General features: G+C 40.0%; 54 protein-coding genes and 1 pseudogene. 44 read left to right on the top strand and 11 right to left on the bottom strand.

Going from position 1 to position 48801, the window contains the following annotated elements; genetic code table 11:
- On the bottom strand, nt 1–449 hold a 449-nt coding region (locus ADM90_RS24560), incomplete at its 3' end, for a transposase (protein WP_327037012.1).
- 114 nt (nt 450–563) lie between these two features.
- Between ADM90_RS24560 and ADM90_RS15605 the strand changes: the two are divergent.
- Nucleotides 564–872 (top strand): annotated as a pseudogene (locus ADM90_RS15605) (putative PEP-binding protein); the annotation flags it as partial.
- Nucleotides 873–1191: 319 nt separating this feature from the next.
- Here ADM90_RS15605 and ADM90_RS15600 read toward each other — a convergent pair.
- The gene (locus tag ADM90_RS15600; RefSeq protein WP_053995873.1) at nt 1192–1959 is read right to left on the bottom strand and encodes a sporulation protein; all 768 of its coding nucleotides are present in this window, start codon (nt 1957–1959) and stop codon (nt 1192–1194) included.
- A 112-nt stretch (nt 1960–2071) separates the two neighbouring features.
- On the opposite strand from ADM90_RS15600, the gene ADM90_RS15595 reads away from it, so the two are divergent.
- Nucleotides 2072–2941 carry a LysR family transcriptional regulator gene (locus tag ADM90_RS15595; protein WP_053995872.1) on the top strand — a complete coding sequence of 290 codons (870 nt, stop codon included), beginning with the start codon at nt 2072–2074 and terminating at the stop codon, nt 2939–2941.
- Nucleotides 2934–3668: an urease accessory protein UreH domain-containing protein gene (locus tag ADM90_RS15590; RefSeq protein ID WP_053995871.1), complete on the top strand. Its 735-nt coding sequence runs from the start codon at nt 2934–2936 to the stop codon at nt 3666–3668. Before ADM90_RS15595 ends, ADM90_RS15590 begins: the two co-directional genes overlap by 8 nt.
- 34 nt (nt 3669–3702) lie before the next feature.
- Here ADM90_RS15590 and ADM90_RS15585 read toward each other — a convergent pair whose 3' ends face one another.
- From ADM90_RS15585 to ADM90_RS15575, 3 genes are all read right to left on the bottom strand, one after another.
- Nucleotides 3703–4458: a class I SAM-dependent methyltransferase gene (locus ADM90_RS15585; RefSeq protein WP_053995870.1), complete on the bottom strand. Its 756-nt coding sequence runs from the start codon at nt 4456–4458 to the stop codon at nt 3703–3705.
- Between the two features lie 77 nt (nt 4459–4535).
- The gene (gene nhaC, locus ADM90_RS15580) at nt 4536–5927 is read right to left on the bottom strand and encodes a Na+/H+ antiporter NhaC (protein ID WP_053995869.1); all 1392 of its coding nucleotides are present in this window, start codon (nt 5925–5927) and stop codon (nt 4536–4538) included.
- A gap of 101 nt (nt 5928–6028) precedes the next feature.
- Nucleotides 6029–6793, bottom strand: a complete 765-nt coding sequence (locus tag ADM90_RS15575) for a sulfite exporter TauE/SafE family protein (RefSeq protein WP_053995868.1) — start codon at nt 6791–6793, stop codon at nt 6029–6031.
- 397 nt (nt 6794–7190) lie between these two features.
- On the opposite strand from ADM90_RS15575, the gene ADM90_RS15570 reads away from it, so the two are divergent.
- The 4 genes from ADM90_RS15570 (at nt 7191) to ADM90_RS15555 (ending at nt 11136) form a co-directional block, all read left to right on the top strand.
- Nucleotides 7191–7811, top strand: coding sequence for a DUF47 domain-containing protein (locus ADM90_RS15570; RefSeq protein ID WP_053995867.1), 621 nt, complete (start codon nt 7191–7193; stop codon nt 7809–7811).
- Between the two features lie 15 nt (nt 7812–7826).
- Nucleotides 7827–8843, top strand: coding sequence for an inorganic phosphate transporter (locus ADM90_RS15565; RefSeq protein ID WP_053995866.1), 1017 nt, complete (start codon nt 7827–7829; stop codon nt 8841–8843).
- 106 nt (nt 8844–8949) lie between these two features.
- Complete coding sequence (locus tag ADM90_RS24555) at nt 8950–9120, top strand: hypothetical protein (RefSeq protein ID WP_161804083.1); 171 nt, start codon at nt 8950–8952, stop codon at nt 9118–9120.
- A gap of 240 nt (nt 9121–9360) precedes the next feature.
- A complete protein-coding gene (locus ADM90_RS15555; protein WP_053995864.1) occupies nt 9361–11136 on the top strand; it encodes a cation:proton antiporter in 1776 nt (591 codons plus the stop codon).
- 47 nt (nt 11137–11183) lie between these two features.
- Here ADM90_RS15555 and ADM90_RS15550 read toward each other — a convergent pair whose 3' ends face one another.
- From ADM90_RS15550 to ADM90_RS15540, 3 genes are read right to left on the bottom strand one after another with little or no spacing between them, the layout of a single operon-like run.
- Nucleotides 11184–11513, bottom strand: coding sequence for a YrdB family protein (locus ADM90_RS15550; RefSeq protein WP_053995863.1), 330 nt, complete (start codon nt 11511–11513; stop codon nt 11184–11186).
- A gap of 12 nt (nt 11514–11525) precedes the next feature.
- Nucleotides 11526–11888: a DUF4260 domain-containing protein gene (locus tag ADM90_RS15545; protein ID WP_235473604.1), complete on the bottom strand. Its 363-nt coding sequence runs from the start codon at nt 11886–11888 to the stop codon at nt 11526–11528.
- A complete protein-coding gene (locus tag ADM90_RS15540) occupies nt 11881–12306 on the bottom strand; it encodes a MerR family transcriptional regulator (protein WP_053995862.1) in 426 nt (141 codons plus the stop codon). Before ADM90_RS15540 ends, ADM90_RS15545 begins: the two co-directional genes overlap by 8 nt.
- A 114-nt stretch (nt 12307–12420) precedes the next feature.
- Between ADM90_RS15540 and ADM90_RS15535 the strand changes: the two genes are divergently transcribed.
- From ADM90_RS15535 to ADM90_RS15480, 12 genes are all read left to right on the top strand, one after another.
- Entirely contained in the window at nt 12421–12927 is a 507-nt protein-coding gene (locus ADM90_RS15535) for a sigma-70 family RNA polymerase sigma factor (protein ID WP_053995861.1), read from the top strand.
- Nucleotides 12920–14113 carry a hypothetical protein gene (locus tag ADM90_RS15530; RefSeq protein WP_053995860.1) on the top strand — a complete coding sequence of 398 codons (1194 nt, stop codon included), beginning with the start codon at nt 12920–12922 and terminating at the stop codon, nt 14111–14113. The genes ADM90_RS15535 and ADM90_RS15530 overlap by 8 nt, the downstream gene beginning before the upstream one ends.
- A gap of 240 nt (nt 14114–14353) precedes the next feature.
- Nucleotides 14354–15802, top strand: a complete 1449-nt coding sequence (locus ADM90_RS15525; protein ID WP_053995859.1) for a tetratricopeptide repeat-containing diguanylate cyclase — start codon at nt 14354–14356, stop codon at nt 15800–15802.
- Nucleotides 15803–16005: 203 nt separating this feature from the next.
- Nucleotides 16006–16476 (top strand): DUF2975 domain-containing protein, encoded by a 471-nt coding sequence (locus ADM90_RS15520; protein WP_053995858.1) that lies wholly within the window; start codon nt 16006–16008, stop codon nt 16474–16476.
- 10 nt (nt 16477–16486) lie between these two features.
- Nucleotides 16487–16708, top strand: a complete 222-nt coding sequence (locus ADM90_RS15515; protein ID WP_053995857.1) for a helix-turn-helix domain-containing protein — start codon at nt 16487–16489, stop codon at nt 16706–16708.
- A gap of 122 nt (nt 16709–16830) precedes the next feature.
- Nucleotides 16831–17481, top strand: a complete 651-nt coding sequence (locus ADM90_RS15510; RefSeq protein ID WP_053995856.1) for a TetR/AcrR family transcriptional regulator — start codon at nt 16831–16833, stop codon at nt 17479–17481.
- Between the two features lie 57 nt (nt 17482–17538).
- Nucleotides 17539–19857, top strand: a complete 2319-nt coding sequence (locus ADM90_RS15505) for an ABC transporter permease (RefSeq protein ID WP_053995855.1) — start codon at nt 17539–17541, stop codon at nt 19855–19857.
- Between the two features lie 5 nt (nt 19858–19862).
- Nucleotides 19863–20618 (top strand): ABC transporter ATP-binding protein, encoded by a 756-nt coding sequence (locus tag ADM90_RS15500; RefSeq protein ID WP_053995854.1) that lies wholly within the window; start codon nt 19863–19865, stop codon nt 20616–20618.
- Between the two features lie 103 nt (nt 20619–20721).
- Entirely contained in the window at nt 20722–21240 is a 519-nt protein-coding gene (locus ADM90_RS15495) for a sigma-70 family RNA polymerase sigma factor (RefSeq protein WP_004229035.1), read from the top strand.
- The gene (locus tag ADM90_RS15490) at nt 21227–21889 is read left to right on the top strand and encodes a TIGR04104 family putative zinc finger protein (protein ID WP_053995853.1); all 663 of its coding nucleotides are present in this window, start codon (nt 21227–21229) and stop codon (nt 21887–21889) included. The genes ADM90_RS15495 and ADM90_RS15490 overlap by 14 nt, the downstream gene beginning before the upstream one ends.
- 141 nt (nt 21890–22030) lie before the next feature.
- Complete coding sequence (locus ADM90_RS15485) at nt 22031–22582, top strand: biotin transporter BioY (protein ID WP_004229030.1); 552 nt, start codon at nt 22031–22033, stop codon at nt 22580–22582.
- Between the two features lie 18 nt (nt 22583–22600).
- Nucleotides 22601–24166, top strand: a complete 1566-nt coding sequence (locus tag ADM90_RS15480) for an amidohydrolase (protein WP_053995852.1) — start codon at nt 22601–22603, stop codon at nt 24164–24166.
- Between the two features lie 34 nt (nt 24167–24200).
- Here the strand turns inward: ADM90_RS15480 and ADM90_RS15475 are convergent, their stop codons facing one another.
- Nucleotides 24201–24410 carry a hypothetical protein gene (locus tag ADM90_RS15475; RefSeq protein ID WP_053995851.1) on the bottom strand — a complete coding sequence of 70 codons (210 nt, stop codon included), beginning with the start codon at nt 24408–24410 and terminating at the stop codon, nt 24201–24203.
- A gap of 212 nt (nt 24411–24622) precedes the next feature.
- Here ADM90_RS15475 and ADM90_RS15470 point away from each other — a divergent pair, with 212 nt between their 5' ends.
- The 7 genes from ADM90_RS15470 to ADM90_RS15440 all read left to right on the top strand — a co-directional run bounded on the left by ADM90_RS15470 (nt 24623) and on the right by ADM90_RS15440 (nt 32530).
- Nucleotides 24623–26392, top strand: a complete 1770-nt coding sequence (locus tag ADM90_RS15470; protein WP_053995850.1) for a glycerophosphoryl diester phosphodiesterase membrane domain-containing protein — start codon at nt 24623–24625, stop codon at nt 26390–26392.
- Between the two features lie 214 nt (nt 26393–26606).
- Nucleotides 26607–27533, top strand: a complete 927-nt coding sequence (locus ADM90_RS15465; protein ID WP_053995849.1) for a stalk domain-containing protein — start codon at nt 26607–26609, stop codon at nt 27531–27533.
- Nucleotides 27534–27768: 235 nt separating this feature from the next.
- Entirely contained in the window at nt 27769–28044 is a 276-nt protein-coding gene (locus ADM90_RS15460) for a hypothetical protein (RefSeq protein ID WP_053995848.1), read from the top strand.
- Nucleotides 28044–29561, top strand: a complete 1518-nt coding sequence (locus ADM90_RS15455; RefSeq protein WP_053995847.1) for a sodium:solute symporter family protein — start codon at nt 28044–28046, stop codon at nt 29559–29561. Before ADM90_RS15460 ends, ADM90_RS15455 begins: the two co-directional genes overlap by 1 nt.
- 15 nt (nt 29562–29576) lie before the next feature.
- Nucleotides 29577–30905: an ArgE/DapE family deacylase gene (locus ADM90_RS15450; protein ID WP_053995846.1), complete on the top strand. Its 1329-nt coding sequence runs from the start codon at nt 29577–29579 to the stop codon at nt 30903–30905.
- Nucleotides 30906–30921: 16 nt separating this feature from the next.
- Nucleotides 30922–31749 carry a mycofactocin-coupled SDR family oxidoreductase gene (locus ADM90_RS15445; RefSeq protein WP_053995845.1) on the top strand — a complete coding sequence of 276 codons (828 nt, stop codon included), beginning with the start codon at nt 30922–30924 and terminating at the stop codon, nt 31747–31749.
- Nucleotides 31750–31762: 13 nt separating this feature from the next.
- Nucleotides 31763–32530: an SDR family NAD(P)-dependent oxidoreductase gene (locus tag ADM90_RS15440; RefSeq protein ID WP_053995844.1), complete on the top strand. Its 768-nt coding sequence runs from the start codon at nt 31763–31765 to the stop codon at nt 32528–32530.
- 43 nt (nt 32531–32573) lie between these two features.
- Here ADM90_RS15440 and ADM90_RS15435 read toward each other — a convergent pair whose 3' ends face one another.
- Nucleotides 32574–34160: a PucR family transcriptional regulator gene (locus ADM90_RS15435; RefSeq protein ID WP_053995843.1), complete on the bottom strand. Its 1587-nt coding sequence runs from the start codon at nt 34158–34160 to the stop codon at nt 32574–32576.
- 389 nt (nt 34161–34549) lie between these two features.
- Here ADM90_RS15435 and ADM90_RS15430 point away from each other — a divergent pair, with 389 nt between their 5' ends.
- The 18 genes from ADM90_RS15430 (at nt 34550) to ADM90_RS15345 (ending at nt 47960) form a co-directional block, all read left to right on the top strand.
- Complete coding sequence (locus tag ADM90_RS15430; protein WP_053995842.1) at nt 34550–35341, top strand: DeoR/GlpR family DNA-binding transcription regulator; 792 nt, start codon at nt 34550–34552, stop codon at nt 35339–35341.
- A complete protein-coding gene (locus tag ADM90_RS15425) occupies nt 35334–36620 on the top strand; it encodes a class-III pyridoxal-phosphate-dependent aminotransferase (protein WP_235473601.1) in 1287 nt (428 codons plus the stop codon). Before ADM90_RS15430 ends, ADM90_RS15425 begins: the two co-directional genes overlap by 8 nt.
- Before the next feature lie 45 nt (nt 36621–36665).
- On the top strand, nt 36666–37679 hold the full coding sequence (locus ADM90_RS15420) for a phosphotransferase enzyme family protein (RefSeq protein ID WP_053995841.1): 1014 nt from the start codon (nt 36666–36668) through the stop codon (nt 37677–37679).
- A gap of 31 nt (nt 37680–37710) precedes the next feature.
- Nucleotides 37711–39114 (top strand): ethanolamine permease, encoded by a 1404-nt coding sequence (eat, locus tag ADM90_RS15415; RefSeq protein ID WP_053995840.1) that lies wholly within the window; start codon nt 37711–37713, stop codon nt 39112–39114.
- 21 nt (nt 39115–39135) lie between these two features.
- Complete coding sequence (locus ADM90_RS15410) at nt 39136–39891, top strand: HAD family hydrolase (protein ID WP_053995839.1); 756 nt, start codon at nt 39136–39138, stop codon at nt 39889–39891.
- Entirely contained in the window at nt 39884–40174 is a 291-nt protein-coding gene (locus ADM90_RS15405; RefSeq protein WP_053995838.1) for a hypothetical protein, read from the top strand. The genes ADM90_RS15410 and ADM90_RS15405 overlap by 8 nt, the downstream gene beginning before the upstream one ends.
- 15 nt (nt 40175–40189) lie before the next feature.
- Complete coding sequence (locus ADM90_RS15400; protein ID WP_053995837.1) at nt 40190–41677, top strand: aldehyde dehydrogenase family protein; 1488 nt, start codon at nt 40190–40192, stop codon at nt 41675–41677.
- 14 nt (nt 41678–41691) lie between these two features.
- Nucleotides 41692–41973, top strand: a complete 282-nt coding sequence (locus tag ADM90_RS15395; RefSeq protein WP_053995836.1) for a BMC domain-containing protein — start codon at nt 41692–41694, stop codon at nt 41971–41973.
- An 18-nt stretch (nt 41974–41991) separates the two neighbouring features.
- A complete protein-coding gene (gene pduL / locus ADM90_RS15390; protein WP_053995835.1) occupies nt 41992–42594 on the top strand; it encodes a phosphate propanoyltransferase in 603 nt (200 codons plus the stop codon).
- Nucleotides 42595–42599: 5 nt separating this feature from the next.
- A complete protein-coding gene (locus ADM90_RS15385; protein ID WP_053995834.1) occupies nt 42600–43223 on the top strand; it encodes a hypothetical protein in 624 nt (207 codons plus the stop codon).
- 40 nt (nt 43224–43263) lie between these two features.
- On the top strand, nt 43264–43548 hold the full coding sequence (locus ADM90_RS15380) for a BMC domain-containing protein (protein ID WP_053995833.1): 285 nt from the start codon (nt 43264–43266) through the stop codon (nt 43546–43548).
- Between the two features lie 139 nt (nt 43549–43687).
- The gene (gene fabG, locus ADM90_RS15375; RefSeq protein WP_053996697.1) at nt 43688–44458 is read left to right on the top strand and encodes a 3-oxoacyl-ACP reductase FabG; all 771 of its coding nucleotides are present in this window, start codon (nt 43688–43690) and stop codon (nt 44456–44458) included.
- A 24-nt stretch (nt 44459–44482) separates the two neighbouring features.
- Complete coding sequence (locus tag ADM90_RS15370) at nt 44483–44764, top strand: BMC domain-containing protein (RefSeq protein ID WP_053995832.1); 282 nt, start codon at nt 44483–44485, stop codon at nt 44762–44764.
- A gap of 15 nt (nt 44765–44779) precedes the next feature.
- Nucleotides 44780–45622: a phosphate propanoyltransferase gene (pduL, locus tag ADM90_RS15365; RefSeq protein WP_053995831.1), complete on the top strand. Its 843-nt coding sequence runs from the start codon at nt 44780–44782 to the stop codon at nt 45620–45622.
- 6 nt (nt 45623–45628) lie between these two features.
- Nucleotides 45629–45895 carry a EutN/CcmL family microcompartment protein gene (locus ADM90_RS15360; RefSeq protein WP_053995830.1) on the top strand — a complete coding sequence of 89 codons (267 nt, stop codon included), beginning with the start codon at nt 45629–45631 and terminating at the stop codon, nt 45893–45895.
- A 12-nt stretch (nt 45896–45907) separates the two neighbouring features.
- Entirely contained in the window at nt 45908–46270 is a 363-nt protein-coding gene (locus tag ADM90_RS15355) for a BMC domain-containing protein (RefSeq protein WP_053995829.1), read from the top strand.
- Between the two features lie 23 nt (nt 46271–46293).
- On the top strand, nt 46294–47232 hold the full coding sequence (gene mdh / locus ADM90_RS15350) for a malate dehydrogenase (protein ID WP_053995828.1): 939 nt from the start codon (nt 46294–46296) through the stop codon (nt 47230–47232).
- A 230-nt stretch (nt 47233–47462) separates the two neighbouring features.
- Nucleotides 47463–47960 (top strand): DinB family protein, encoded by a 498-nt coding sequence (locus ADM90_RS15345; RefSeq protein WP_053995827.1) that lies wholly within the window; start codon nt 47463–47465, stop codon nt 47958–47960.
- A 457-nt stretch (nt 47961–48417) separates the two neighbouring features.
- On the opposite strand, the gene ADM90_RS15340 is transcribed toward ADM90_RS15345, so the two are convergent.
- Nucleotides 48418–48801: transposase (locus ADM90_RS15340; RefSeq protein ID WP_152928015.1), on the bottom strand; the 384-nt coding region annotated here is incomplete at its 5' end.

Genomic DNA, 48801 nt, shown 5'->3' with positions numbered 1-48801 from the left:
GCATCTCTCGCTTCAAAATGTGTTGCATCAAAACTAAGGTGTTCCTCTTCAAGAAAACCTTCTGTAAAGGCAGCTTGAATAAGTTCATCGTGCATGCGATCTAAGACATCTGATTGACTAATCACGTCGACCATACGTGAATACGAGGCTTCAGATGGCACCGTGTCCGAAACTAAAAAGCCACAATCTAAGCGAAAGACGAAATCATGCGTTAATCGATTGACCAAATCTTTAACGGTAGGGATACGCTCGACAATGCGGATCATCAATGATTGAATCATCGCACCGTAGTTTAATTCTCGTGGAGCACCACGCATCGTCTTCTTTCGAAATAGTTGAAAGATTGGCTGCACATCGAAAGTGGCTAAAATAGCATCAAAACGACGAGAACTTTCCATTTTCAATAATTCACGGATGTCAAATAGGCTCATTTGTTTTACAATAGTCATGAGGCATCATTCCTTTTCGGTGGGTTGTTTAGTCGCTACCATTATACCGAATTTGGGGAGGTGCCTCATTTTTATTTAATTTTAGCCCTTGATATTAAAGGGATTAGAATTATGAAATTAACTCATTTATATCAACCATATAACCCAGCCATATTACGTTTAATTCAAATGGTCATTAAAGCTGCCCATCAAGAAAAGAAATGGGTAGGAATGTGTGGAGAAATGGCTGGCGATGAACATGCTGTTCCACTATTGCTAGGCTTAGGCTTAGATGAGTTCTCCATGAGTGCCACATCTATTTTAAAAACCCGCGCCTTGCTAAAGCAATTATCTGTTCCAGAGATGCAGACTTTAGCAACTGAGGCTTTACAGTTAGCGACAGCTGAGGAAGTGTTAGAAAAAGTAAAGCAAGCTATGAAATAAGCTAGACCAAAGCCCATCTACCAACAAACAGTTATGGTAGATGGGTTTTTAGCTTAAAGTGTGGATAGCAGGTAATTCTAATAAATTCTCCACGATGGTATTCACTTCAACAGGATTCCATTGTCCATCTCATTCCCAAATGCCCATGTTGAGCACCTTTGATGATCCTCTACAAAAACGCATTCATGAGGAAGTACATTCAGCTTTTCGATTGTACTCCTAAAATAGATGAAGGTTAGGCTTTTTAATCACACTCTATTATTTAGGAATAATTGTAAAAAAAGTAGTTGAACATAAGCTTCAACTACTTTTTAGTAAGTTATATATGTTTCGAAATGATTTGCTGAAGCTTAGCCTGCAGTGTTGGTAGGTCGTGCGTCGTTATCGTTGTTCGAACATAGCTTTCATCCATATCTAATGCCTCAGCAAAGAAGCTACCAATTCCTCTTGCTTTACGATCAATTTGCATTAAAATTTCTGCGGAATGATTGGATTGTGATAAGAAAACAATCTCCAGCTCATCTAAATGCTTTCTATATTGACCTGTAGGCACAAATTCAAATTCCTGCACAAATGGGTAGTAGCCACGGAAGCGTGAAGGGGCTTGTTCACATTCAGCTTCACGTAAACGAAAACCTAATCCACCAATAGCATCTAATATGTGTCCTGCAAGTGCAGTGGGTTCGACACGAATATAATCCTTATCACCTGGGTCCACAGCATTTTTAATATCAAGACCCGTTTGAATCCAGACCTGTGTTTTACCAGCACTAATCGGCGTTTCAAATGGCAGTGTTAATGAAATGGGAAATATCTTTTCTTCACCAACCACCAGTGTGAAAGGCTCTGTTACTTTCACTTTTTGTAGTGCGGCAACCTCTGTATGTTTGTGATCATTCGATTCGCGAATATACGTTGTATTAACTGATAGATAAATGGTATCTACTTGTTGCTCGACTTGACCACCCCGCACAATGATTTCCCCTCGCATAACCTCTCCAGCACGATAAGTATCCTTGTCTAACCTTGTATCCACGGTTGCTGAACCTATTCCAATACTTGCTAAAGCTTTCTGAAAAAAAGACATCTTTCATTCCTCCTACTGATATTGTTAGCTATACATACGCTTATTTAGAAAAAAGGTTTCAAGTGCAGCAAATTTTTCGCTATACTAGGGGAAAAATGAAAGAGGTAGATGAATGGAGACAGAATGGTTGCGTACATTTATGGTTGCTGCTCAAACTGAAAATTTTCGCGAGACGGCTGAAAAACGATTTATCACACAATCAACGGTAACAAAGCATATCCAGCATTTAGAAAGGGCGTTGCAAACAGCATTGTTTGACAGGCAAGGGAAGCAGGTTGTATTAAATCGCTCAGGTGCTTATTTTTATCAGCAGACACAAAAGATGCTTGCTACCTTAGATGAAGGATTACAAAATATGGAGTCTTTTTTGCAGGGCTATACATCGAAGCTAACCATCGGCGTTGCGCCACAAATTGCCAATTCCACCCTACCTACTATTATCAAAGAGTTTCAGCACAGGAAACCAACAATTCAAGTGGTGATTGAACTGCTAAAATCTAATGAAATCGGAGAAGCCGTGTACACGGGAGCAGTAGATATTGGTTTATCAAAATTAACGTCTACGCGTGAGTTGCATACGGTTATTTTAGCGCAGGAGCCGTTGCAATTAATTGCCCCTATTGCTAAAAAAGAGCTGGATGCCATGGCATTACTCCAGCAAGAAACACTGTTAACACATGAATATGCTCCTTATTGGCAGGAGGTTCAGCAGGTGCTACAGCAATTCACAAGCTATCAAACGATGCATATTAATCAAACAGAGGTGATTAAAAACTTTGTTAAGCATGGGCTAGGGATTGCCTTTTTGCCAAAAAGTGTAATTGAGGCAGATTATCAGCAGCATCTTTTGCATCGTTACGCAGTGGCGGAATTTGCTCATATTAAGTCTAATACATATGCGTTAACGAAATATACATCTGTGGATTTTGATGCATTTTTAAAGGTTTGCAATGCTGTTTATGAGGTGAATGGAGATGTATAGTATATTATCAACAATCAGTCAATGGATAAGTGAGCCTCTTACTCATTTTTTGCAGCATTATCAGCACTCGGCGTTGGTAATGGCGGTGCTACTCGGTTTGCTTGGGGCATTAGCTCCGTGTCAGCTAACAGGAAATATAAGTGCGATCACCTTTTATGGCAATCGAACATTGCAAATGAAGGGCAATTGGCAGGAAATTTTATGTTTTATACTTGGCAAAGTCGTTGTTTTTAGTGGGCTTGGTCTTTTGGCTTGGCTTTTTGGACAGTCATTTGAAACAAAGATGACACTCTATTTTCCAATGTTTCGCAAAGCCCTTGGACCTCTAATGGTTGTAACGGGGCTTGTGTTACTTGGTTTATTTCAATTAAATTTTTTACAACGTCTATCAGCGCTTTTTCCTTCTGTCGTAAAAGAGGGCAAGGTAGGCTCCTTTTTAATGGGGGCTAGCTTTTCCATTGCCTTTTGTCCAACGATGTTTGTGCTATTTTTTGCTTGGCTAATGCCGCTTGTGGCAAGCGCTTCCTATGGACTGCTATTACCGAGTATTTTTGGGATTGCTACCTCAATGCCATTACTAGTAATGCTGCTACTCATCTATTTATTGGATGCAAAGCGTTTAGTACTGCGTGCAAGTATGAAAGTGGGGAGAGTGATACAAATAGTTGCAGGGCTACTATTAATTTTTATTGGTATAACAGACACCATTACTTACTGGCGTATATAAAAAGGCTACTAGATTGCTCTAGTAACCTTTCTCTCTATTTATAGGCAATAAAACGCAGACGATAGTAATCAGCAATCCACTGTCCTTGCTGAAAGAGGGTTGGCTTCAATAATTCCTCACATTTGGTATAAACCTGCTCTTTCTCTGCCTCTGATAGATGTTGTAGTATATTATGGCTAAACATCACTAACCAGTTGTGTAGACCATCATCTCCTTGAAGCGGTGTAGGGCGTTGATAGAGTGTGATCCTCTCCACTTTAAATCCCGCATTTTCTAATTTCAATTGATAGTCCTCGAGACTTGGAAAATACCATGGGAAATATTGCTCATGATAAGGGAAATTCAAGGCTTCCATACTTGTTTGTAAAGCCCAAACAATCGAGGCAATATTACCTTGTCCACCCATATCAGCAATAAAACGCCCATTCTCCTTTAGTGACTTGTAAATATTACCAATCACCCTCTCAGGTTCTTTCATCCAATGAAGGGCAGCATTAGAGAAGACTGCATCAAAGGCTTGTGTAAAGGGCATAGCTGTTGCATCCATTGTTTGAAAGGCAATGGCAGGGTATTTTTGCTGTGCCGCAGCAATCATTTCAGCAGAGGCATCCACCCCTATGACAGTAGTACCAAAGGTTGAAATCTCATAGGCTAAATCACCTGTACCACAGCCCACATCTAAAATACTTTCATGTTTTTGAGGCGCTAGTACATCAATTAAGCTTTCACCAAATTTTGAAACAAAGTCGTGCTTGTGATCGTATAACTGTGCATTCCATTGTGTTGTCATATTCTTTCATCTCCTTTGTTTGAGCATAGCAAAGAAAAAGCAACAACAGAAATGCCAAAAACGCTAGGCTTTGATGCCTAATTGGAATTAGACGGTAATTTCGTTAATGTTTTGCCACTCCAACCAAAAATGACGGTTAAAATCGGTCCTAATAAACAAAAGAAGGTAAATGGTAAATAAGCCAAGGTGGAAATATCAAGGACACTGGCGATAAACATACCGCAAACACTCCAAGGTACAAGAGGGTTAACGACTGTACCTGCATCCTCCATCACGCGAGAAAGATTTTTCGGCGCAAGCCCAACCTTCGCAAACTGTGCTTTAAAGGCCTCGCCTGTTAATAAAATCGATAAATATTGCTCACCGATTAATGTATTCACACCAATGCCTGTAATCGCCGCTCCTGTAATCACAGAGCCAGTGCTTTTAAATAAGCTTTCCACTCTTGCTAAAATACTTTGAATAATCCCAAGTGTAAATAATAGCCCACCCATTGTTAAAGCAAGTAACACAAGCGCAATTGTACCAAGCATACTATTCATTCCTCCTCGTGTTAACAACGCATCGACTTCTGGATAATTCGTTTGCGACACATAGCCATCAAAAAGAATATGAAAGACATCCGCAATGGGTAGCGGATTAATGATAGAGCCAAGACCTACACCGAGTAAAGTCACAACAGCGAGTGTGAGAATGGCAGGTGCTTTATAAAAAGTCATCAAAATAAGGACAGCAATTGGCAATAATGTATACCAATGAATCATTCCTGTAGTGAGTAAGCCTTCTTTTAATTGCTCCACTGTATCAAAGGATGTAGTGGCTGTTGTTGGAGACAACATTACATAAAGCACAAAGGAAATCAGAAAGGCAGGAATGGTTGTCCAGCCCATATTTTTAATATGCTCAAATAAGTCTACCCCAACTGTACCTGAAGCAAGATTGGTTGTATCGGATAGGGGGGACATTTTATCGCCAAAGAAGGCACCAGACACAATTGCGCCTGCAGTTATGGCTAGCGATATATCCATCGCCTCCGCAATCCCTATAAATGCCACCCCAACTGTTGCCACCGTTGTTAAAGAGCTACCAACTGCCATACCGACAATACTACAAATTAAAAAAACAATGGCAAAGAAGAAGCTTGGTGAAATCGTTAAAAAACCATAATAAATGAGAGTTGGAATTGTTCCACTCATGATCCAGCTTGAAATTAATAGACCAATAAAGAAAAAAATAAAGACAGCGCCGAGCCCAGCACTTGCTCCAGCAATCATTCCCTCTTCAAGGTCACGAAAGGGTACTTTTTTCAGTAAACCATATGTGAGCAACAGGACAATAACAAGAAAAATAGGGATATGTGGTGTTGCTTGTAAATAGCCAATGCTGAAAGCCAAAATAGTAATACACAATATTATCATAAAGCCTGCCTCTATAAATCGAGGATTGCTTTTTGCTTTAATACGAAACATATAAGTCCTCCTACTAAACACTTCTTCACTTCAACGCGTTGAAGCCAAAAAGAATTATAGCACAAGCATATATTTTGTCAATTGACAGAAAATTGATATAATCAATGCGAAAAATAATCCCAAGCATTTTTTACAATGAGTATACATGTCATCATAATGAAAATAACACGCATCATTTTTGTGCCGCCCTTTAATGCAAATTTCGAGCCTAAAATTGCTCCAAAAATCATGACAAAGCCCATTGAGAAGCCATATAAAAAATTAACTTCCCCTAAATATAAAAACATCATAAGGGCAGCTAAATTCGAAGTAAAATTAAACGCTTTAGCATTGCCCGCAGCCTGTAAAAAATCGTGTCCCATCATAAGCAACAGAAAAATAAAAAACGAGCCTGTTCCTGGTCCAAAAAAACCATCGTAAAAGCCAATCGCTGCAAATGCCCCCATATACGCTATTTTTTTTGCTGTATGAAGCACACGTTGTTGAGGTTGCTGTCCCCAATCCTTTTTCCATATTGTATAAGCTGTCACAAGGACGAGCATAACAAGCATAAGCGGCTTTAAAATAGCAGGGGATACAAGATGGACAGTATATGCACCAAGCAAGGAGCCTAGAAAAATAAAAGGAAGGATTTTACCGATTTTTTTAAAATCCACTTTTCCTGCACGTAAAAAGGTCAGCATACTTGTGCCATTACTAATGGTATTTGCCAGCTTGTTTGTGGCAATCGCTGTACTTGGTGGTAGGCCAATAGCCAATAATGCAGGCAGGGAGATAAGCCCTCCGCCCCCAACAATGGCATTCAAAAAGGATGCGATAAAACTGACTAGTAATAATAAAGCGAGGGAAAGGAAGTCGATATCCATATGTATAGTTCACATCTTTCTCAGTAATTTTTCTTATAAGCGTACTGTGAATGATAAAAAATAACAATGGAACATTGCTATTTTTGTGTAAATGTCGTTTACAATTCCTTAACATTTTATATATAAAAGTGATCGAAAGAAAAAAAGTTTTTTTCAAGTGTTTTTGTGAAAATAAAAGAAAAAACAGTCATATTTAAAGAAAAACAGTGATTTTTTGATAGTTGATTTCCAATGATTACAACTTAGAAAACATCATAAAAATAAATGTGACGAAATTTATATTACATTTTTGTAAATTCAACCGCTTTATGTTTAAAACTTTGTAGAATTGTGTAAATGTTTTGTTATGATGATGTCAGCAATCGACAATTTTAATTAACGGGAGGAACCGAACAGAATGTTCAACTCAAATAAGCAAGATCCATTTTTTCAATCATTATTAAAAATCGCTAAAAATGTGAATGAGGGTATTTATTATGCCCATAATGCCCGCATTGAAGATATAGATGCGTTAAAAGAAATCGCTGGGACAATGAAGCAATATGAAACAAGTGGCGATAAACTAATTCATGAGCTGATTGTCATGTTAAATAAATCTTTTATGACACCAATCGAGCGTGAGGACATCTTAGCTTTAGCCAATAAATTAGACGATGTAATTGATGGAATGGAAGGCTGTATTGCGCACTTCGATATGTACAACTTAACTGAAGTAACAGAACCAATGCGTCAATTCCTCACATATATTGCAAAGAGCACAGATGAAATGGTACAAGCGATGGAGCTATTAAATAGTAAAAAGCTTGTAGATATGCGTAAACATGCGATTCAAATTAAGGATAATGAGCGTGAATGTGATGAAATTTTCCGCTCCTCTATGAAGCAGCTATTTATCCAAGAAAAAGATCCCATGCGTATCATTGTTTTCAAAGATATTTATGAACAATTTGAGGATATTGCGGACAGCTGTCAAACAGTCGCAAACACAATTGAAACAATAATTATGCGAAATGCGTAAGATGGAGTGTACGAAATGGATACAATCTTATTAATCACCATACTAGTCGTTATATTTGCACTTGTATTTGACTTTATTAACGGCTTCCATGATACCGCAAATGCCATTGCCACATCTGTATCAACTCGTGCTTTAAAACCTCGTACAGCTGTTTATATGGCTGCGGTGATGAACTTCGTTGGAGCGATTACATTTGTGGGGGTAGCAAAAGCTTTAACAAAAGATATTGTAGACCCATTTACGTTAAATGCCTATGAGGGCGATATTACAGGTTCTGTTGTTATTTTAGCTGCCTTATTATCTGCCATCACATGGAATTTATTAACATGGTATTTCGGGATTCCGTCGAGTTCTTCCCATACATTAATTGGCTCTGTTGCAGGTGCAGCCATTGCCGCAGCAGGCTTTAATATTTTGAACTATGAAGGGTTTATTAAAATTATTCAAGCACTTATTTTTTCACCATTACTAGCCTTTGCAGCTGGTTTTCTGATGATGACGATATTGAAAACAATCTTTAAAGATATGAATTTATATCGCACAAACAAGGGCTTTCGTACAATGCAAATTGGAACTGCTGCCTTACAATCATTTACACACGGTACAAATGATGCGCAAAAGGCGATGGGGATTATTACTCTCGCGTTAATTGCAGGTGGTTTACATCAAGGGGATGATATTCCTTTCTGGGTACGTTTTGCAGCAGCGGCTGCGATGGGTCTTGGTACATCAGTCGGAGGTTATAAAATTATCAAAACCGTTGGCGGTAAAATCATGAAAATCCGCCCAGTGAATGGCGTAGCGGCAGATTTAGCTTCTGCTTCCATCATCTTTGGTGCGACATTAATCCATTTACCTGTATCCACAACACATGTTATTTCTTCATCCATCATGGGTGTAGGAACAGCACACCGTGTAAAAGGTGTTAAATGGGGAATGGCACGCAAAATCGTCACAACCTGGGTCATCACGATGCCAATCTCTGCTGTAATGGCAGCATTAATTTACTATATTTTAAGTCTATTCTTTTAAAAGGAACGCACAGCTTATTGTGCGTTTTTTTTTGGTGGAGGCTCTTAGCGCAGGTGAAGATAGGGCGGATAGAACCGCAAAAGTGGCAGATAGGATGGGAAGAGTGATGGAGAGAACGAGGAAAGCAGAGGATAGAATACGAGAATCTTGGCAAGGAGAGAATGCTGTGGAGAGAATCGCAAAAGTGAAGGATAGAGCTAGCAAAGCAGTGGATAGAATCGCAAAAATGGCGATAGAACGCCACCAGGGCTGTTGCAGGTTGTGGTCGCTTTATTAATGGTCGTCTGTTTTTATTTTACGTTAACCTTTTTCAGTATATGAAAGCGGGCGGCCGTCCTATGCTTAACCGCTGTTTTCCTTGTGCCTGCGCTTTATCAATCAATTGCTTTTATGATAATGATGAGATAATACTGGTGCCTACATGATAATTAAAGTAAAAATTGCACATAATAGGTTTATCCTGAATAAAAAACAGGAAAAGGTATATATTCTTAGTCAATGTAAGTAGGTGATACATATGCTCGATAATCTATTATTTCAGTTACCGTTTATTATTTTTATCGGTTTATTTTCCCAATGGCTTGCGTGGCGTTTTCGGATGCCAGCGATTGTTATTATGAGTATAGCTGGTTTATTGATTGGTCCTTTTACAGGATTAGTGTCCCCGAAAGAAACATTTGGACCGATGTTTCAAACACTTATTTCTCTGGCTGTAGCTGTTATTTTATTTGAAGGAAGCTTAAGCCTCGATTTTCGTGAAATCCGAGGGTTCCGGAAATCTATTTTACGCATTTCCACAGTGGGAGCAGCTATTGCTTGGCTAACAGGTTCTGTGGCAGCTCATTTTATAGCCGGTTTATCATGGCCTGTATCCTTTGTTATTGGTGGCTTATTTATTGTGACAGGTCCAACGGTGATTTTACCGTTACTGAGACAGGCAAAACTCAAGGAGCGACCAGCGGCGATTCTCAAATGGGAAGGCATTGTGGTTGATCCATTTGGCGCTTTGCTAGCTTTATTTGCTTATCAAGTTGTGTTAGGCATTTATCAATTAGAGGGTGGTACCTCCTTAACGGTTTTCTTTGTTTCTGCTTTTTTAGCGGCTCTTTTAGGTGGGCTTATAGGCTTTATAATGGGGCAATGCTTGGAGCGAAGCTTGATTCCAGAGTTTTTAAAATCGCCTTTACTGCTGGCAATGATTTTACTGGTGTTTGCGATAAGTGATGCGATTATGCATGAGACAGGCTTGCTAGCTGTGACTGTGATGGGGCTGGTAATGGCAAATATGCATTTAACGAGTCATCATGAATTACTGCATTTTAAAGAAAATATTTCTGTTATTTTAATTTCAAGTGTTTTTATTATGCTCACATCCTCACTAACGATTGATATTTTATGGCAAATTATTGATTGGCGTATGCTACTCTTTGTACTAGCAATGATGTTTGTTGTTCGTCCTTTATCCATTTGGATTGCCACGATTAATACAGGCTTAACCCTGGAGGAGCGGGCACTGATAGGCTGGATTGCCCCAAGAGGAATTGTAGCATTAACAGTTTCTGGTTACTTTGCGACAGCACTTCAAGAGGTAGGCTTTCAAAGTGCGCAATTACTCACAGCTTTAACACTGGCACTTGTATTTGCCACGGTTGTTGCCCATGGCTTTAGTATTGGCTGGCTAGCAAAGAAGCTAAATTTGCAAGCCTCTTCTGGTACAGGCATTATCATTGTAGGAGCTTCCCCATTTACCACGCAATTAGCTATATCCCTTAAAAATAATGGCATTGATGTGTTATTGATGGATCGTTCATGGGAAGATTTAACACTAGCGCGGCAAAATGACATTATAACGGAAACGGGCGATATATTAAGTGAGCATACGGAGTTTTATGTTGATTTAACCCCTTATGATCAGCTTATTGTGGCGACAAAGCAGGATGCCTATAATGTTCTAGTTTGTGCGGACTTTGTTCCTGAATTAGGACGTCTTAATATTTATCAAACGGCTTTACACTCTACAGATCCTAAAAATTACTCACGGAAGTATGGGGGACAGCTTCTTGTGGATGCACAGCATGATATTCATCAATTAAATGAGCTGGTAGAGCAAGGTGCGCAGCTGCGTCAGACGAAAATTACAGAAGTATTTACGTGGAAGGATTATTTAGAACAAAATCCTTATGCAATCCCGGTATATGCCATTACACAGGATGGAGATATTGTGTTAGATATGGTCAATAAATATGACGATATAAAACAGGAACCGCATACCATTATTAGTTTAATTGGCTAAAACCAGCCACTCTATTCGGGAGCTAACCGTTTAGGGTGACTGGTTTTTTAGCCGACCTTCAATAGGAAGGATAGCATTTGATTGAAAATGACGATTAGCGCAAAAGTAATAGCCAATGAAGTTTTGTCTGTGTTATACAAAGCAAGTACAGCCAATGTAAATAGTGCGATTTCTAGGAGACCATGCATAAAGGGATTTAAAGGCATCATGGCTTTAGGTGACCCAAAAATACTCCATATTCCTATGATCAGTAATGGTAGTCCAATACCAAGTAAAAATTGAAAAACCAGATTTTTACCTGTATATACGCCCCAATAGCCAACCACTAATAGAACGCCAATTTCTAATAAAAAACGTAGAGCTAAATGGATAGTCACGACTACCTCCTATTACATAATTCGCTGTAAATGCGTTTTCTTAAAACCTTCATCATATTTTAAACCATAGCCAAGTGCGCGATCTAAGAAAATATGTGCTAGCCAAATCAAAGCTGCTATCAGAAATATTGTGGTAGAAGTCATAAAAGCAATCATCATAAGGAGAGCAGGGAACACATAGCTATGCCCTATATTATAGAAAAGAGCGCCTATTTTTGTATTCCATAAATAGCCGAGCATTGAAATATCAGGCAGCAAGATAAACATTATAAAAGAAAGCCATGAAAAATCCAAGCGTCCATAAAAAAAGGCTGTGAGAGTAAAGGCAATAAGATATTCGAAAGCAATGATCTTGCTGAGTTTCAGCTTAGTCACGCCCTTTCTGTAAATTTTGATACATCCCCTCTATTAATCCAGCGATTTTTACCTGATTCTCTGCATACTGCCCATCTGCCATATATGTTTGTGTAAGCTGTAAGGATTGCAATGCATGTTGATAAAAATGCAGTTGCTGTTCGATATAGGCAATTTTTGTAGAAAAAAGCTGCATTGTTTCTTTATTACAGGCTGCTGAGATGGGCTTTTGATCGAGTGTCAGTAATTGCTTTATTTCTTGTAGGGTAAAGCCAAGCTGTCGTAGTACGATAATTAATTTCATGGTATGCTCGCAGCTAGCATTAAAAACACGATAGCCATTGTCTTGTTTCACTGGATACAATAGCCCCTCCTTTTCATAGTAACGAATGGTATCGGTTGTGACAGAAAACTTATCGGCAAATTGTTTAATTCTCATACAGGCACCTCCTACATTGATCCTAACATTGGAGTGGACTCCAATGTCAAGAAGTATTTGCAAGAAGATGAAACGGTCGGCTATTGGCAATCGTTTATAGTGTAAGAGGGGGAGGTGGACGCCATACTTGAAAAAATAATGGATGAACATACAGAGCATTTATTACGTCTCGCCTATTTTTATGTGAAAAACCGTCATGCAGCAGAGGATATTGTACAGGAGGTTTTGATTAAATTTTCGCAGCGTGATTATGACGAACGAGGACAGCTACGTGCTTATTTATCAACACTCACCATTAATCAAAGCAAGGATTATTTAAAAAGCTGGCATTATAAAAAATTATTATTCCAAGAAAAACTATTTCCTGTGCAGGGAAAGAAACAGCATGATGAGCTTATTGCTGCTGAGGAACGCTCTCAAATTGGAGCCGCTATTTTACAGTTATCCCTGCTCTACCGAGAGCCTATCATTCTTTATTATTATGAAGAAATGAAGATTCATGAAATTGCCCAGTTGCTAGGAATTGCAGAAAATACGGTCAAAACAAGGCTGAGGCGAGCAAGAGAAGCGTTAAAGCCTTATTTAAAGCAGGAGGAGTGGGAGGTGCTACGACATGAATAATGTGCAAAAGGAATTAGAAAAGGTTGCAGGGGATATGACAGCAAGCAAGGAGCGTGTGAAGAAGCGAATACGCCAGCATCGACAAGGCAGAGGCAAAAAGCCGATACGTTTTTCTCTCTTAACAGCTATTTTAACAATCTGTCTAGTAGGATTTATGCTTGTGCAGCTTGTCACAAAGGATACTGAACAGGGAACTGCGCTGTTTCATGAAACACAGCTTGAGCATTTTGAAAAGATAAGCCATACAATGTGGCCCCGACAAGACGAGGCATTTTATAAAAATGAAGCTTATCGTAGCTATGAGAAGCTTGTAGCCTCTTACTATTTTGGAAAGTCATTAGGTCTCCATTATACGAAGGCAGACCTAGAGGCAGAGAGAAAAAAACATCTCGAGGAATTAAAAATGCTTCAGCAAGTACCTGACTTTGCTGCGCTGTTCCAAGGGTTAAAGCCAGCGCAATATGTGGAAACCTATCTTGAGCCATTATTGCCAATGTATGTGGTGAGGACAAAGCTGTATGCCCTGTATAAGGAAAAATATCCAACATTCCGCCCTTTTCAAGAGGTAGCGGATATTGAGGCAAGTCATTATTTTCAAGCACAATTTGCAGAGCAGGCAACTAAATTTCAAGAGGCAAATGATATTGAAATGGCTATGGGCTTACACGGTTCCAGCAAAGTAGGAACAGTTGCTCAAGTAGAAGAGAATACGTTTTTATTTGTAGAAGGCGTAATTCCTACGGATATTGCCCGGCTATCGAAGAAAGAAGTTATGCAACAATATAAAGAGGCTAATTGGTATCCTGTGTTAAGTGATTTTTCTATAGCAAAAGGTGATTATATTACATTGCATTCAATCGGAACACATATCATGGAAAGCGATGGAGTTGTGGCCAAATATGGCTTATTAGATAGTATGGAAGTTTTAGATGCAAATGTGACAAAGCAGCTTGAGGTACAAAATGAACAGGAGATAGCACAAATTTTGCAGGGAATGGATTGGCAACCTACAGAGCATATCGGCAGACCTCCTGACTATTCCTTTATACTAGAAGGTATGCGCATTGAAATTTGGAAAGGCTATGGTGGATTATTGTATCTCCAAAAGGTAGGAAGTGGGGAGATTCAATTAAGGGGGGAGAAATCAACACAACTAAAGACCCTTTTAGGAATAAAAGAAGCCTAAGCTACTATTTTTTAAAACAAGTCTTATACAAGAGACTTGTTTTTTTGCTCTTCTATATGTACCATTTTAAAGAAACTTAAAGGAGATAATATAATTAAATTGTAGATCCTCCCATTTAATACTTTTTATGAATAGGATTAATTACTTAAATTTTGGAAAATAAATAAGTCCAAAGAATTGTAATATTTTTTTGGTGCAGGTAGTATTAAAGAAGTAAGGATGAAGAGAAGGAGGGGCGGTATGAACACACAAGAATTTGAAGAACTTTGGATTACGCTTAATGAATTATATAATGCGAATCGCTTTTTAGAATATATAGAAATCAGTAGTGCCGCAATCGAAAGTGCTATTAAGCTTGGTATGTATGACAAGGCAATCCTGTTATTGAACTATAGCTGTGCCAGTTATTTTCAAACAGGTGATTTACAGCTTTCTATTAATGTGCTTGAACAATATCGTGAGCTAACTTTTCAATATGGCAGCGAGATTGATGTGATTCAATATTACAATATTGCTTCTATTTATTGGGGAACATTTGGTCATTTAAAGAAATCGGAAGAGCTTATGTTAAAGGGGTTAAAAATTGCTGAAAATATTCAGCATGTAGAAAGCTTAGGCAAACTTTATAATAATCTTAGTGATTTAGAAATTTCAATGGGGAATTATCAGAAAGCGAAGGAATTTGCCTTTAAAAGCCTTTACTATGCCAATGCCTTTGACGTAAAGCATAAAAAGCCGTATACAGGCATTATTCATCCTAAAACAAATTTAGCTGTTGCGCATATTGAGCTAAAGGAATTTTCGAAGGCGAATACGATATTAAAGGAGCTATTAGCAACGATTGACCAGCCACCTTATTCAAAAGTGCAACTAGAGGTATTTTATGCCTATGCTTTGTTATGTGAAAGGCAAGGCCGTGTCAATGAAGCGATTGATTTATATCAAAAAACAAAGCATTATGCTTTACAAAATAATGATTTAGCGATGCTTCAAATGATTTATAATTCCTTAGTAAAGCTAATTGAGAAACAAGGGAATAAAGTGGTTTTATGCGCAATACAAAAAGAATATATTCATATTTTGTTAGAAATGCAGCAGGAGAACTATTCACATGTATTGTTTGAAATGGAATACAAAGATCATAAAAAGCAATTTGAAAAAAATGCGTATATGGATCCGTTAACGAATATTTATAATCGTCGTTATTTTGATGAACACGCGGAAAAAATGGTGGAAACAGCAGCGAAAAGCAGTCAGCCATTAGCCTTAATAATGGTAGATTTAGACCATTTTAAGGAAATTAATGATACGAACGGCCATCTGTTTGGCGACGATGCTTTAACGATTACCGCTAAAACCCTAAAGGACTTTTTTCAGCCTGTGCCATCCATTGTTGCCCGTTTTGGTGGGGATGAATTTATTGTGCTTAGCCAGGTAAAGGATGGAGCAACGATTCAAACTATGGCTGCTAACCTTTATCAAGCGTTATCCTCGTTATCATTGACTGTCCAGGAGGAAGTTGTTCAATTGGCATTTAGTATCGGTGTTAGTACCAATAACAATGGGAAGATTGTACAAGTGGAGGAACTGATTCGATATGCTGATGAAGCGCTCTATACGTCTAAACGAAATGGGCGTAACCAAATTACACACTATAACCACGATTGTAATATGGGAAATGGTATTTAAAATAAAAAAAGGCACTACTCATATGAAATGCCTTGTTTAAACCTTGTAAGCAATTGATGATAATGATCGTTTTTCATCCATTCATAAACAGTTTATCTTGCTTAAAAGAAGGATGGAAAGCTGAATAATCAATAAAAATTTATTGAAAAACGATAAATTATATGATAAAGTCAATTGGACAATAAATCAATGAGGTGTGTTATATGAAACGACAAACACTGTTCTTAAAGACTGCTGTTGTGCTGATGGGGCTACCCATTCTTGCCTTATGTCTGCTAGGGGTCCCTTGGATTGCCAAGGAAGCAATTCAGCATTTTCCAAAAACAACTTTATTTGCTTTAGTGGTCATCTATGGAGCAGCAATTGCTTTTTTTGTAGCCCTATATATGGCTTTCAAGCTATTAAGCTATATTGATCAAAACATTGCTTTTTCGGAACGATCTGTGAACGCGTTAATAAATATCAAATATTGTGCAATTGTTATTAGTAGTTTGTATGTGATAGGTATGCCGCTGATTTACTACGTTGCCGAAGTCGATGATGCACCTGGACTAATTATTATTGGTATGGTTATTATTTTTGCTTCCTTTGTAATAGCAGTATTTGCGGCTGTGCTTCAAAAGCTTTTGAAAAATGCCATTGCTATCAAATCAGAAAATGATTTAACAGTTTGAGGTGACTACTATGGCAATAATTATTAATATTGATGTTATGCTGGCGAAACGGAAAATGAGTGTTACAGAGCTTTCAGAAAAAGTAGGAATTACAATGGCAAACCTTTCAATTTTAAAAAATGGTAAGGCTAAAGCTGTTCGTTTTTCGACATTAGAGGCTATTTGCGAGGCATTAGAGTGTCAGCCTGGCGATATTTTGGAATATCAAAAGAACGAGACTACACAAAAGTAAGGATCTGCATAAAGCAGATTCTTTTTTTGTAGAAATGATTGCCATCCTAAGCAGACCTATGCTAAGATAAAAGCATAATTAATAGACAGGTAGTCGGTCGATTATAAGGAGTTGTTTTATGAATGAGAGAAATAAAAAAAGCAGAAGAGCGCAGAAATGAAATATTAGATGCAGCGGATGAATTATTTACGCAGAAGGGGTTTGACGGTACTAGCACAAGTAATATTTTGGAAAAAGTAGGTATTGCTCGAGGCACCCTTTATTATCATTTTAAATCCAAGGAAGATATTATGGATGCACTGATTGAGCGTTATACAAGTAAAATGCTCGCAAAGGCAAAAACCGTTGCAGCAGATACAAATATAGCTGTAAATGAGCGTATACTGCGCGTTGTCATGGCATTGAATATGCAAAATGAACAGGGTGGACAGGAAATGATGGAGCATGTTCATAGGCCGCAAAATGCCTTGATGCACCGTAAAATACAGCAAGTGGTCATCAATCAAGTACCACCAATCCTTACTGCCATTATTCGAGAGGGCATTGAGCAAGGTATTTACCAAACGCCTTATCCCTATGAGTGTATGGAAATGATTATTGCATATACCAATACAGTCTTCGATGATGATTTAGTCTTGATGACAGATGAGGAACGAGCTACCCGTATTCCAGCATTGATTTTTAATATTGAACGAATGTTAGGGGTGGAAAGTGGTAGCTTATTGTATATGATGCAAATGTTTGGAAATAAAGGAGAAGACCGTACGAACTAAGTTTTTTTAGTTCTTGTGAGGTTTGATGACGGTTAACAACTTACAAAGAGGTGACCTATGTATTGGAAAATTGTGTGCAATGATATGGCAAATAGCAAGCTAATTACAGGTATGACAACATTATTTGTGGCGGCAGCGGCTTTGCTTGTCACATTATCAGCAGTACTGATCGTCCATTTGACAAGTGCGATTGATACGCTGATGAAGCAAGCAGAAACGTCTCATTTTCTTCAGATGCATGCAGGGAAAATCGATCAAGTGCGGCTTACTGAATTTGCAGAGCAAAATAAATATGTAGATGAATATCAAATGAATGAATTTCTAAATGTGGAGGGCTCGAAGATCCATATTGCGGGTACCACATTGGCACATAGTGTGCAGGACAATGGTTTTAGCACACAAAGTGAGCAATTTGATTATTTACTGGACCTTGATGGAAACGTGATTGAAGTGTCCAATGGTGACATTTATGTACCTGTAAGCTATTGGAAGGACGGCATTGCCGACTTGGGTGATACCGTGATGGTTCATGATCAAACCTTTACAATAGCTGGGTTTCTAAGGGATTCACAGATGAATTCTATGCTGGCTTCCTCCAAACGCTTTCTTGTCAGTGAACAAGATTATGCAGCCATCCAGGGAGCAGGCACAGTTGAATATTTAATCGAGTTTCGTTTAAAAAATTTGGCGGATTTAAAGAGTTTTGAAGAAGCCTATATGGGGGCAGGGCTCGAAGCAAACGGACCGACCATTACGTACCAGCTTTTTCAAATGCTGAATGCCATATCGGATGGGCTCATGATTGCTGTCATCCTACTTATCAGCATCCTTGTAGTCGCTATTGCTTTTATGTGTATCCGTTTTACCTTGCTCACTAAAATGGAAGAGGATGCTCGAGAAATCGGTGTGATGAAAGCGATTGGCTTACGCGTGGAGGATATTCAGAAAATGTATCTAGCCAAGTATGGCGTGATCGCTGTAATTGGCTGCCTGCTTGGTTTTGCCTGCTCTTTCTTGCTTCGAGATATGCTATTAGAAAATATTCGCTTGTTCATGGGAGAAACGGACAATGGCTCACAAATTTGGCTGTTCACTGGTCTCGGATTGCTGCTCGTATTTATGGTGATAATGGGCTATGTACAATCAGTATTGAAACAGTTTCGCAAGCTATCAGCCACACAGGCTATTCGCTTCGGTACAACGCAAGGAAAAGGGCAACATGCAAAATTTTTGAACCTCAGCTCCAATAAAAGGCTTCCGATTAATCTTTTTCTTGGCATAAAGGATGTGCTCGCGCGAAAAAGTCTTTATGCGACAATGCTTGCCGTGCTATTATTAGCAACATTTATTATCATCGTCCCTCAAAATCTACACAACACGATTGCGGCTAAAAGCTTTATTACGTATATGGGCATTGGGAATAGTGACATCCGAATCGATATCCCACAAGGCAAGCAAAATGCACAGCAGGTGGCAGCGGTGATCGATACGCTTGAGCATGACACAGCCATCAAGAATTTCACTGTTTTGACAACGAAAAAGTTCACAACGATTGCCGAGGACGGAACAGCGCAAAACCTAAAAATAGAGCTGGGTGACCATACGATCTTCCCCTTAGAATATGCACATGGAGAGGCTCCAATTGCCCCTAATGAAGTAGCGCTTTCGGTACTCAATGCGAGGGAGCTTCAAAAAAAGGTTGGCGATAGTTTAGCAGTGGTCATTAATGGAGAGAAGAAAAATTTGAGGGTCAGCGGGATTTATTCAGATATTACCAATGGCGGCAAGACTGCGAAGGCAGCTTTCTCTGACCATTCTACGGATAGCATGTGGAGTGTCGCCTATAGTACGATGGCAGATCCATCTCTTGTTGCAGATAAAAGGGCGGAATATGCAAAAACCTTCTCATTTGCCAAGGTGTCAGGTATTGATGATTATATTTATCAAACTTTTGGTACGACGATTCATGCCATCGAAAAGGCAGCTCGTGCAGCACTCGTCATTGCCTTATTGCTGTGTGTGCTCGTGACATTCTTATTTATGAATATGTTGATTGCGAAGGATCAAGCGCCCATCGCGATCATGAAGGCATTAGGATTCACGAATGTTGATATAGCTACACAATATGCGGCACGTTCGATTTTTGTATTACTGCTTGCTATCTCGATGGGGACGTTGCTCGCAAACACGTTAGGTGAATATTTAACTAGTACGGTCATTGCCTCATTCGGGGCGGCTTCCTTTGATTTTATGATTAATCCACTAGCAGCGTATGTTTTTTGCCCGCTAGCGCTTACAAGCGTTGTTCTGCTAGCTACGCTATTTGGTACGTCAAGGGCAGGGCAGGTAAAAATTATTGAGCATATAAAGGAGTAGAACCTATGAATATCGTAAGTGGTGAGCAAATAGCAAAGACGTTTCAGGTAGGCAAAGAACAGCATCCCGTTTTACTGGATGTATCAGTTGCCATCAATGAAGGGGAGTTTATTTCCATCATGGGTCCATCAGGCTGTGGTAAATCGACACTGTTGTATGCCCTTAGCGGGATGGACAGTATTGATCAAGGTCAGGTCATCTTTGATGGAATGGATTTAACGACATTAAGTGACAAAGAGCTGGCTGATTTGCGTAGAACGAAAATGGGCTTTGTCTTTCAGCAGCCGACCTTTCTAAAAAGCTTAAATATCCTTGATAATATTCTGTTACCTGCGATGCGTGATGAGCGAAAAAATGTCAGGGCCTTGACAGAAAGAGCACTACAGATCATGAACAAAATGGGGATTGCAGACTTAGCAAAGCGAGATATTACACAGGTGTCTGGTGGGCAGCTACAACGGGCAGGCATCTGTCGCGCCTTGATCAGCAATCCACAAGTGATTTTTGGAGACGAACCCACAGGCGCATTAAATTCTACATCTGCACAAGAAATCATGGACTTATTAACGTCCATCAATAGGGAAGGCACAACGGTTATGCTTGTGACACATGACCCAAAAATTGCCGCAAGAACCGAGCGTATCCTTTTTATGTCTGATGGCGCTATCGTGAATGAGCTGAGATTGCCTCGATTCACAGGCGCTGATTTAGACGATCGAATGGTCAAAGTTGTCTCTACGATGCAAAAAATAGGTATTTAGCTTGAAGAAATCCGTAATGATTTAAAAATTACGGATTTTTTTTGATAAAATGAATCGCATTCGTTATGGTGACCGTCAGTAGTGTAGAAAGTAGGTGAGGGCAATGATGGCTATTGAACAGATAATCGAGGAGCACGGTGATTACTTACTAAAGGTCGCCTATCTCTATGTAAAAAATAAGGCAACGGCGGAGGACATCGTGCAAGATGTGTTCATCGCCTTTTATCAAAAGCAGGGACAGTTTCGTCAGGAAGCATCCTTGCGTACATATTTAGTGAAAATGACGGTTAATCGAAGTCACGATTATTTACGGAGTTGGAAAAGTAAACGACTGACATTGTTTGAAAAGATCACAGGACGCACAACGGCTATGACACCTGAAAAGGAGATGCTAGAGAAAACTGTAAAAAAAGAGCTGGTAGAGGCATTGTTTACATTATCAGTTGCCTATCGAGAGGTCTTGATTTTGTATTATTTTGAGGAGATGTCGACAGTGGAAATTGCACAGCTTGTACACTGTCCGGAAGCAACGATTCGCACAAGATTACAGCGAGCTCGTAAACAGCTGGCAACAGCAATGGGTGACTTTGATTGGGAGGTGCTACGCCATGAATCAATTTAAAGAGGATGTATTAAAGGAGCTACAAGATGTCAAGCTCTCACAGCAGCGCAAACAAGTAATTGCGGAAAAAGCACGACGAAAAGTTCAACGCAAAGCGGGTGGTCAATGGACGTATCGTATCGTGTTCGCTACCTTTACTATTTTTGTTATCGGTTTTAGCTATATCTTGACACAACAGAAGGGGCAACAGAGTTCAGGCCATCAGGCGGCTAGCCTACAGTCGGATACTTGGCATTGGTGGTTACTTTTTAATTCGGATTATGTAAGAGGCTTTATCTTACTGAGCATTTTTATAGGAGCTACATTTATGGTCAAACGCTATCTATTGAAAAAGGGGTATGGTTTACCTGTTTGTATTGAATGTGGGGAGAGTTGGTCTGAGAAGGATGCACGTAAATTATATCGCAAAAATAGTGAAATTGTGTGCCCTCATTGTGGACAAAAACAATATCGCACAAAAAAATCTATGCAAATCAGTGGTGTGATGACGATGCCAGTACCTTTGTTGATTATGCTGCAGCATGTTTTCCAACATTTTGTTATCGGTCTCATTTTCTTTTTAGTGGGCATGTTCTTCTACCATTATCAAATTGCGCCATATGTGTTTAAGCTACAAGAAAAAGACCCGATGAATGAACCTTTATGGTAATGATTTTGACAGGAAGTTGCTAGGCTAAACTAGCAATTTCTTTTTTTATTCTAAAATAGATTGACAATGGTTTTCATTTGCTTTATCTTTGTGTTAACTTATTTTTATTATTAGTTAACGCACAAGGGGAGGCTTTTTACATTGAAAAAAGGAAGTACATATCAATACGTCTTAGCAGCATTTGGGGCAGCAATAATCGCAGTTTTAGCACAGGTAACAATCCCACTACCACTTATCCCGATTACAGGTCAAACGTTAGCGGTTGGAATTATCGTGACGATTTTAGGGACAAGATTAGGCACGTTATCTGTTCTATTATATATTTTACTAGGGGCAGCAGGTTTACCTGTATTTAGCGGTATGTCAGGTGGACTAGGAATTTTAGTTGGTCCAACAGGTGGATATATTGTAGGCTTCCTTGCCACAGCCATTATTATGGGCTTATACTTAGATAAATTTGGTATTACATTTACTCAAGCTATTATTGCGAATATCATTGGGATGATTGTTACATTAGCGTTTGGGACAGTGTGGTTAAAAATTGTAGCAGATTATACATGGACAGCTGCCTTTATGGGTGGTGTTGCACCATTTATCGTGGTTGGTATCGTCAAAGCGGTACTTGCAGCATGGATTGGTGTCATTGTTCGTCGTCGCTTAGAAAGAGCGCACTTAATTGAAGCAATAGCATAGGACATGGGAGGAATTGTTTTGGCAACATTATGGACAGGTGGTAAGATTTACACGATGGCTCAGGTTGGTGAAACAGTGGATGCAGTCCTTGTTGAAGATGGAAAAATTGTGGCGACAGGCTCAGTGGAGAGCTTGTCGCCACTAGCTGCTTCTATCCAACATTTAGAGGGCAATATCATGTATCCAGGCTTTGTCGACAGCCATTTACATATTATTGGCTACGGAGAAAAACTCAAGCATCTTGATGTATCGGCGATTACTAGTAAAGAGGCGCTACTTGAGAAGCTTCAGGAGCGAATGGTTGAGGCGGCAGCACATGAATGGGTCATTGCGATTGGACTAAATGAAAACCAATTTGAGGAGCCCATTTTCCCGACCTTAGCGGAGCTAGATGCCCTTGGAGATGCTCATTTAATCATTAAACGGAGCTGTCATCATTTGATTCTAGCCAATTCCAAGGCACTCGCTTTTGCAGGAATTACAAATGCCACCCCTTCGCCAGAGGGGGGTGTCATTGACAAAGTAGATGGTCAGCTCACAGGGATCCTAAAGGATGCTGCCTTGTATTTAATTGTTAATCAGATGCCGCATATTACACCTGCGTATATTGAGGATGCACTGACAAAGGCGGTGACCTCATTGCAATCCTATGGTTTAGTAGGGGGACATTCAGAGGATTTAAGCTATTATGGACCGCCAAGCCAGCCGATTCAGGCTTATCGCAAAATAGTAGAGGCACAGCAATCCTTTAAGGTGCATGTATTACAGCATCATACAGTCTTTGAAGAGGTTGCGAAGATGGATTTAGCTTCCTCACCATTTTTGGCGTTTGGTGCGATGAAAATTTTTATTGATGGAGCCTTTGGAGGTCGCACAGCTGCACTACGCCAGCCTTACTGCGATGATTCGGACAATACAGGGATGCTTATTCATACAACTGAGCAATTAACAAGCTATGTTCAGCTGGCACGTCAATATGGACAAACCGTTGCCGTGCATGCCATTGGCGATTTAGCAATCGACACGATTTTAGACGTTTTTGCGACATATCCTCCTCAGGAAGGTCAGCTTGATCGCGTAATTCACTGTAGCTTAGTCGATGAGGAACTATTAGCCAAGCTAGCTGCATTACCAGTGGCAGTGGATATGCAGCCGCAGTTTGTACAGGGAGAATACCAAGCAGAGCTATCGAGACTTGGAGAGGAGCGCGCACAGGGCTTACATCCTTTAAAATCGCTTCTTGACAGAGGGCTGATTGTCGCAGGCGGCAGTGATGCGCCAATTGAAGTGCCAAACCCGTTGCATGGTATTTATGCGGCTGTCACTAGAAGAAATTTTGAGGAAACACATGATGGCTATAACCCTCATGAGAAAATTTCCCGATTTGAGGCAGTCCGTTTGTATACAGTAGGAGCGGCTGAAATAATTGGACAGCAATTTATGCGTGGCAAAATTGCAGAAGGCTTTGCAGCAGACTTTACGATTTTACAAGAGGACGTTTTTACGGTAGAGATGGAGCAGCTTCCACACATTCAAGTCGCATGCACGGTTGTGAATGGTCAGATAGTATATGAAAATCGCTGAGAAGGTTATCCTTCACAGCGATTTTTTTATGGGACTATTGTTTGTCAGTTAATTTTTTTACTTGTTGTTCTAAGGTCGACACACGTTTTGTTAAGTCCTCTACTTGCTGTTGCATGGTTGGTGGAGGAGGCACGGGGGGAGTGGTTTTCATTTTTTTAATCATCTGAATCATTACAAAAAAGATAACTAAGAATATACATAAAAGAATGGTTGTACTAATGATATCGCCAAGGGTGAAATTCATGTTTGCGCTCCTTTCTCTAAAGGGTATCTAGTTATATACAGGGTGGCCTGCTAAAAAGTTTCAAAAAAATGGTGAATGTCACGATTAATACAAAAATTGACGCCTACTTTGGTATAGAGGAGTGCTATTTTATTGGCTTCGAGGAATGGGTCATAGCAGTCAAAACATACGTTAGTAGTGAGCGATTTTAACAGCATGATAGGGGTGAGTATGTGCACAAGGCAGGACAAGTAATGCGACAGGCTGTCCATAATATTTATGTTTATCGATTCGATTATGTACAGGTTTTCGCATTAATTAGAATCTTTCAGTTTTTATTAATGATCCCTGTAACCTCTATCGTTTTGAAGCTCATGCTACGAGTAACAGGGTTTACACATATTACTGAGCAAAATTGGCAAAGCTTTATGACGCATCCCTTTGTGATGATAATGATTTGTCTATTAATTTTGCTGTTTTTATTATTTGTATATTATGAGATGGGCTTTCTATTTCTCATGGCCTTTCATCAGCAACGAGGACTTCGCTACCGATTTCTTCCTTTATGGCAACAATTAAATCGCAAGGTTGTCTATTTTTTTAGTGTGCAAGTTCTATTTCTCATCGTCTATTTAGCACTATTAATGCCACTAGCTTCCTTTATGCTACCCCTTACATTGACTCAATCCATCTCCCTACCACATTTTCTAACTGAAGAAATCATGAGTAGTCGAGCGGGTAGGCTAGCATATGCTGCGGTGGCAAGCATCATCGTGATGATAGGTATTCGAAGCATCTTAACGTTACCCATCTTTACAATCCAGCCGAACATCTCTATTTTGCGTTCTTTTAAGCAAAGCTGGCGATTTTCCAAGCGTGGTTTATTTGAACTAGTCGTGCTACTAGCTATGCTTTTAACAGGTCATCTGTTGATGATGCTTGGTATCACAGTGGTCGCTACGTTTCCGCTCTATCTAATTGAACGTTTAATGCCAAGTGCAGCCTTGGTTACGGCTGGGCTGACACTAGCCTTTTTAGAAATGGTCTTTGTGGTGCTATTTAGTTTATTACAGGCGATGTTTTCACAAGTTATGGTCGCCATCACGTATAATACGCTAGTTATAGGCAAATTGAGCGGGACTACACATCGGAAGCGGCGCTATAAGCCATTACTATTGATCAGTGGCATTGTGTTTCTCGTATTAAGTATGATGAATATCAATTCATTAGAGAAAAGTGTCTATGCGCCAGATACCAAAATTATTGCCCACCGCGGCTATGTAGCAGGCAATGTAGAAAATACAATTAGTGGATTGGTGAGTGCAGCCAATGCGGGGGCAGATTTAATTGAAATCGACATTCAACAAACGGTGGATGGGGAATTCGTCGTCTTCCATGATCGAACATTACGAAGGTTAGCAGGTAAAAATGGTGTTATTGCGAATATGACCCTGAGCGAACTAAAAACGTTAACCATTCATCAAAATGGCTTTAGCGATAAAATTGCTTCATTAGATGATTGTATTGAAATTGCCAAAGCGTTAGATGTGGCGCTTCTAATCGAATTAAAGGTGCATGGTCAAGAAACAGAAGATGTTTTACCTAAATTAGTAGAGAAGCTACGAAAATACAAGGTGCTAGATTCCTATTATGTGCAATCCGCTGATGGACAGAAAATGACGCAATTAAAAAAATTGGTGCCGAATTTGCGAGTCGGTATTGTCTATGCACTCAATATTGGACCGATGGAGGAAAATGTTGATTTTATCGCATTGGAGGAATCCTGGGTAACGGAGCAGCTTATCGAAGAATTGAAGCAACATCCGACCGATTTATTTGTTTGGACACTCAATGACGACCGCTCCCTGCAAACCTTTATCGAAAAAAATGTCAGCGGCGTCATCACTGACCACCCCGACGTCGCCCGTGAGCTAAGAACCCAGCAAAGCGAAAACCAGTATTTCTTACAGCGCATCCTGAATCGTCTGAGATTTATCTTTTGATCAGGGGAGAATAAAATTGCGAAGAAGCGAATATCCAAAAGCAAAGCACCGCCATCTAGTAAATCGAATATTCAAGAGAAGTCGCTCGCAAATCGCTATAGCTCAAAATGAGGAAGCAAAGCTCTAGCCATAAAAATGGAGACAGTTTGTAACCTTTTTCGTGTGAACACGACTACTTTATTGAATTCGGGAAAATGAAGGAGATGCTTTTTGTATGAAAATGACGAAATTCGTACCATTTGCTATGTCAGCATTATTATTAGGGGGCGCGATTGGAGCTCCAACTGCATCAGCGAACGAAGGAGAGGCTACTGTGATTAACGCAGAAACTTCGGAGCAACAAGTGCAGCCTATTTTTATTAAAGTGACAGGTACAGTTGAAAACGTAGAAGTACGTGAAAATGCCACATACTATACAATGGTTGATGGCGACAATACAAATATTGTGATTACGAATAAAGACTCATTGGTTTTTGACAATATGGGAAAAGAAGTCAAGCTTCAAAAAGGAGATAAAGTCTCAGCTTACTCTTATGCCAAGAAACCAATGCTTGCGATTTATCCACCACAATACAACCCGGAAGTAATCATTGTAGAAACGGAAGAAATGGGCACTGTAGAAGTGGATTTCTTCAATAACGAATTAGTCGATACAGAAAACTATGTAAAATTAACAATTGGTCCAGATACAAAGCTTCAAAGCGCATCTGGCAAAGCAGTAAAAGCTGAAGATTTAGCAGAGCAGCATTTAGTAGCATTCTACACAGTGGCAACAATGAGTATTCCAGCACATACTTCCCCTTCAAAGGTCGTTGTATTAGATCAAATAGAACAGGATGAGCCTGCGGAAGAAAACACCCTCCCAGCTGCTGTACAAGACATGATCGACAATGATTTTTATGATGTGAATGGCACAAAAATGGTACCGCTACGATTAATTGCAGAAGAGCTTGGCTTTACAGTGAAAGCAACAGCAACAGGCGCGATTATCTCTAAAGGTGCACTATCGTATACGATTACACGTGGGCAAAAGGAATATGGCTACAATAAAGCAATTCGCCACTTCAATGTAGCACCAGCTTTATTAGAGCCCTCAAAAACATATGTATCTGTTGAATTTATTGAGGAATTAGTAAAATAAACAAGTCAAACCCCTTTATGGCAAAAACATAAAGGGGTTTTATAATGGAAAGATTTAAAAAAAGTTTTGGACAATAAACAAAAGAAGAGAACTTATTTTTGTTATATTCAAAAGATTTTAAAAAATCTGATAATTAATTGACTTTCCCTGCACTTAAAAATATGATGTTCATTAACCGGTGAACAAATAAATGCTTTAAAGCACGAAATTTACAACATAGAAGAGGTGAAAATATTTGAAATCTATAGGGAAAAGAAATTTATTTTTCGCTGCTAGCTTTATTGTCCTAGTTTTACTTGCTAGTTTTCCAGGGCTGTTTGATTTTAGTAATAAAATTGAGCCACGTATTTTTAGCTTACCATTCTCATATTTTTGGCAATTCTTTATAAATATTTTGATCTTCCTATTATTAATAACATGGTATCTTGTAGATGCCAAATATGGTGATTTAGACATTGATATTGAACCTTTAACAAAAGTGCAATTGCAGGAATTAGAGGTGAGAAAATAATGTTATCGATTATTTTTATTGTTATTTTCTTTGTCATTGTGTTTGCGATTAATGCTAAAAATTTCGGTGTTAAATCTTTTGAGGAGTACGCAACAGCACGAGGCAGTTTTGGGGTGTTAGCAATTTCATTAGCTGTATTTTCTACTTGGTATGTAGGCGCAACCTTTACTGCATTTGCAGGATACTCGGTTGGCTATGGTTTTATTGGCTTGTATGTACTGACTTATGCAACATTAACAATGCTTTCTATGTACTTAGTTGCTGAAAAAACATATATCTGGGGGAAAAAATATCATATTGGCACTCAAGCAGAACTGATGGATTTGCGCTATAAAAGCAGTATGGTACGTTTAGTTGTTGGGATTGCGGGCATTGTCTTTACAGCACCTTGGCTATTGATGGAATGGATTACACAGGGCGTTATTTTTAACTACGCCACAAATGGTTTAATCAGTCCTGTAGTTGGTATGTTGATTGGCATTGTGGTCGTGCTTGCCTATGTGTCTTTAGGAGGTATGAAATCAGTAATAACAGCGAATATTTTCCAAGGTGCATTTATGTTTTTTGTTGGCACTGGTGTTATGCTCTATATGATTTTTAAATTTTCCGGTGGTATTGCGGCAGGGATGGATTCATTAGTGACGAATCATCCTGAAACATTAACTTTTCCGGGACCAGGCTGGGAATTGCCTACCGCATTTTGGACGTCCATTATTGTGACAAGTGGATTGGGCGGCTTCATGTGGCCGTGGGTTTACAATAAACTATTTGCCTCAGATAGTATTCGTTCCATTAAGCAGTCTGCATTGATCGCACCGATTATTGGTGCAATATTCTATGTTGTATTCCAACTATTGGGGAATATCTTATATATGAATGATACAGCTAGAAATAAACCTGAGGAGGCCTATATGTGGGCTGCTGGAGAAGTTGGGCCGGTTGTACTTGCACTTATGTCGACTATTATTATGGCAACAAGCATTGCAACGGTAAGTGGTATTATTCAAGCAATGTCCACATCCATTTCTCGTGATGTAGCGACGGTGATTAAAAAGGATATTTCTGAGAAAACAGCCATGAAAATAGCGAGAATTTCAGTATTTATTATTGGCGCAATATGTGCTGTCCTTGCAACGGTTGACGTTGGCGCATTAATTAATATTGCCTTGCTATCCTATCAAGGGATTATTATGATCTTCCCAGTTGTGATCTTAGGGCTTTATTGGAAGCGTGCAAACAAAGAAGGCGCGCTTGCAGGTATGATTATTGGCACAATTGTTTCCATGACATTAACGGTGACGGAGCCTGCATTTATTACAAATTTAGGCTGGTCTGCAGGTGTTTATGGGCTTATTACTACAACGGTTATTATGCTTATTGCTGGTTATGCAAAGCCTGTCGAGGCACATGTGGAAGACCTGTGGAACGATATTGAAACAGCCAGAAGCAATAAAAAATCTGCACCACTCAATGCTGTCGACCCTGCATTGGCAAGTACGAACCTAAAAAACAAGTAAACTAGGAGGAATAATATGAAAAAAGTTTTATCTTCTGAAAAAATAAAGCAAGAGCTAGTGGCAACGATTGATGAAATGCGTGAGGACATTATTCGTTTAGCAAGTGATATGGTGAAAATTCCAAGCGTTAACCCAAATTATGATGGTGTTGTGAAAGAGGAAGTCATTGGTGGTGAAAAGAACGTCCAAGAATTTCTGAAGCCTATTTTTGAGGAAATTTGTGATGAAGTGGATATGTGGGAAGTAGAGGCACAAAGACCAAACCTAGTTGGCGTGATAAAAGGGGCCGGAAATGGCAAGTCGTTGATTTTCAATGGCCATATTGATGTAGTGCCACCAGGCCCAAACACTGACTGGAAATTTGAAGACCCATTCTCAGGGAAAGTAGAGGATGGCAAATTATATGGACGTGGAGCCTGTGATATGAAGGGCGGGATAGCGGCCCAAATCATGGCTGCTAAAGCATTAAAGAAATTAGGCATTCAATTAAAAGGTGATTTATTGCTAGAAACGGTTGTTGGCGAGGAAACAATGGACCATGAATTGGGTGTCACGGCGACAGTAGAAAGAGGCTATAAGGCAGATGCGGCGATTGTATCTGAACCGTCTGGACCTCCGCAAAGTTTAGCTGTAGTACCTGTAAGTCCAGGCGTTATTCGTATGCATATTACTGTGAAAGGAAAAACGACACATGCTTCTGTAAGAAGAGAGTTTATTCGTGCAGGCGGCAAGCATGGTGAGGTGGGCATTAATGCGGTAGAAAAAGGAATGTATATTGTCCAGGCACTTCAGCAATTAGAGGAGGAATGGGGATTCACAAAGACACATGATCTCTTTGAGCCAGGTCATTTCTCCATTCATCCGGGCATTATTCATGGCAAATCCTATGATGTGGACTTACCGTTTGTTGTTTCCGATTATTGTACGATTCAATATGCTGTTTGGCATCATCCATTAGAATCCTTTGAGGAAGTAAAAGCTGAAATTTTAGCACATGTCGACAGAGCTGTCCAAAATGATTTATGGCTACGAAATCATCCACCAGAGATTGAATTTTTATTGCATTGGCCAGCCTTCAATGTGCCAACAGATCATCCAATTGTGCAAGCAACAAGCCGTGCGCATGAGGAAGCAACGGGAGAGGAAGCGGTTATTCATGGCTTTGCGGCAGTGGCAGATGCAGCGTTTTTAAATGCGAAAGGAATTCCTTCTATTATATATGGTCCTGGTAGCATTTTAGTAGCACATGCAGCGAATGAGTATGTACTAGTCGAAGATTTAATCAAAGCAGCAAAAACCTATGCCTTAACAGCCTTAGAGTGGTGTGGCATGGAAGAAATGTAGTGGAAAGGATGCTTATATGGGAAAATTAACAGGAAAAGTAGCGTTTATAACAGGTGGCGCACGTGGGATGGGTAAGGAATATGCATTAAAATTTGCAGAAGAGGGCGCGGCAATTGTCATCACAGATATTGCTAAAAATTTGCAAAGTGTTGCCTATAATATGGCTGATGAATCGGAGCTAACGAAAACAGTGAATGACATAAAAAGCAGAGGTGTTGATGCTTTAGGATTTATCGCAGATGTGCGTCATTCACAGGAGCTGAAAGAGGCTGTGCAACAAACAATTGAACATTTTGGCAAAATAGATATTCTTGTGACCAATGCTGGTATCCTTTCCTATAACAAGCTATGGGAAATGCCAGAGGATCAGTGGGATGATATGCTCGATATTTGCTTAAAGGGCACGTGGTTAACATGCAAGCATGTTCTTCCGTATATGATTGAACGTCAAGCAGGGAAAATTTTATGTGTGTCCTCTGTCAATGGCTTACGAGGCGGGCAAAATGTAGGGCATTATGTAGCGGCTAAGCATGGTGTATTAGGGCTTGTAAAATCAATGGCAATGGAGGTCGGTCCATACAATATCCATGTCAATGCGATTTGCCCAACGGCTGTCGATACAACAATGGCAAACAATCAAGCCACCTATGACCGCTTAGCAAATAAAAAAGGGGCAACAAGAAAGGAGGCAACACCTGCATTTGGCAACCATCATGTGTTTCCAAATCAAGATTTTATTGCACCAAAAGATGTGATTAACGCAGCATTGTTTTTAGTATCAGATGATTCCAATAATATATCAGGCTCACATATTGCGGTGGACGCAGGTTATTTAACAATGTAAGGGAGAGAAGTATATGGCAGGAAGATTACAGGATAAAGTGGTCGTTATTACAGGTGCAGCACAAGGAATTGGCTTTGCGACAGCGCAAAAATGTGGGCAGGAGGGCGCAAAAATCGTTCTGTCAGATGCGAATGCAGAGAAATTGCAGGAGGCAGCTCTTCAATTACAGCAAAATGGCTATGATGTTCATGCAGTTGTTTGCAATATTACCGATGAAGAGCATATTGCCAATCTGTATCAGGAAGCTGTAGCAGCATATGGTTATGTAACGACGGTTGTTAATAATGCAGGGATTTTTGTCAATAATACGGCTGAAACATTTGATGCCACTACGTATGAAAAAATTTCCGCTATTAATATTAAAGGCGTTATGCTAAGCACAAAGCACGCCATTCCATATTTAAAGAGGCAAGCAGGTAGCTCCATCGTCAATTTGGCATCCATTTCGGGTATGATCGGTACGAAAAACCATAATTTATATATTATGACAAAGCATGCGGTGGTAGGAATTACACGCAGTACGGCTGTAGAGCTTGGGCAGCATGGTATACGAGTTAACGCTGTTTGCCCGGGGTTAACGGATACAAATATGGCTGACCAGCTTATTGAGGGCGATGGCGGTGGGCAGGCTATTCGACAAGCCTATGAAAATGCCTATTTATTAGGACGGTTAGGCAAGCCAGAGGAGGTTGCTAATACAATTGCCTTTTTAGCTTCTGATGAAGCGTCCTTTATTACAGGTGCATTAATACCGGTGGATGGTGGCTATACAGCGACTTAAGTTTAAGGGTGGCTCAAATATACCTTTGAGTCACCCTTGTTTATTATTGATAGGCAGGGAGTTGAATTTCCTCAAGCAAGAAGCCAATATAAAATAAAATTTGATCTTGCAGTTTTTCGGGATTGAGCTTGGAGATTTCTTTAATTAAACTTAGGCGATAGCGAACTGTATTTTTATGAACAAAGAGCTGTTCCGCAGTTTTATTAAAATCCGCATTATTAAATAAAAAGACTTTTAGTGTATGATAAAGCTCCGCTGCTTTTTTCTGATCAAACTCCTTTAATGGCAGTAAATATTCTTGCTGAAGAAAGGAAGCTTCTTTTATTGGATGGTTCGAGAACAAAATGCGCTCAAAGTTTAAATGTTCAAAATGAATAACCTTCGCCAATAAATTTTTCTTTGTTTTGGCAAAGTGCAATGAAATTAATGCCTCATTATAGCTTTTCACAATGGACGGTAATGCATATACTCGTCCAACCCCGCCAAAATAGGCGGCTTGGAGTTGATATTTCGCTAATAAAAAATCAATTTTCTTACAAATAAAATCAGCCGTTATTTCTGATGTGGTATCGAGCAGCAGCACTAAATAATCATTAGAATCAAAGCAAATTTTCGTTAAAGTATACTTTTCTAATAAAAAGATTAGCTGAGAGGTTACGATAAAGGCATCCTGCTTCTGATTATCAGGAAATGTTAATTGAATTAATAGTAATTGATAGGGATGGTCTGCTAAATTCCAATTAACCTCTTTTGAAACGCGCACAATCTCCTCTATACTATTAAATTTGCCGCGAAACACGTCTAAAAGAAAGCTACTTCTATTTTGCTGCGATAAAGAAAGAATACTTTTGATTTTCTGTAGTTCCGTTAATAGAATAGCGGTCGCTTGTGAAATTGCCACATTGTGCCAAGAAGCACCAAGCATTTGGCATTCCCAAATAATAATACAGCCCTCCAAATGGCGATTTTCATAAATCGGCTTTACATAGACAGGGATTGGTAGTTCTTGAAAACTTTCTTTTGTTAAATTTTGCGTTTTCATTGTTTGAACAATGTTTGACAAGACGTTCTCAAATACAGGTGGTACTACAAAAGAGCTGTAAGATTTATCAATGGCATGCAAATAAATGGTTGTTTTTTTAGCAAGCAATTTTTCCATTAATGATGGTAATTGCTGAATATCGGATTTTGCTAATAAAAAAGTTTGGAAAGCTTCATAAATATTTTTTATTTTTTCCAATTCAAGCTTTTGCTCATAATTAACATAGTTGACAATGGGAATCATTAGATCCGCCCAAGGAATATTGCTATCCAGCTCAATGATCACTAGCTTGTAGTGCCCTGCAAAGCTTTGGATATCTGAAGAAATAGACGGAATATTTGAACCGATTTTAATGCCTAAGCCACTGACTCCTTTTTCAGCGAGGGAGCGAATTAGCTGTTTGAATGCTTCATCCGTGAAAGATGGAAAACCAGTTGTAAGAATAAAATTTCCGCGTTCTACCGAAGCAAAGCCCTCTAGTGTATTGACGATTGTTGCTCCGTTTACTTCCGTATCTAATAAATTTTTTCCCGATATTATTTTGGCATATTGGAATTCCTGTAAAAGCAATATATCTTTTATCCGCAAAGTCATCACCTCATTTATTTTAATGAACGGTGATGATGTATGCTCTATCATTAGCAGAAGGATTTGCAATGCTTTTGTTATAAAAGGTGAGATTATTAGTATAATACACGAATTTTTTGTAATTTTCACTTATTAATTCAAACGATTTGCGCTAACTGTGAATTATTGTGGATTTATGTTGTGTTTTGAAGGAATAAATCGGCTATTTCACCTTCATGGAATTACTAAAACCTCCTAATTTTAAATAAAAATCAGAAAAATAATCATCAGAGTATTGACAATTATGTGACTATTCTTTAAAATTCAAAACAAATCCACATAAATACAGAAATTAAATGTTTGATTTGTGGATTTTGTTGGATTTAACTTTGTGTTTGGAGTGATGGTGTATGTCTCTTTCATTTGAAGAACGTAAAAAAGTAATTTTAGATATTTTAGATTTAGAAGGAAAAGTGAAAGTAAGTGATGCTGAGCAATTATTAAACGTATCAGGTGAGACTATACGGAGAGATATGGATCGTTTGGAGAAGGAAGGGCTCTTGCACAAAGTCTATGGCGGTGCTGTCAAGACGAAGCAAAAGTATGAACGTACATTTGAACAAAAAACGTCACTCAATAACTTAGAGAAACGATTAATATGTAAGGCTGCCGCAAATATTGTGGAGGACGGTGATGTGATTTTTATTGGTCACGGCACAACGGCCTATGAAATTGTACGTTTCTTAAGTGATAAACCAAATGTCATTGTTGTGACAAATTCTCTCCCTGTTTTATCGCTAGCAACAGAATGCTTTCAAGGAAAGATCCTTTTTGCAGGAGGTGAGTATGAACATCGACAAAAGTTTATGGGTGGCCCATTAGCCGATTTATTTTTCAATCAACTAAAGGCAAATAAAGCCTTTGTTGCTGCTGGTGGGATTTCCTTAACTGATGGCATTACCGATTATGATATTACAGGTGCTGCTATTTCAAAGAAATTAATTGAGCGTGCTGAAACAACTATAATTTTAGCAGATCATACAAAATTTGGGGTTTCTACATTTGCGCATATTTGCCATTTAGAGGATGTTTCGATGATTATTACAGATCAAAAAAGCTCTATACAATGGCAGGAACGCTTAGCTCAGAAAAAAGTTGAGTTATTAATAGCAAGTGAAATGTTGGAGGATATCCATGTATAGGAAGGTGGAAAATATGGACTATTTTGCGAGTAAACAAGAAACCTTACAAAAATCAATCGACTGGTGGAACCCAGGAAAAACGAAGCAATGGCAAGTGGATGGCGTAGATGTGGTGATCGGCAAACGCGAAGGCTATTACTTCTATGATGTGGATGGCAAAAAATTAATGAATGCCCATCTCAATGGCGGTACGTATAACCTTGGACATCGTAATCCAGAAGTCATTGCAGCATTAGTAGAAGGAACCAATTATTTTGATATTGGCAATCACCATTTTCCATCAACAGCGCGCGCCCAATTAGCTGAAGCATTAGCGCAGTGCACACCAGAAGGCTTAAAGTATACAATTTTTTCTAGTGGCGGTAGTGAAGCGATTGATGTGGCGTTGAAATGTGCACGCTATGCGACGAAGCGTAAAAAAACCATCTCGATCAAAAATGGCTACCACGGGCATTCAGGTTTAGCTGTATCTCTTGGCAATGAACGCTATTCCAAGCCATTTTTAAGTGAAGGCGATCCAAATGAATTTGTGCATGTACCATTTAATGATCTCGATGCAATGGAACGTGAGCTTGCCAAGGGCGATGTTGCGAGCGTAATTATTGAAACGATTCCAGCGACATACGGTTTTCCGTTACCACACGCCAATTATTTAACAAGCGTCAAGACATTATGCGAGCGTTACGGCGCACTTTATATTGCGGATGAGGTACAGACAGGTTTAATGAGGACAGGTAAGCTTTGGGGTATTGAGCATTATGGTGTTAAGCCAGATATTTTAGTAACCGCAAAGGGGCTAAGTGGTGGTATTTATCCAATTGCTGCAACAGTAGTGAATGAGCGTGCAGGTGGTTGGATGCAAGAGGATGGACTAGCACATATCTCTACCTTTGGCGGAGCAGAGCTTGGCTGTGTTGTGGCGATGAAGGTGCTGGAAATTTCACAACGACCTGAAGTCATTAAAAATGTTGACTATGTAGCACGCTATTTACGAACAGGTTTAGAGCAAATTCAGCAAAGATATCCAGATTTCTTTGTCGGTATTCGCCAGCTTGGGGTTGTCATGGGCTTAGAATTTAATCATCCTGATGGTGCGAAACATGTGATGAGCTCTTTGTACAAACATGGCGTATGGGCAATCTATTCCATGCTTGATACACGCGTTTTACAATTTAAACCAGGATTATTATGTGATAAAGCGTATTGTGATGAATTGCTAGAAAAATGTGAGGCAGGTATTAAAGAGGCAGCACAGCTTGTAAAGTTTGGACGCTATTAATATAGAAAGAAAGCTTATCATTTCGCAAACAAGGAGGTTTTCTATATGAGTCAAATGGATTTCTTAGATTTAGAAACTGTACTTTCTACTTTTCATCAAGCAGCAAATGATGCGTTAAAGGAGTTTAGTTGTTTAGTAGAAGCATCTTGTAAAATGATTGATTATTCCGAAAACGCTACGTATCTCGTAGAGGACGCACAAGGTAAAAAGTATATTTTGAGAATTAGTCGTCCGAATTATCATAAGAAAGAAGAGATAGAGGCGGAGATTGCTTGGTTAAATTCGCTACATGAGCAATCTCCTATTGATGTATCATTACCGATGCGAGCAGATGACGGTGACTACGTACATGCTCATCAGTATAATGACACAATTTATTATAGCACATTATTTACATTTTTGGAGGGTAATGCTCCAGATGAAAATAATGAAGAAAATTTAATTCACCAATTTGAAACATTAGGAAAAATTACAGCGCTGTTCCACAAGCATACAATTGAGCAACATGATCACTACGAAGATTTTCAGCGTATGATATGGGATTATGACACGATTTTAGGGAAATCACCAAAATGGGCAAGATGGCAGGATGGACTTGGTATGACACCAGCTCGTATCGCTTTATATGAGGAAGCATCTCAAGTTATTCAGAAGAAGCTAGAGGCATTTGGCAAAAGTAAAACACGATTTGGGCTGATTCATGCGGATTTACGCTTAGCCAATTTACTTATTTATGGTGATGAAATTAAAGTGATTGACTTTGATGATTGTGGTTTCGGCTGGTATTTATATGATTTAGCAACATCTGTAAGTTTTATTGAGCATATGCCGTATTTGGAGGATTTAATTGCGTCATGGATCAAGGGCTACAGTCAAGTGCGGACATTATCTGATGAAGAAATTGAGATGATTCCAACCTTTATTTTAATGAGAAGATTACAGCTGATCTCTTGGGTAGGTAGTCGTGATAATGAAACGACACGCTTACTGGGCGAAAACTATACCATTCAAAGTGATACCTTAGTGAAAAATTATTTAGCGAAAAATAAAATTTTATAGCATCCAAATAATTGTAAAGGTGGCGAACTAAATGACTTCAAAAAAGAATGAAATCATTGTTTTAAAGAAAGCCCTTACACCTATTCACTTATGGACAATTGGTGTTGGAATCGTTATTTCAGGAAATTATTTTGGATGGAACTTTGGCTTAAGTCAATCGGGCTATTTAGGCATGCTGATTGCTACAATATTTATGGCGATTATGTACTTAACGATGACACTAGGAATCTCGGAATTATCGACAATGCTGCCATATGCAGGAGGACCATACTCCTTTGCTAGACGTGCTATGGGTAGATATATGGGATTCATTACAGGAATAGGAGTTGTGCTTCAGTATGTGATTGCTGCACCTATTATTGCAATTGGAATTGGAGGCTATATAAGTTTCTTATTCCCAGCAGTGCCAACAGTTGTAGCCGCAGCGTTTATGTATGCACTCTTTATGGGAGTACACATTTTAGGCATCAAGGAATATGCAACGATTGAAATGGTTCTTGTATTTATCGCATTGGGTTTATTAGTGCTGATGTATTTTGTTGGGCTGCCACAGATTCAAGTGGAGAATTTGTTCCCCGCAAGCGGTGAGCTAGTACCGGGTGGCTTTAAAGGAATTTGGTCTGCGCTACCATATGCAATGTGGCTATTTTTAGCGATAGAAATGCTGCCAATGCTGTCAGAGGAAACGAGAGATGTACAAAAGGATATGCCTAAGGGGTTAATTTCTGGCATGGTGACACTCTTAATTTTATCTGTGCTCACAACAACAGTAGCGATTGGACTTGCAGGCATTGATACGATGACAGTAGCAGAAGACCCCCTACCAGCAGCGATTGCGGCAGCCTTTGGCAATACGTATTGGCTAGCACAGGTTTTAGCCTCCGTTGGATTAGTTGGTTTAATCGCAAGTTTCTCAGGTGTAATTTTAGCTTATTCACGTCAGGTTTATGCGCTATCACGTGCAGGGTACTTACCAAGCATTTTATCGAAAATGCATAAAACACGTCAAACGCCTTATATGGCAATTATTTTACCAGGCTTTATTGGCTTAGTGCTTGTTATATTGTTCAATCCAGATGATTTAATTTTAATTTCTACATTTGGTGCATTAGTATCGTATATTACGATGAATTTATCTGTGTTGATTTTACGTAAAAAGGAGCCGAATTTATCGCGAACTTTTCGGACGCCATTGTATCCATTGACACCGATTGTTTCTTTAACACTAGCTGTCATTGCGATTTTTGCAAGCTTCTTTGCCAATTTAACGTTTTTCATTGTCTGTCTTGCGGTTTTTGCCGTTGCAAGTATTTACTACTGGCTATGGGCAAGACATCAAATTAATGAGGATGCGCCAGAGGAACGCTTTGCAAAAGAGGCAGTTCAGGAAGAGAGTCAAATTACACAAACGTCTATTGGATCTATAACAGAATAAAGCGTAGAGGATGTGTGCTTTATGCAAAAAGTAGAGTGGGTGATCTTTGATAAAGATGGAACCATTATTGACTTGGATTCTATTTGGATTCCATGGGCTAAAAATTTTTACCTAAATTTAACTGAAAATTCTGATTTTGAGGTTGCGTTTTCATTGCAATACTTTTTAACAACAATCGGTGTAACAGCGGATGGAACAACGATTGACCCGACAAGCCCGCTAGCTGTTGGGAGCATACAGGAAGCAGAAACGATTATGGCTTACTTGCTTTATCAACAAGGTATTGCCTGGAGTGAAGGCGTTATGTTAGCAAGGGCAGCATCCAGCTTAGCAACAGCCCAGCAAGAAAGTATAACAGTACAGGAATTACCGGGCATTCGACAGCTTCTTATTCGCTTAAAAGAGCACGGTATTCGATTAGGGGTTGTGACAGCAGATTCAACAGCACGAGCAGAGTTGCATGTAAAGCAGCTTGGGCTATGGCCTTTATTTGAATTTGTGCTTGGCAGTGACCAAGTACCATCGAGCAAGCCATTTCCAGATTTAGCGCATTTGGCACGAGAACGCTATCAAGTATTGCTCGAACAGACAGTAATGATTGGTGATTCCAATGCGGATATGTTATTTGCCAAAAATGCAGGCATGCTCTATTCAATTGGCATTATTCCAAAAAACGTCTACCCAAAAGATTATTTACCAGATGCCATGAAAATTATTGAAGTGTATGATGAATCGCTTATAACCTTGCTGATAGCGAAGGAGGATCAACATGGATAATGAACTTATTGCGAAGATTACAGCGTTAGTGATGGAGAAAGTGGCACAAATGCCAAAGGAACAAATCCAAGGTTTAACACAGGCTGAATTACAAGAATGGCAGTCCTTTCGTTTAATGACAGCGAGTGGCAGCTCTCAGCAAGCGCCATCTATCATAGGAAACTATCAGCCATTGTCAACACAGGAGCTGCAGCATTGGGAAGACTTGCATCGCCAGCAAGCATTCACCCAATCAACAACAACTTCATCGTCTGATTTCATCGCATTTAAAAAATTTATATGATAGGCGGTGTAAGCAATGATAAAAGATCAGGATTTACTCTCTATTCAAGAGGTGCGTGATGCTGTTGTAGAGGCAGCGGAAGCTCAAAAAGTGTACGCTAGCTATTCCCAGCAGCAAGTGGATGCTATTGTTCAGGCGATTGCAGAGGAAGCCTACCGACAAGCAGAACATTTAGCTGTATTGGCAGTAACGGAAACAAAAATGGGTGTGATTGAGCATAAAAAAATTAAAAATGAACTCGCTTCAAAAGGTGTTTATGCATCCATCTGTCATGAAAAAACAGTAGGGGTGGTTCATGAGGATCCTACTGCAAAGCAAATAGAAATTGCCTATCCATACGGCGTAATTGCTGCCGTCTCACCAGTGACAAATCCAACTGCCACTGCTATCTATAAAACGCTAATTGCGTTGAAGGCGCAAAATGCGATTGTTTTTAGCCCGCACCCAACGGCTGTGAACTGTACGATTGAAGCATTGAAAATTTGTCACGAGGCGGCTGTCCGAGCAGGTGCACCTGCTGGTTTAATTCGCTGGGTCGCACATCCAACGATAAAGGGCACAGAGGCATTAATGCAGCATAAGAATATTCAATTGATTTTAGCGACTGGCGGTTCAGGGCTTGTTAAGGCAGCCTATAGCTCTGGCAAGCCTGCCTATGGTGTGGGGCCGGGGAATGTTCCTGTTTATATCGATCATACAGCTAATGTTGCCCGCGCTGTACAGCAAATTATTGATAGCAAATCATTTGATAATAGTACAATTTGTGCAACAGAGCAGGCAATTGTTGTGCATCAGGACGTGAAGGCACAGGTGATGACTGCCTTAGCTCAAAATGGTGCAACGATTGTGACGGGAGAGGACAGGCTAAAATTAGCGCAGGTGATTTCCCCAGTGCCACGTACATTAAATACGCAAATTGTTGGGAAACCGGCAATAAGCATTGCGGAGATGGCACAGATTCAAGTGCCACCAAGTACAAGGGTACTTGTGGCTGAGGAGCAGTATATTGGCAAAGAGTATCCCTTTTCCATAGAGAAGTTATCGCCCATTTTAGGCTTATATACAGCACATTCTCAGGAGGAGGCCATTCGACTATGTCAGCAATTGTTGGATGTAGGTGGACGCGGCCATAGTGCGGCGATCCATGCGGAAAACGATCAATTTGTTAAAGAGTTTTCCATTCAGATGCCTGTGTCACGGATTTTGGTGAATACCATGGCTTCTGTCGGGGCAGCGGGCGGCACAACGAGCTTAACGCCATCCTATACATTAGGCTGTGGTGCATATGGCGGCAATATTACAAGTGATAATATTACGGCTCGTCATTTAATCAATAAAAAACGTGTTGCCTATGGTATCAAGGAGCTAGCAGTGCCAAAGCCACAGCATCCGCAAAATATTCAACAGACAGCAGTAGCAGTAAATACAGGTGAAGATGTAACGATTGATCCTGCGATGATTCGCAAAATAGTAGAAGATATTGTTTCGAAATTAACAGTTTAGAGGAGGAGTTCACAATGAGCGTAGAAATTAATGGTGCATTAGGAATGATTGAAACAAGAGGGTTAATCGGTTCGATTGAGGCAGCAGATGCCATGGTAAAAGCAGCAAACGTCAATATTGTTGGCAAAGTCCATGTTGGTGGCGGAATTGTAACAGTGTTAGTAACAGGTGATGTAGGCGCAGTCAAGGCGGCAACGGATGCAGGCTCAGAGGCTGCTCGTCGCGTAGGTGAATTATTGTCCGTGCATGTGATTCCTCGACCACATTCGGAGTTACTTGCTATTTTACCAAAATAAGTGGAGGGGGTTGTCTTGATGCAGCATAATTCAATAGCGATCGCTGACAAAATCCCTATTGCTGTTTCAGCAAGACATTGTCATCTTAGCGAGGAAGATTTCCATTATTTATTTGGCACACAAGCTGTATTGACAAAATGGAAGGACCTGTCGCAGCCGGATCAATTTGCCGCAGAGCAGGTGATTACCATTCAGGGCCCCAGAGCTTGTATTGACAAGGTGCGTATATTAGGTCCTTTTCGCGAGCAAACACAGGTGGAAGTCAGCCAAACAGATGCAGTGAAATTAGGTGTCATGCCACCTATTCGTATGTCTGGTAATGTACAGGATTCCGCACCCATTACATTAATTGGTCCACAGGGAACGATTCAGAAACAACAGGGGCTTATTATTGCGCAAGCCCATATTCATATGTCAGAAACAGATGCACAGGCTCTTTGTGTGAAGGATCAGGAGATTGTTAAAGTCGAAATTATCAATGATGTACGGCAGCTACAAATCATGAATGTTGTTGTACGTGTATCCCCAGATTTTGTCTTAGAAATGCATGTTGATACAGATGAGGCGAACGCAGCTTCTATTGTCTCTAATCAATACGGTAAGCTCATCAAAATGGAGTGAAGTGAATGAATGTTCAACAATTACAACAGCTCATTCAAGAAATTGTGACAACGTTTGTCCAACCTAAAAAAAGATTATTGATTGTTCATCCCCATACAACAATCTCTCTTAAGCAAATGGAAACTTTAAGCAGCTATTGTACAGTGGAAGAATGGCAGGAAGGCACAGATGCCACGAACATCCCCCAAATGTTCTACGATGCCATTGTTTTTCTGGAAGTTGACCAAGTATTTATTATTGCGAGTGCACAAGGTTTGCCTAATTCCCCAGCAACCTTGTTCTTAGCAGACCTACTGCTGAGGGGCGAGCCAGCCGTGCTAGTCCCTCAGCAAAAAATGGCGGAGGTGATGACCGCCAAACAACCAAATGCCTATAGTAGTATGCTACAAAAGCATATGGAAAGCTTAAAAACGTTTGGCTGTGACTTGCAATTATTTTCACAGCTTATCCCTTCTATTAAGGCGACACGGCAGGACTTGTCTTTTGCCGATCAGCAGACAGTGTATATTACTGAAGAAATGATTCGGACATTTCAGGGGCAACAGCTTGTGATTCCTGCTACTACAAGGCTAACGCCATTGGCTCTTGATGTTCTGCAGGAAAAAGGGATTACTATTCAACGAAAATAGCGAGTAAGAACATGTCAAAGTACGAGTGGAGTGTTGTTGCATGACAAAATCAATTGGTATTGTTGAAACGAGAGGGCTAGCGATTTCGATCCAAATAGCAGATGCCATGTTAAAAGCAGCAGAGATACGATTGCTTCGACAAGAAACGATTGATTTAGCGCTTGTAACAATCACGATTGAAGGTGATGTAGAGGCGATCCGAGAGGCGATTGCGATCGGTACACGTATAGCAAAAGCAGCAAATCAATGGGTTGCCTCTACCACTATTTTACGGCCTGATGATACGCTCACAGCATTAGTAGAGGAAATTGCGATAAAGCCGTAATGATTTTACCCCGTATTCATAATGCTGTTTGCACTGAAAGCTACAACCCATAAAAACAAATGTCCAAGCAGTGGCAGAGGGCGAAAATCCTACTGATTGAAGGTTTATTTTATTAATGATGAAAGGGTGGGAAATAGAAATGAAGGTAGATTTAACTGGAAAAGTTGTATTGGTCACAGGTGGCAGTAAGGGAATCGGCAAAGGCATTTCAACGGTTTTTGCCAGGCAAGGCGCACATGTCGTCATTGCGGCAAGAGGTCTTGACGCGGCTAATGAGTTAGTCACGGCATTAAAAGCTGATGGCTATTCGGCATCAGCCATCGCTGTGGATGTAGAAAACTATGAATCTGTTGATCATATGGCACGTGAAATAGCTGCTACCTATGGCGGTATTGATATTGTTTGCGCCAATGCAGGGATTTTTCCGTCCGTGAAACTAGAGGAAATGACGACAGCAGATTGGGATCATGTGCTAGATGTTAATGCAAGAGGAACTATGTTTACAGTGAAGGCTTGTCTTCCTTATTTAAAAGAAGCGGCGTATGGCAGGGTGGTCATTACTTCGTCAATTACAGGACCTGTAACAGGCTATGCAGGCTGGACGCATTATGCAGCAAGTAAGGCAGCACAATTAGGCTTTATGCGTACAGCAGCGTTGGAATTAGCCCCTTATAAAATTACAGTGAATGCGGTTATGCCGGGCAATATTGCCACAGAAGGCTTGGATGGACTTGGGGAGGATTATCTTCAAAAAATGGCGAAGGCTATTCCATTCGGCGGGCTTGGCAGTGTAGAGGATATTGCCTATGCGGCTTTATTTTTAAGCAGTAAGGAAGCAAGCTTTATTACAGGGCAATCCATTATTATTGACGGCGGACAAACATTGCCAGAAGATTCAGAGGCATTTTAACTTGCTGGATAAGGAGGAATAGAGATGAATCATTTAGGTGCATTAGGCATGATCGAAACAAAAGGGCTGGTAGGCTCGATTGAGGCAGCAGATGCCATGGTAAAGGCAGCAAATGTGCATTTGGTTGGTAAAGTACATGTGGGTGGTGGCATTGTAACCGTATTAGTACGTGGTGATGTGGGCGCTGTAAAAGCAGCAACAGATGCTGGCGCTGCAGCAGCCCAACGAGTAGGCGAATTGCTATCCGTGCATGTGATTCCACGTCCTCATACAGAATTAGAAGCCATTTTACCCGTACAATCGTGAAGGTGAGGTGGCTTTATGAATCCACAAATAATCGAGCAACTCGTCAATGAGGCACTTGCCGAAGTGCTAACGACCAATCAGCCAACACCACCTTCCACAAATGCTATTCCAATTGCTGTTTCGGCAAGGCATATTCATTTAAAGCAGGAGCATGTGGAGCATCTTTTTGGCAAGGGCGCTGCATTAACCGTTCAAAAAATGCTCTCCCAGCCTGGACAGTTTGCAGCACAGGAAACGCTTATTATTGTGGGCCCTAAAGGTAGCATTACTAATGTACGCGTCTTAGGACCTGCACGAGCATTAACACAGGTAGAAATTAGCCATACAGATGCCATTGCGTTAGGCATTCAGCCGCCAATAAGAGAATCAGGCAATATTGCAGGCTCTGCTAGTTGTACATTAGTAGGACCAAAAGGTAGCTTATTTTTGCAGGAGGGCGTGATTATTGCACAGGCTCATATTCATATGTCACCACAGGATGCCCAGCATTTAGCTGTACGGGACGGGGAATATGTGGCGATTCAAGTGCCAGGTGTCCGTCCAGTAACCTTTCATCAAGTCAAAATCCGTGTAGCCGAGCAGTATCAATTAGAAATGCATATTGATACAGATGAAGCCAATGCAGGTTTAATAAAGCAAGGGACAGTCGGCTCTATTTTTCCAGCTTCTCAACAGGCTACTTCAATCGATAGCCCGCCAACGACGACTGTAGAGCTTACGCAAAAAATTATTACTGAGCAGGATATTGCACAGTATCAAGAGACAACAATAATTGTCCCCCAAGCGGCTATTTTTACCGCGCTTGCAAGGGAAACAATAGCGAATTTAGGCATTGAAATACAGTATAAAAAAGGATGATCAAGCATGCGTATAGGAACCGTTGTTGGAAATATATGGGCTACTCGCAAAGAGGAGGGTTTACAGGGCTTAAAATTGCTCATTATTCAGCCTAAAAAAACAAATGGTCAGCTCGCTGATGAGCAAATTGTTGCGGCAGACCGTATTGGTGCAGGGGTTGGCGATGATGTGATTCTAACGATGGGCAGTGCAGCCGTTCGCAGTTTTTCTAAGGAAGTGATTTGTCCAATTGATGCCATTGTGGTTGGTATTATTGATGGATCAGATGAATAGTGGGGTGAAAAAATGAAAGAAGCCATTGGTATGATTGAAACACTTGGCATGATTGGCTCCATTGAAGCGGCAGATGCTATGTTAAAAGCGTCTGATGTCCAGTTAGTGAGTCATGAGTTTGTAGATGGAGGCATTGTCACAATTATCGTTGCTGGTGATGTAGGGGCTGTGCAAGCAGCTGTTGAGGCAGGAAAAGCAGCCGCAGACCGTATTGGCAAGGTGCTTAGCGCACATGTAATTCCGCGTGCAGCAGATGATATACACAACACCATTCTTGAGAAAAAGCATGCTGGTAAGCCAGTAACAAAAGCTTCCAAACCAGCCGTGCGTAAAACACAAGGGAAGGATGCTACGGATAGCGCTACAGATCAATGATAAAGTGGAAGGAGTGATAGACAATGGGCTTTAAGCGTCCTAAAATTGCGATTATTGGTGCTGGGCATACTGGCACAACCGTAGCGCTGATGGCTGCGCAGCAAGAGCTAGGCGATATTGTGCTTGTAGATATACCAGAGCTTGAAAATCCAACAAAAGGAAAAGCATTGGATTTATTACAAACGGCTCCTATTCAACAATTTAATTCGCATATTACGGGCACGGCAAACTACGCTGAAATCGCCAATGCTGATATTGTGGTGATTACAGCAGGAATAGCGCGTAAGCCAGGCATGAGTAGGGAAGATTTAATTAGTACGAATGCTGCGATTATCAGTACCGTTAGTCAACATATTAAACAGTACGCACCAAATAGCTATGTCATTGTCTTAAGTAATCCTGTCGATGCAATGACATATGTTTGCCTGCAAGCAACAGGTTTTTCAAAAAATCGTGTCATGGGACAATCAGGTATTTTGGATACCGCACGCTTTAATACCTTTATTGCTGAGGCACTCAATATATCTGTTGAAGATATTTCTAGCTTTGTATTAGGGGGACATGGTGATGAAATGGTGCCGCTTGTTCGTTATACGTATATTGGCGGCATCCCTTTAGAAAAATTAATGCCCCCTGCCCAAATCGAGCAATTGGTAGAGCGCACACGTAAAGGGGGCGGTGAAATTGTGGCACTTTTAGGGAATGGTAGTGCTTATTATGCACCTGCTGCATCCATTATTGTGATGCTAGAAGCCCTGTTAAAGGATAAAAAAAGAATTTTACCTGTTATTGCTTATTTGCAAGGCGAATACCAAGTGCATAATGTCTGTATTGGTGTACCAGTTGTACTTGGTGGCAATGGGATTGAGAGTGTAGTGGAGCTGCACTTAAATGCAGAGGAGCAGGAGGCTTTTGCCAATTCAGTTCAAGCTGTTTATCAAACAATCGAATATGTAAAATAGCATGTAGCTTTATACAAAAGATTGATCATTTAAAATAAATAAAAAGTTCATACTTCAAGCGTAGCTAAGTAGCAAGGAGTTCACATATTTATCTTAAAATATACAAGAATGTGTAGAAATGTACGTAAGCTATGGGAAAAAATAGCACACTATCATAGTCCATTAACGATAAAGCTTTTAACTTCACTGGAATTTATAGTATGCTAAACCATAAGAGAGGAGAGGGACTTATGGTTAAACAATTGATTGTCGGCGACGCAAAGCATGAACTGGCTGCTACACGTCGCATTCTGGAGCACTTGCCCGAGGAGCATATGGCATGGAGACCACACGAGAAATCGATGACGCTCGGTGGGCTTGCCACACACCTGATCAACCTGCTGAATTGGCAAATCGCGATTCTTCAGTACCCGGAGTTTGATCTTTCGACTGTGCCAATACGGCGGGAAGCTTGGGAAAAATGCGCTGATGTTCTGGATGAATTTGACACGAACGTTGACAAGTTAGAAAAGTTGCTCGCCGAATGTGACGAAAAAAAGCTCGGTGAAGAATGGACGCTACGCCATGGTGATCATATCATCCGCCGTGAGCCACGAGCGATGGCATTCCGCACCTTCGGGTTAAGCCATATGGTCCACCACCGAGCACAACTCGGGGTCTACTTGCGACTTCTCGATATGCCAGTGCCGGGCTTCTATGGTCCCTCAGCTGATGAGGAGGCCCAGTGAACTAAGTTTCTTGATCCGATAAGTGACAAGGGCATATGTCTGTTTCCTTTGTAGGGAATATGGGCAGCTATACGGAGCAATTCGGAGAAAAGTGAAAAACGGTTTCTTACCTAAACATCGCACAGAGTCGTTTTTGTCAATAATTTACAGATGTTTTGTCCAATAGTGGGTTGTGGAATAGTTGTTCCATAAAAGGGCGCAATTCAACAGAATTGTGCTTTTCTTTATGAAAAGGGCTCTATTATAAAATAATTGTTAAAGATTGTACTTTAAAGTAAGATAGCAGGTTGGATAATATTCGTATAGAATAAAAATGTCAGAAAAATAAGTCTAAGTTTGCAAATAGGGAATTTCCCCTCAATACAAATGTATGTTTTTTATTAATTGAATCAATTTCATAAATCGATTTTTTCAAGAGCTTAGACTGCTCCTGTGTCTGATTTTTGTTTTTTAAAATTTAAGCTGCGTTGTTTTGTAGCTGTAAACGTACATTCATCCGATCGACTGCTAATTTGCAGGCATTATAAATAAACGTCACAAGGTTGAAGTGCAGTTTAGCTTTTCTACCGGTTTTGTGACGGACGTTGTTTAACTGAAAAAATTGCTTTAAATAAGCATTTACTCGTTCGACAGCTGTGCGTTCCTTGTAAAGTTTCTTCCATAGCTCGGAGCCACGTGCTGGAAACGTGTATTTGCGGATATCGGTTTCACACTTGATTTTAAACACCTTTTGACAGAGCGAGTCATCACGTAATGGACAGGTTGCGCAATCTTTTGGACGTGTGAACTTAAGCGTTTGATACTTTTCATCAAAGCTGTCGTAACAGTAGCTATGTTCACG

It is taken from the genome of Lysinibacillus macroides (assembly GCF_001281525.1).
Classification (GTDB): domain Bacteria; phylum Bacillota; class Bacilli; order Bacillales_A; family Planococcaceae; genus Lysinibacillus; species Lysinibacillus macroides.
The sequence above is the reverse complement of the archived record's forward strand: the minus strand, read 5'-3'. Positions and strand labels throughout refer to the sequence as shown.

Excerpts from the sequence above, each read along its gene's own strand:
- ADM90_RS15360 (WP_053995830.1), top strand. The coding sequence starts at position 45,629 with ATGCGTATAGGAACCGTTGTTGGAAATATATGGGCTACTCGCAAAGAG.
- ADM90_RS15555 (WP_053995864.1), top strand. The coding sequence starts at position 9,361 with ATGCTCGATAATCTATTATTTCAGTTACCGTTTATTATTTTTATCGGT.
- ADM90_RS15600 (WP_053995873.1), bottom strand. The coding sequence starts at position 1,959 with ATGTCTTTTTTTCAGAAAGCTTTAGCAAGTATTGGAATAGGTTCAGCA.
- ADM90_RS15405 (WP_053995838.1), top strand. The coding sequence starts at position 39,884 with ATGGATAATGAACTTATTGCGAAGATTACAGCGTTAGTGATGGAGAAA.
- nhaC (WP_053995869.1), bottom strand. The coding sequence starts at position 5,927 with ATGTTTCGTATTAAAGCAAAAAGCAATCCTCGATTTATAGAGGCAGGC.
- ADM90_RS15450 (WP_053995846.1), top strand. The coding sequence starts at position 29,577 with ATGAAAAAAGTTTTATCTTCTGAAAAAATAAAGCAAGAGCTAGTGGCA.
- ADM90_RS15385 (WP_053995834.1), top strand. The coding sequence starts at position 42,600 with ATGAATGTTCAACAATTACAACAGCTCATTCAAGAAATTGTGACAACG.
- ADM90_RS15575 (WP_053995868.1), bottom strand. The coding sequence starts at position 6,793 with ATGGATATCGACTTCCTTTCCCTCGCTTTATTATTACTAGTCAGTTTT.
- ADM90_RS15585 (WP_053995870.1), bottom strand. The coding sequence starts at position 4,458 with ATGACAACACAATGGAATGCACAGTTATACGATCACAAGCACGACTTT.
- ADM90_RS15400 (WP_053995837.1), top strand. The coding sequence starts at position 40,190 with ATGATAAAAGATCAGGATTTACTCTCTATTCAAGAGGTGCGTGATGCT.
- ADM90_RS15455 (WP_053995847.1), top strand. The coding sequence starts at position 28,044 with ATGTTATCGATTATTTTTATTGTTATTTTCTTTGTCATTGTGTTTGCG.
- pduL (WP_053995831.1), top strand. The coding sequence starts at position 44,780 with ATGAATCCACAAATAATCGAGCAACTCGTCAATGAGGCACTTGCCGAA.
- ADM90_RS15525 (WP_053995859.1), top strand. The coding sequence starts at position 14,354 with ATGAACACACAAGAATTTGAAGAACTTTGGATTACGCTTAATGAATTA.
- ADM90_RS15570 (WP_053995867.1), top strand. The coding sequence starts at position 7,191 with ATGTTCAACTCAAATAAGCAAGATCCATTTTTTCAATCATTATTAAAA.
- ADM90_RS15355 (WP_053995829.1), top strand. The coding sequence starts at position 45,908 with ATGAAAGAAGCCATTGGTATGATTGAAACACTTGGCATGATTGGCTCC.
- pduL (WP_053995835.1), top strand. The coding sequence starts at position 41,992 with ATGCAGCATAATTCAATAGCGATCGCTGACAAAATCCCTATTGCTGTT.
- ADM90_RS15515 (WP_053995857.1), top strand. The coding sequence starts at position 16,487 with ATGGCAATAATTATTAATATTGATGTTATGCTGGCGAAACGGAAAATG.
- ADM90_RS15530 (WP_053995860.1), top strand. The coding sequence starts at position 12,920 with ATGAATAATGTGCAAAAGGAATTAGAAAAGGTTGCAGGGGATATGACA.
- ADM90_RS15395 (WP_053995836.1), top strand. The coding sequence starts at position 41,692 with ATGAGCGTAGAAATTAATGGTGCATTAGGAATGATTGAAACAAGAGGG.
- ADM90_RS24555 (WP_161804083.1), top strand. The coding sequence starts at position 8,950 with ATGGAGAGAACGAGGAAAGCAGAGGATAGAATACGAGAATCTTGGCAA.
- ADM90_RS15595 (WP_053995872.1), top strand. The coding sequence starts at position 2,072 with ATGGAGACAGAATGGTTGCGTACATTTATGGTTGCTGCTCAAACTGAA.
- ADM90_RS15425 (WP_235473601.1), top strand. The coding sequence starts at position 35,334 with ATGTATAGGAAGGTGGAAAATATGGACTATTTTGCGAGTAAACAAGAA.
- ADM90_RS15505 (WP_053995855.1), top strand. The coding sequence starts at position 17,539 with ATGTATTGGAAAATTGTGTGCAATGATATGGCAAATAGCAAGCTAATT.
- fabG (WP_053996697.1), top strand. The coding sequence starts at position 43,688 with ATGAAGGTAGATTTAACTGGAAAAGTTGTATTGGTCACAGGTGGCAGT.
- ADM90_RS15465 (WP_053995849.1), top strand. The coding sequence starts at position 26,607 with ATGAAAATGACGAAATTCGTACCATTTGCTATGTCAGCATTATTATTA.
- eat (WP_053995840.1), top strand. The coding sequence starts at position 37,711 with ATGACTTCAAAAAAGAATGAAATCATTGTTTTAAAGAAAGCCCTTACA.
- ADM90_RS15345 (WP_053995827.1), top strand. The coding sequence starts at position 47,463 with ATGGTTAAACAATTGATTGTCGGCGACGCAAAGCATGAACTGGCTGCT.
- ADM90_RS15510 (WP_053995856.1), top strand. The coding sequence starts at position 16,831 with ATGAGAGAAATAAAAAAAGCAGAAGAGCGCAGAAATGAAATATTAGAT.
- ADM90_RS15380 (WP_053995833.1), top strand. The coding sequence starts at position 43,264 with ATGACAAAATCAATTGGTATTGTTGAAACGAGAGGGCTAGCGATTTCG.
- ADM90_RS15565 (WP_053995866.1), top strand. The coding sequence starts at position 7,827 with ATGGATACAATCTTATTAATCACCATACTAGTCGTTATATTTGCACTT.
- ADM90_RS15430 (WP_053995842.1), top strand. The coding sequence starts at position 34,550 with ATGTCTCTTTCATTTGAAGAACGTAAAAAAGTAATTTTAGATATTTTA.
- ADM90_RS15590 (WP_053995871.1), top strand. The coding sequence starts at position 2,934 with ATGTATAGTATATTATCAACAATCAGTCAATGGATAAGTGAGCCTCTT.
- ADM90_RS15490 (WP_053995853.1), top strand. The coding sequence starts at position 21,227 with ATGAATCAATTTAAAGAGGATGTATTAAAGGAGCTACAAGATGTCAAG.
- ADM90_RS15410 (WP_053995839.1), top strand. The coding sequence starts at position 39,136 with ATGCAAAAAGTAGAGTGGGTGATCTTTGATAAAGATGGAACCATTATT.
- ADM90_RS15475 (WP_053995851.1), bottom strand. The coding sequence starts at position 24,410 with ATGAATTTCACCCTTGGCGATATCATTAGTACAACCATTCTTTTATGT.
- ADM90_RS15520 (WP_053995858.1), top strand. The coding sequence starts at position 16,006 with ATGAAACGACAAACACTGTTCTTAAAGACTGCTGTTGTGCTGATGGGG.
- ADM90_RS15420 (WP_053995841.1), top strand. The coding sequence starts at position 36,666 with ATGAGTCAAATGGATTTCTTAGATTTAGAAACTGTACTTTCTACTTTT.
- mdh (WP_053995828.1), top strand. The coding sequence starts at position 46,294 with ATGGGCTTTAAGCGTCCTAAAATTGCGATTATTGGTGCTGGGCATACT.
- ADM90_RS15540 (WP_053995862.1), bottom strand. The coding sequence starts at position 12,306 with ATGAGAATTAAACAATTTGCCGATAAGTTTTCTGTCACAACCGATACC.
- ADM90_RS15370 (WP_053995832.1), top strand. The coding sequence starts at position 44,483 with ATGAATCATTTAGGTGCATTAGGCATGATCGAAACAAAAGGGCTGGTA.
- ADM90_RS15445 (WP_053995845.1), top strand. The coding sequence starts at position 30,922 with ATGGGAAAATTAACAGGAAAAGTAGCGTTTATAACAGGTGGCGCACGT.
- ADM90_RS15495 (WP_004229035.1), top strand. The coding sequence starts at position 20,722 with ATGATGGCTATTGAACAGATAATCGAGGAGCACGGTGATTACTTACTA.
- ADM90_RS15440 (WP_053995844.1), top strand. The coding sequence starts at position 31,763 with ATGGCAGGAAGATTACAGGATAAAGTGGTCGTTATTACAGGTGCAGCA.
- ADM90_RS15500 (WP_053995854.1), top strand. The coding sequence starts at position 19,863 with ATGAATATCGTAAGTGGTGAGCAAATAGCAAAGACGTTTCAGGTAGGC.